This is a genomic window from Dechloromonas denitrificans (assembly GCF_020510665.1).
Classification (GTDB): domain Bacteria; phylum Pseudomonadota; class Gammaproteobacteria; order Burkholderiales; family Rhodocyclaceae; genus Azonexus; species Azonexus denitrificans_B.
The window spans coordinates 1,509,901-1,566,897 of sequence record NZ_CP075187.1 but is presented as its reverse complement, the minus strand read 5'-3'; the positions used below and the strand labels follow the sequence as shown (position 1 = coordinate 1,566,897).

Below are 56,997 nucleotides of genomic sequence, written 5' to 3'. Positions count from 1 at the left end.
TCTAAAAAATGGCGGGCATACCAGCTTCCCTGCACACGAAAGCGGAAGCGGTATTGGCTTGATGCTGACCAGCACGGCCATCCAGCAGTTGGGCGGCCAATTGACCCTGAGCAACCTCAAAGATGGCGGCGCACTTGCCCGCATCGAATTACCGCAGGCAAACCAATGAATGACCTCACCCTGGTAATCGACGATGACCCCAGTTTCAACGCCATCCTGGTACGCACGATGGAACGCAGGGGATACCCGGCCCGCGGCGTTCTGGACGCGGCCGAAGCATTGCAGGTTGCACGTGAATCGGGTGCCCGGCGCATCATTCTCGATCTGAATCTCAACGGCAGTTCCGGCCTGGCCCTGATCCCGGCATTACTCGGCATCAATCCCGACTGTCGCATCATTGTGCTGACCGGTTATGCCAGCATCACAACCGCAGTCGACGCAGTCAAGCTCGGTGCGATCCAGTATCTCGCCAAGCCGGTTGAAATCGAAGCCATCCTGGGGGCATTCGAAGACGATGATATGCCAGATTTCGACCTTCCTGTTTCCGATGAACCTCTTTCGATCGACCGGCTTGAATGGGAGCACATCCAGCGCGTGCTCAACGAGAATGAAGGCAATATTTCAGCAACGGCCCGCGCCCTGAAAATGCATCGCCGCACATTGCAGCGCAAGTTATCGAAACGGCCGGTCAAGACCTGAATCAGCGTTTGTTTTTCTAAATACCGAGATAGCGATGCCAGATCGCGTGGTCCGCATCAAGTGCGGCGGATGATCCTTGCCAGACAACCTGGCCACGCTCCAGGATGGTGTGGCGACTGGCCAGCGGAAGCAGCTTTTCGACATACTTGTCGATGACCAGAACACTCTGCCCCTCATCGCGCAGGCAGGCAAGGCAAGCCCATATTTCCTCGCGGATGAGAGGTGCCAATCCTTCGGTCGCCTCATCAAGAATGAGCAGCCGCGGATTGGTCACCAATGCCCGGCCGATTGCCAGCATTTGCTGCTCGCCGCCGGAGAGCTGGTTACCGAGATTCCTCGCTCTTTCCTTGAGCCGAGGAAACAATTCGTAGATTCGGGCGGGAGTCCACGCGGCCGCCGAATGCCGGCGATTGGCAAAAAAAGCCACCAGATGCTCGTCGACCGTAAGATTCGGAAAACACTGCCGCCCCTCGGGTACCAGGGCAATACCGGCCCGTCCAATACGGTCGGGGCGCCAGCCGACAATACTTTGGCCGGCAAAGCGAATCTCGCCCGCCTTGCATGGCACGAAGCCACACAGCGTGCGCAAGGTTGTCGTCTTGCCCATCCCGTTGCGCCCGAGCAAGGTCACGACCTCCCCCTCATCCATCGTCAAATCGATGCCGAACAAAACCTGGCTGGCGCCGTAGGCAACCTCAAGTGCGCCAATCTCAAGCAGTTTGCTCACAGGTGATCTCCCAGATATGCCCGACGAACAGCAGGATCGGCGCGAACTTCGTCTGGCGTACCGGTGCAGATCAATTCACCGTTAACCAATACGGAAATGCGATCGGCAAGCCGAAAAACCGCATCCATATCGTGCTCGACAAGCAAGATCGTCACATGGCGAGCAAGATGCTCGATCAATTCGACCATGCGTGACGACTCTTCCGGCCCAGTTCCGGCCATCGGCTCATCGAGCAATAACAACTGGGGTCGAGTCGCCAGCGCCATGGCCAACTCCAGTGCCCGCTGATCACCATGCGAGAGTTGGCCGGCCATCACCATCTTTTTGGGGATCAGGCCGACTTGCTGCAGATAGTTTTCTGCCTCATCGAACAATGCGCGCTCGTTTCGTACCGGCTGCCAAAAACGGAAACTGCTCCCGGTGTCAGCCCTGCCCTGAACCGCAAGTTGTACGTTATCCAGCACACTCAGGCCGAGGAATACATTGGTGATCTGGTAGGAACGAGCCATGCCGGCAGCAACACGCTGGTGCATGGCGTGCCTTGTGACCTCACGACCGGCGAAATGAATACTCCCCGAATCAGCGTGCAAAGCACCGGAGACATGATGGATAAAAGTTGTTTTACCCGCTCCGTTAGGGCCAATCAGGGCATGCACTTCACCCGCCGTGACATTGAAATCGACCGCTTTCAATACCTCGATGGCAGCAAAGCGCCGTGATAACCGGCGTACCTCAAGCAAAGGCTCAGTCATGTGGCCTCGCAAAAAGTGCGGCCACGCCTTTGGGTGCAAAAAGCACAATGCCGAGCAAGAGCAATCCCAAAATGATATGCCAGTGCTCCGTCACTCCAACCAACCCCTCCTCCAGCACCAGCAAGACTCCAGCCCCCACGACGCCACCATACAGATAGCCAACGCCGCCAATAATCACCATCACAAGCAAAGTGCCGGACTGAACCCATTGCAACAGATTCGGACTGGCCAGCCCGGTCTGGTTGGCCAGCAGGGCGCCGGCCAGACCGGCCAGGGCACCACCCAAAGCAAAGCAGACCAGACGATAACGAAAAACTGGATAGCCGAGCGCTTCCATTCGCGTTTCATTTTCCCGGATCGCCTGCACAACACGCCCAAACCGGGCTTCAGCCAAGCGCTGGAACAAAAACATCACCAACGCCAGGGCAGCAAGTGCGACATAGAATAAGGAAGCGTCGCCTGACAGGCTGAAACCGGCGATCGACACGCGCCCACCCAGCGACAAACCATCATCGCCGCCGAGAACGGCAGCGGAAACGAAAAGGTAGTACGCCATCTGGGCAAAAGCCAGGGTGATCATGATGAAGTAGACGCCCCGGGTACGCAGACTGATACTGCCAACCAGCAGTGCAAATAGACCGGCGACGCCCATGGCCAGGGGAAATACCAGCAGACCTTCGCTAATCCCCGCCTGCAGGCATAATGCCGCAACATAAGCGCCGGTCCCGAAGAAGGCGGCGTGGCCAAGAGACACCATGCCACCAAAGCCCAGCACCAGATTGAGGCTGGTCGCTGCCAACGCAAAAACAAGCATGCGTGTAGCGAAACCGATGTAGAACGCCTGATCAAGCGCAGTCAGAATAGTCGGCAAAACCAGCAGGATCAGCAAGGTGACCAGGGATGCGTTTTTTTGCCAACGGGCAGGACGATAAAAAGCCATTTATGCACGCGCCGGAAAGAGGCCCTGCGGTTTGAAAAAAAGAATGGCGGCCATCAGCAAGTAAATCAAAATCGAGGCGATGGCCGGACCGAGCGTCGAAGCGGCCTCGGCAGGCAGTGCCGCACGTAGCAGCAAGGGCAAAAGTGCCCGCCCCAGCGTGTCGACCGTGCCAACGATCAAGCTACCGACGAGCGCCCCGCGAATTGACCCGATGCCGCCAATGATGATCACGACAAAAGCCAGAATCAGAACTCCCTCACCCATCCCGACCTGAACCGCCAACAAGGGCCCGAGCAAGCCCCCCGCCAAGGCACAAAGCCCGGCACCGAAGGCAAAGACTGCAGTAAACAAACGACGCACATTAATGCCCAGTGCTTCCGTCATTTCCCGATTGGAGGCACCGGCTCTGACCCACATGCCGATACGGCTTTTGGCAACCAGCAAGTAAAGCAATCCGGAAACAGCCAGCCCAAAAGCAATCAATACCAGGCGATACGCGGGGTAAAAGAAGCCAGCGATCTCGACAGGTCCGGATAAAGCATCCGGTGGATTGAGCATGACGGGCTGAGCCCCCCAGATCATGCGTACAGCCTCATTGGCAATCAGAATCAGGGCGAAAGTGGCCAGCACCTGGGACAAATGATCACGCTTGTAAAGCTGGCGAAACAAGGCCAGTTCGAGCAACAAGCCAATCACGGCAGTTGCACCAACCCCGCACCCCAGCCCGATCCAGAATGAATCCGCCGCCTGGGCACAAGCGGCCACCAGATAGGCTCCGATCATGTACAGCGACCCATGGGCCAGATTGATACAGTCCATGATGCCGAAAACCAGCGTCAAGCCGGCGGCAAGAAGAAACAGCATCAGGCCGAATTGCAGGCCATTGAGGGCCTGCTCAAGGAAAAGCTGGGTCATGTCAGGAGAAAAAAACAAGGAATAGGCTTAAGGCAGTTCCCCTCCGTGGCACAGAGGGGAAAATCAAACGTGCCTTAACAACGAACGATGGCAGTACTCAACATCCTGCGATGATGAGCTTCAGGAATACATCATTTCATCTTGCACTGCGTCGCGTAAGCATCCGCATGATTGCTGAAAATGGTGCCGATCGTCTTGTTCGTGACACGGCCCTGAGCATCCTTGCCGATGGCACGCAGATAGTAATTTTGTACAGGGTAGTGATTATTGTTGAACTTGAAATCACCCCGGACTGATTTGAAACGCTTGGCTTCCAGCGCCTTCTGCAAAGTAGCCTTGTCTTCGACATTGCCCTTCACATCCCTTACCGCCGAATCGATCATGAAGGCAGCGTCGTAACCCTGCGACGCATAGAGCGAAGGCAGGCGGCCATATTCACGCTGGAAATCGGCAACAAACCGCTTGTTTTCAGCATTGTCCATATCGTGCGCCCAATGCGACGAGTTGAACATGCCCAGCATGGAATTACCCACCGCCTTGATGACATCTTCATCTGCCGAAAAACCCGGGGCGAACAACTGCGTATCGCGCGACAACCCTGCGGCAACAAATTGCTTCACAAAATTGATGCCCATGCCGCCCGGCAGGAAGAAAAACAGGGCATCCGGCTTTGCGGCTCGAATTTGAGCCAGTTCGGCCGCGTAATCAAGCTGACCCAGCTTGGTATAAATCTCATCGGCAACCTTGCCTTTGTAAAAACGCTTGAAACCGGAAACAGCGTCTTTACCGCCTGGGTAATTAGGCGTCACGATGATAACGTTCTTGTAACCTTTATCCTGCACAACCTTGCCCACGGCTTCGTGCAGATTGTCGTTTTGCCAGGCAACGTTAAAGAAAAATGGATTGCACTGATCACCGGCATATTGCGATGGACCCGCATTGGCCGAGATATAAAAAGTTTTGTTTTCGAAAACGGTCGGACCGACAGCCAGCATGATGTTGGAGAAGACAATGCCGGTCATGAAATCGACCTTATCCCTCTTCAGCAACTTATCAGCAGCCTGCTTGGCAATATCCGGATTCTGCTGGTCATCGGCGACAAGCACTTCAGCAGGCAAATTCCCGAGCTTGCCATTGAGGTTTTTCATCGCCAGGTTGAACCCGTCACGGATATCGACCCCCAGACCGGCACCAGGACCAGAAAGCGTAGACACCAAGCCAACCTTGATCGAACTGGCTGCATGAACAGAACCAGCCAGCATCAAAGCAGCAGCAAGAGGAGTCAGGCGAAGCGACATTACAATCTCCAGTTTGGCGTAAAGCGGCTGATTGTAGCGCATGAAACAAGGCAATATCGAATATCGGAAACGACAGCGAACGACCACTCATGCATGCATCAGAATGGCACAGCCACAAAGCAAAAAGCCAACCCGGAGGTTGGCTAAACTGCTTGTTTCATTTTTCTTGGTCGGGGCGGCGGGATTCGAACTCGCGACCCCTTGCACCCCATGCAAGTGCGCTACCAGGCTGCGCTACGCCCCGACAAGCCGTACATTATACGGGAGAAACAAAAAGAATCAAAGCTGCAACAGCGCAATTATCGACTGCAACTCATCGCGCAAACTCTCCGAACCCTTTGCAAGCTCGGCTTTTTCACCCGAGCCAGCAGTTGCTGCAGGTCCTTCGTCCAGCCTGTTGCGAGCACCACTGATCGTAAAGCCCTGGTTATAGAGAAGCTCCCGGATTCTGCGTACGAGCAAGACCTCATGATGCTGGTAATAGCGCCGATTTCCTCGACGCTTGACCGGCTTCAATTGATTGAACTCCTGCTCCCAGTAGCGAAGCACGTGCGGCTTCACACCGCACAACTCACTGACTTCACCAATAGTGAAGTAGCGTTTTGCAGGAATCGGCGGCAGTTCGTCGCCAGATGGGGATTTAAGCCGCGGTTCCATCACAAGCCAGTTCAACGTCAGATTTCAGTTTTTGACTGGCATGAAACGTTACTACACGTCGTGCAGTAATTGGAATTTCCTGACCAGTCTTGGGGTTGCGTCCAGGACGTTGCGGTTTGTCACGCAACTGGAAATTGCCAAAGCCGGAAAGCTTCACGCCATCACCTGTTTCGAGTGCATTGCGGATTTCCTCAAAAAACGCTTCGACCATATCTTTGGCTTCGCGTTTATTGAGGCCAACCCTCTCGAAAAGCAGGTCAGCGAGTTCGGCTTTGGTGAGCGTCATCGTTGTTTTTTCCATCAGGCACGCAGTTGAGCACCGAATGCCCGTTCGAGACAAGACACCAGTTGCTGCATGGCAGCATCAACTTCCGAATCTAGCAAAGTGCGTTGAGTATCTTGCATAACTACCCGGAATGCAAGACTTTTCTTGTTTTCAGGCACCCCTTTGCCGACATAAACATCGAACAATTGAATATCCTGAACCAAGGGAGACAACTGCCCTTTCAGACCGTCCAGCAAAATTTGCAACTGAAGATTTTGATCTACGACGACGGCAAGATCGCGAATGACAGATGGGAATTTTGAGACTTCGGCATAAGCCGGGACATTGGCGGCCTTGACTGCGGAAAAGTCGAGCTCGAACAAGACTGGCGCAACCGGTAAATCGTATTTTTGCACCCACTCCGGATGCAACTCACCGAGGCAACCAATTTCTTTTCCATCAAGCCATACTTTAGCCGAACGCCCCGGATGGAGAGCCGGGTGCGATGTTTTCTCGAAGCGCAAGGTAGCAGGAGCAAGCAAAGCCTCCAAGTCACCTTTGACATCGTAAAAATCAACCTTGCGCGAATCAGCCCCCCAGCTTTCGGGCAAAGCGGTGCCATAGGCCAAACCAGCCAATTTCCAGGGCTGGTCAAAGCCCGCCACCGGCGAACCTGCTGCAACACGGTGAAAACTGCGTCCTGTTTCAAACAGGCGAACCCGATTTTGTTTGCGCTTGAGGTTGGTCTGCAAATTTGAAATCAAGCCTCCCAACAACGTCGACCGCATCACTGCCATCTGACTGGCAATCGGATTAGCCAGACGAATCAGGTCGGCCTCCTCGATTTTTGCAGCAAAATCAGCCTCCCAAGCCTGTTCGACGAAAGCAAAATTGATTACTTCCTGATAACCACGGTCGACCAGCACCTGACGTACGCGCGCAGCCGGGCGCTGTGCCTCGACTTGCACCATCATCGACATATTGCCGCGCGGTGCAGGCGAAGGAATGTTGTCATAGCCATGCAAACGAGCGATTTCTTCGATCAGATCTTCCTCGATCTCGATGTCGAAACGCCAGCTTGGCGGCGTAACCAGGAAATCGTCACCTTCGCGGACAAATGGCAGCCCAAGGCCGTTGAACAGCGTCGCAATTTGCTCGGGCGAGAACACCATGCCGATAACACTGGATGCACGCGCAGAACGCAGGCGGACCGGATTGCGCTCAGGCAAGCCTGCCTTGGCCTCTACCACCGGGCCAGCCGAGCCACCGCAGACGTCGATGATCAACTGGGTCGCGCGCTCAATGGCGCGGCGAGCACCGCCAAAATCGACACCACGCTCGAAACGATGGGAAGCATCGGAGCCGAAACCATACCGGCGCGCCCGACCGGCAATCGCCTTGGGAGCAAAAAAGGCAGATTCCAGGAACAACTCAGTCGTTTCCAGCGTGATGCCACTTTCCTCACCGCCCATGATGCCGGCCATGGCCAGCGGCTTGGTATCGTCGGCAATAACCAGAATATCCGCATCGATCGAAATGGTCTGCTCGTTCAGCAGCAGCAGCTTCTCTTCCGGCTGGGCCATACGAGCATGCACGGCGCCATCAAGCTTGGTGTTATCGAAAGCATGCAGCGGCTGACCAAGTTCGAGCATCACATAATTGGTGACATCAACCAGGGCAGAAATAGAGCGGATACCACTGCGCTCAAGGCGGCGTTTCATCCACTCCGGCGTCGGTGCCTTGGCATCGACATGCTTGAGAATGCGACCGTAGTAAAGCGGACAAGCGCTGGGCGCTTCAAGGATGACCGAACGCTGATCGGCGATGGTTGCAGCAACCTCAGGTACATTGATCAACTTGGCCTGTGCGCCGGCAATAGCCGCAACTTCACGCGCCACACCGGTCAACGACAGACAATCAGCCCGATTCGGGGTCAGCTTGAGCTCGAACTGCTGGTCATCCAGTTCGAGATACTGGCGGATCGATTGACCAACCGGGGCATCCACGGGCAAGACCAAAAGCCCGGAAGCCTCTTCGGCGATACCGAGTTCCTTGGCCGAGCAGAGCATGCCGGAGGACTCGATTCCGCGCACCTTGGCAATCTTGATGGTGAAATCGCCCGGCAACTTGGCACCAGGCAAAGCGCACGGCACACGCAAACCAACCGCAACGTTAGGGGCACCGCAGACAATGGTCGTTGGTTCGCCGCGGCCGGTATCAACCTTGCAGACATTCAGGCGGTCAGCATCAGGGTGCTTGACGACTTCGAGCACATGGCCGACGACAACGTCGTTAAATTGCGGCGCAACCGGTTCCAGGCCCTCGACTTCGAGGCCGGCCATGGTCAGCAGATGGGAAAGCGCCTCGCTCGACAGTTGGGTGTCGACAAGGGTACGCAGCCAGGATTCGGAGAATTTCATACGAATTGCCTCAGGAAACGGAGGTCACCTTCAAAAAAGAGGCGCAGGTCATTGACGCCGTAGCGCAGCATGGTCAGGCGATCCTGACCGAAGCCGAAAGCAAAACCGGTATATTTTTCCGGATCAATGCCACCCATGCGCAACACATCCGGATGCACCATGCCGCAACCGGCAATTTCCAGCCAGCGACCTTCGAGCGGGCCGCTCATGAAAGCGACGTCGATTTCGGCGGAGGGCTCGGTAAACGGGAAAAATGAAGGACGGAACCGAACCTTGAGGTCTTCGGTCTCGAAGAAACTTCTCAGGAAATCGGCAATGACGCCCTTGAGATCGGCAAAGGAAACGCCCTCCCCGACCCACAGGCCTTCGACTTGATTGAACATCGGCGAATGCGTCGCATCGGAATCGACGCGATAGACGCGGCCTGGCGCGATGATGCGGATTTCAGGCATTTTATCGAGTTGACCGTAGCGCTCGACATGCGCCTTCATGTAACGCGCCTGGATCGGGCTGGTATGCGTCCGCAGCAACACCTTGTCGGCTACTGTGCCATCCGGGTTCTGCAGGTAAAAAGTATCGTGCATTGAACGTGCCGGGTGATCCTCAGGCGTGTTCATTGCAGTGAAATTGAAAAAATCTTCCTCGATCTCGGGGCCGTCAGCCACTTCGAAACCGATGGAGCGAAACAGCGACTCGATACGTTCGAGGGTACGTGTAACCGGATGCAGACTACCGCGCGCTTCAGCGCGACCGGGCAGCGTGACATCAAGGGCCTCTTCAGCTAAGCGCATCATCAATGCAGCCATGCGAATTGCCTCGCGTTGAGTATTCAACGCGGTTTCTATAGCTGTTTTTGCGACATTTATCGCCGCACCAGCAATTTTTTTCTCTTCAGGCGGGAGTTTCCCCAAGCCCTTGAGAAGCTCGGTAATTTTTCCGCTCTTGCCGAGGAAACGGGCTTTCACCTGTTCCAGCGCATCCGGGTCTGAAGTAGCAACAAATGCCGATTGGGCTTCGCTAACGATTTGATCGAGAGTATCCATAAACTTTCACCAACAAAACCACCAACAAAACGCACATTTCAGTGAAGGCTCATATCGACGTAGCCGACGTAAAGCCACAAAGCGGCGGCCAAAACTAAAAAAGGAGGCTTGCGCCTCCTTTTTTTGATTACGCTTGAGCTCAGGCGCCGAGCTGTGCCTTGGCTTGAGCAGCCAGAGCAGCAAATGCCGGCTGATCGAAGACGGCCAGATCGGCCAGAACCTTGCGGTCAACTTCGATATTGGCTTTTTTCAGACCGTTCATGAAGGTGCTGTACTTCATGCCCAGCTCGCGAGCTGCTGCATTGATACGGGCGATCCACAGGGAACGGAACTGGCGCTTCCTTTGACGACGGTCACGGTACTGGTATTGACCGGCCTTCATCACCGCCTGTTTGGCAACACGATATACGTTCTTGCGACGACCGCGGTAACCCTTGGCCTGAACGAGAATCTTCTTGTGACGCGCGCGCGCCGTTACACCACGTTTAACTCTAGGCATCTTCTATCTCCTTATGCGTAGGGCATCATGGCGCGGACGGATGCGACGTCGCGCTCGTTAACTGCTGCGGAACCGCGCAGATGACGTTTAACTTTGGTGGTCTTCTTGGTCAGAATGTGACGCTTGAAGGCTTGACCGCGCTTGATGCTGCCACCGGCGCGAACGGAGAAACGCTTTTTGGCGCTGCTCTTGGTCTTCATTTTGGGCATTTAGATGCTCCTTAATGACATGCTGTCAGGTGGTTCCCGGCGGGAACGCTTGCTCTACCCGAAGGCACTTATAGGTACTGCTACAACTAATTACTTCTTTTTGGCCGGCCCAATGATCATGATCATCTGGCGCCCTTCCATCTTTGGCATCTGCTCGACCACACCAACTGCTTCGAGGTCGGCCTTGATACGTTCCAACTGGCGCATACCGAATTCCTGATGCGCCATTTCGCGGCCACGGAAGCGAAGGGTCACTTTGACCTTGTCTTCTTCTTCCAGGAAGCGCGTCATGTTCCTGAGCTTGATCTGGTAATCGTTTTCGTCGGTACCCGGGCGAAGTTTGATTTCCTTCACCTGCACCTGCTTCTGCTTCAACTTGGCTTCGTGAGCTCGCTTTTGTTCCTGATACTTGAACTTGCCGTAATCCATGATCCGGCAAACCGGCGGCTTGGCCATCGGTGCGATTTCTACGAGATCAACACCTGCTTCTTCTGCCATTTGCAGTGCAGCACGAATATTGACAATGCCGAGTTGTTCGCCTTCAGCGCCCTGGAGACGAATCTCCGGAACCGTGATTTCCTCGTTGAGGCGATGCGCCTTGTTCTGAGCTATGGTAAAACCCCCGAAAACAACAAAAATTAAGCCGTGCCACTCCGCGCAGCGACTTCTTCCTGAAGTCGCTTGATCAAGGCATCCACAGACATTTGTCCGAGATCCTGACCACCGCGAGTACGCACGGCTACCAGTCCGTCCGCTTTTTCCTTATCGCCCACAACGAGCTGATAAGGCAGCCGGTTCAAGCTATGTTCGCGGATTTTATAGGTAATCTTCTCGTTACGCAAATCCGACTCAACCCTGAAGCCCGCCTGGTGCAGCTTTTGTGCAATTTCCGCAGCGTAATCAGCCTGTTTTTCGGAAATATTCAGCACAACTGCCTGGGTCGGCGCCAACCACAGCGGCAGCGCGCCCGAGAAGTTCTCGATCAAAATACCGATGAAGCGCTCCAGCGAACCCAGGATTGCGCGGTGCAACATAACCGGGACTTTGCGCGTATCGTCGGCAGCAACATACTCCGCCCCGAGACGACCCGGCATGGAGAAGTCAACCTGCATGGTGCCGCACTGCCAGGAACGACCAATCGCATCCTTGATATGGAATTCGATCTTCGGACCATAAAAAGCGCCCTCGCCTGGCAATTCGGTCCACTCGAGCGCGGAAGCACGCAAGCCCTGGCGCAATGCATTTTCAGCCTTGTCCCACACCTCGTCGGAGCCAACACGACTCTCGGGACGCAAAGCCAGCTTGACGGCAACGTCATTGAAACCAAAATCGGCATAGACCTTCTTGACCAGCGCATTGAAGGCAGTCACTTCGGCCTCGATCTGATCTTCGGTACAGAAGATGTGACCATCATCCTGCACAAAGCCGCGCACGCGCATCAAACCATGCAGCGCGCCGGTCGGCTCGTTACGATGACACGAACCAAACTCACCGTAACGCAGCGGCAACTCGCGATAAGAACGCAGATCGGCATTGAATACCTGAACATGCCCCGGACAGTTCATCGGCTTGACCGCGTAATCGCGATTTTCCGACGAAGTTGTGAACATGTTGTCCTTGTAGTGCTCCCAGTGACCCGACTTTTCCCACAAGGTCTTGTCGAGAATCTGCGGACAACGCACTTCGTGATAGCCGTTGTTGCGATAAACGGCACGCATGTATTGCTCGATTTCCTGCCAAACCGCCCAACCCTTGGGATGCCAGAAAACCAGGCCCGGCGCTTCGTCCTGCATATGAAAGAGATCAAACTGCTTACCGAGACGACGATGGTCGCGCTTCTCAGCCTCTTCCAGCATATGCAGATAAGCCTCGAGATCTTCCTTTTTGGCCCAGGCCGTGCCATAAATGCGCTGCAATTGCTCGTTGCGATGATCACCGCGCCAGTAGGCGCCCGCCACCTTCATCAACTTAAAAACCTTGAGCTTGGCTGTAGTCGGCACATGCGGACCGCGACAGAGGTCAACAAAATCACCTTCGCGATAGAGCGAAACCTGTTGATCAGCCGGAATGGCGGCAATCAACTCGGCCTTGTACTTCTCTCCCTGATCAAGAAAGAATTTGACGGCATCGTCGCGCGCCCAAACTTCACGGCTAACCGGAATATCTTTCTTGGCGAGTTCAGCCATGCGCTTTTCGATCGCGGCCAGATCTTCCGGCGTGAACGGGCGCTTGTAGGCGAAGTCGTAGTAGAAGCCGTTCTCAATGACCGGACCAATCGTTACCTGGGCATCAGGAAAGAGTTGCTTGACGGCATACGCCAGCAAGTGCGCCGTCGAGTGACGAATCAGCTCAAGCCCCTCGGCATCGCGATCGGTGACGATAGCCAGATCAACATCGCGCTCGATCAGAAAAGAAGTATCGACCAGAACGCCATCAACCTTGCCCGCCAGTGCAACACGGGCCAGACCGGCACCGATGCTGGCAGCGACTTCGGCAATCGTGACCGCTTGCTCAAATGAACGAATGGAACCGTCGGGCAGTTTGATATTAGGCATGGCAGAACTCTGGACGAAAAAAAAGTGCGGGTATGAGCCGCACTTTTTTGATCAAACGAATGCAAACTCGATTATTAATTCTGAACAGCAAACAGGCTAGTTCGGAAAAACATCAAATTTGCTCCGTTAGGAATTTTGGTAGGCGGTATTGGAATCGAACCAACGACCTCCACGATGTCAACGTGGCGCTCTAACCAACTGAGCTAACCGCCTAAAGAGGTGCCCATTATAGACTTAATTTTCCGGACGTCAACATTTTTTTACCAAAGACACTGATTTAGTGCGGCACAACGAGGATTTGAATACGTCAGAGGGACAGAAAAAATCTGCCAGACGAACGCTAATTATCGGATAAACAATAGTTTTTTCACGTCACCCAGACAGTTGGCATTTGACGCATCAACAAACGGGACAGGTGGAGACCAAGGCAGTAATATTCGCCCCCTCACGTCAAAATACAGTTATCAGCCAGGAAAAAACCGTGGAATCCAGAATCACCGAACTCGAAATCAAGATCAGCTACACCGAAGACCTGGTCGACGAACTCAACCGTACCGTCTATCGGCAACAACAGCAGATCGATCTGCTGATCGCCCAGATCAGGGCGCTGCGCGAACAGGTTCAAACAGCTCAGCCCAACGAACATCAGCACAGCCTGCGCGACGAAATTCCGCCGCACTATTAATAATGGCGAACGAACAACGCGGCGCCCCGACCACAGTCATCTATCACGCCGACTGCCTTGATGGCTTTGGAGCCGCCTATGCGGCGGCATGCCAGCTTGACCCGTCAAGCCACTTCCGACCGATGCACCACGGTCAACCTTGGGAAATGGCCGAAATTGCCGGACATCGGGTTTTCATACTCGATTTCTCATTTCCCCGGGAAATACTCGAATCAATGGCCGCCATCGCTGCCTCGGTAACCCAGATCGATCATCACGGTACCGCCAGAAAACCGTGGGCCGATCTCCTGACTTGCGATGGAAACGGACTTGAAAGCTACCAGCACGACAAACTGCCGCTCATGCTGATTTTCGACCTGAACAAATCGGGCGCCCGCCTTGGCTGGGAATATTTCCATCCGGGCAAACCGCTGCCGCTGGCACTTCAGCATATAGAAGACCAGGATCTCTGGCGCTTCGCCCGGCCCGGAACACGCGCCTTTTGCCACGCCCTGCGCCTCCAGCCCTTCGATCTGGCGCACTGGTCTGCCTTGCTGGCCGAAATCGAGACGACAGAAAGCGCACGCTACGGTGAAATGTTGCTCGAAGGACGTGCCATCGAACATTTTTTCAACAAGGAAATCGATCTGCTGGCCAACAGTCACCTGGTCATGCCCGCCCGCCTGCGCGGCGAACCTGTCGATGTCTTGCAGGCGGTCCGTCACGGTCAACCGGTCATCAATAGCGAAAATCAGAGCTGGCATGCGTTGAGCGGCGTGGCGATCAACGCCAACGGGCTTTTTGCTTCCGAACTCGGCAACCGGCTGGCGGAAAAAACAGGCGGTTTTGCACTGATCTGGCAACTGGCCGGCGACGGTGATGCCAAGGTGTCACTGCGTTCAAAAGGCAGCCTTGATGTCGCCCGGATTGCCAGTCGTTACAACGGCGGAGGGCATCCGAATGCGGCAGGTTTCCGCCTGCCGCTTGCGCAATTTGTCACGGAAATACTCGGCCAGCCCTGAAGACCGACCGAGACATCAGGTCAGAATAAAGTTTCTGGCCTGCGGCGCTTCTCCCAGCACATCGGCACCGACCATTTCACAGACCGATAACTCGATGGTATGGCACATGGCATCGAGTGCCAGGTCATTGGGCTCGGTACCAAAAGGTTCCTCGATCTGTTCGCCGATAATTTCCAGCGCAAGAAAGGTGTAAGCGACAAAAGTGGCGATCAATGGTGTCAGCCAACCGATGCTGGTTGCCAGGCCAATCGGCAGCAACATGCAATAAACCATCACCGTACGCGTCATCAAGACACGATAGGTGTAGGGAATCGGCGTGCTGGCAATACGCTCGCAAGCACCGGATGTGTCACCCAGAACGGTCAGGGTTTTATCGATCGCCAGCCATTGCGTTTCAGTCAACGCACCTCGCCTGGCCGCATCGGCCAGCAAGTCACTCAAGGCACGAAGAATGATTTGCGGCTTGAAAGCAGCCTGATTGACTTGGGAAAGCAAAGGTTCATCAAGCCGCAGGGCAAGATCATGGCTCGCATCGGTTTGGCGCAACTGGTGTTTCAGTGCGAAGGCAAAGGCCGAAACGGCGCGGACAACTGGCAGCAAAAATACCGGTTTTTGACCGTCGACCGTGATACTCCCCACTTGACGAACGAGAGTGCGCGCAGCCACCAGCAAACCGCCCCACTGCTTGCGCGCCTCCCAGAAACGTTCGTAACTGACCGAGTTGCGAAAACCGAGGAAGATGGCCAGCGCCACGCCCATCAAGGTAAACGGCGGAATGCTCAAGGCTGAATCGGCATGCGCCCCCATCCACCACTCACGACTGAGTACGGCAAGGATGGAAACAAACAGGACCAGCAACAGGCGCCCGATGATGTCCGGCAGGACCGAGCCCCGCCAGACGAAAAGGAGTCGGAACCAATGGTGACGCGGACGGATGATCATGGCGCAGAAGCTCTGAACAGAATCAAAAAGGCCGCCAATCCCCGGATTGAAGCGGCCTCTGAAAATTACCATGCCAATCGCAATATGCGACTGGTGCCCAAGAAGGGACTCGAACCCCCACACCTTTCGGCGCCAGAACCTAAATCTGGTGCGTCTACCAATTTCGCCACTTGGGCAGGCGGCGCGGATTCTACCACTCAATCCGCTTCCACCCTATACTTGCGGCCCCATGCCCGTCGATCATTACGAAAACTTCCCCGTTGCCTCCCTGCTCGTGCCGCCGCGACTGCGTCGACCGATCGAGGTGATTTACCGTTTCGCCCGCAGCGCCGACGACATCGCCGATGAAGGCGACGCCACCGCCGGGCAGCGCCTGGCCGATCTCAAGGCCTACCACAGCGAACTGGACCGGATCGAAGCGGGCAGCCCGCCGCAAACGCCCTTGTTTGCCGATCTGGCCGACGTCATTCAGGCCCATCGATTACCGATTCAGCTATTTCGCGATCTGCTCGACGCCTTCGCTCAGGACGTGGTCAAGCAACGTTACGCCGACTACCCGGAGCTGCACGACTACTGCCGCCGCTCGGCCAATCCGGTCGGTCGCCTGGTGCTGCATCTTTTTGGCCGGACCGAAGCGGAACATCTGGAGCAATCGGACTGCATCTGTACCGCCTTGCAACTGATCAACTTCTGGCAGGATGTCGCGGTCGACTGGAAAAAAGACCGGGTTTACATTCCGCAAACCGATTTTCCGCATTTCAAGGTCAGTGAAGCCGATATCGCCGCCAGCCGCTGGTCGGCCAATTGGGCTGCGTTGATGGACTTTGAAATGGATCGGGCACAGGCCCTGATGCTGCGCGGAGCGCCGCTGGTTCATGCCCTGTCTGGCCGGCTCGGTTGGGAAATCCGCCTGACGATTCAAGGCGGCCTGCGTATTCTCGAACGCCTGCGCCAGGTGCGCGGCGATGTTTTCAACCGCCGGCCCAAGCTCGGCAAATGGGACTGGGTCGTACTTGCCGGCCGTTCCTTTAGAATGTAGCCCCATGAGTCCAGAACAGTATTGCCAGGAAAAGTGTGCCGCCAGCGGCTCCTCCTTCTATTACAGCTTCCTCTTCCTGCCGGTCGAGCGTCGCCGTGCCATCATGGCGCTCTACGCCTTCTGCCGCGAAGTGGACGATGTGGTCGATGAATGTCACGACATCTCGCTGGCCTCGACCAAGCTGGCCTGGTGGCGCCAGGAAGTCGAACGCGTCGCCGACGGCCAGCCGCAACACCCGGTTGGCCTGGCACTGAAAGAAGTCAGCAAGCAGTTCCACCTGCCGAAAGAGCAGTTGCTCGAAATTATCGACGGCATGGAAATGGACCTGCAGCAGTCGCGCTATCTCGACTTCAAGGGCCTGTCGCTCTACTGCTACCGGGTCGCCAGCGTGGTTGGCCTGCTCGCGGCCGAAATTTTCGGTTTCGAAGATCGCCAGACGCAAAAATACGCCCACGACCTGGGCATGGCTTTCCAGCTCACCAACATCATTCGCGACATCGGCGAAGATGCCCGGCGCGGCCGCATCTATATCCCGATGGATGAACTCAAGCAATTCAACGTGCCGGCCGCCGACATTCTCAACGGCAAGTATTCGGACAACTTCGTCGCGCTGATGAAGTTCCAGACCGAGCGTGCCGAAAAATACTACGCCCAGGCATTTGCCCAGTTACCCGCCGTCGACCGCAAGAATCAGCGCCCCGGCCTGATCATGGCAGCCATCTACCGCACCCTGCTCGACGAAATCAAGGCCGAGAATTTCCAGGTACTGCACCAGCGCATCGCACTGACCCCGGTTCGCAAAATCTGGATTGCCTGCAAGACCTGGATGTTTGCCTGATCGCCCGATGAAAATCGCCGTTATCGGTGGAGGCTGGTCCGGCCTCGCTGCGGCCGTTGAACTGACCGCCGGCGGTGCCGATACGACGCTGTTCGAAGCCGGCCGCAGACTCGGCGGGCGGGCCAGATCGATCCAGCTGGATGGCCGGACACTGGACAACGGCCAGCACATCCTGCTCGGCGCCTACAGCGAAACACTGGCCCTGATGCGCCGGGTCGGAGCCGACCCCGACCAGCTGTTCGACCGTCGCCCACTGCAAGTCACCGACAAGTGCGGTTTCAGCATGGCATTGCCCAAACTCCCTGCACCGCTCAACGTGGCGTGGGGACTATTCACCGCAAAAGGCGTCGGCCTGCGCGAAAAAATAAACACCGCCCTGTGGATGGAAGGTGTCAAGCAAAGAGGCTTTCAGGTCGATGCGCAGCAGACCGTGGCCGAATGGCTTGATGCTGCCGGCCAAACAGGCACCCTGCGCCAGCACCTTTGGGGGCCACTCTGTCTTGCCGCACTGAATACCACGGTCGACCGCGCTTCAGCCCAGCTTTTTGCCAATGTGTTACGCGACAGCCTGGGCAGTTCACGCCGCGCCGATACTGATTTGCTGCTGCCACGCGTACCGTTTGGCGAACTCCTGCCCGAACCGGCCGAATGCTGGTTACGCAGTCGGGGAGCCAGCCTGCGTACCGGTTGTCGCGTCGAATCGATCCTGGCCGACAACAGCGGCATCACGCTTGATGGTGAACATTTTTCCGCCGTCATCCTGGCCACGGCACCGCAACACGCTGCCCGCCTCTGGCCGGCGATCGATGCTCACTACGATTACGAGCCGATTGCCACGGTCTACCTGCAATTCCGGCCGGAAACGAAACTGCCCTTTCCCCTGCAAAGCTTGAATGGAAAATGCGGCCAATGGGTCGTGGACCGCGGCAATGGCCTGTTCGCCTGCGTACAAAGCGGCCAGGGCGACTGGACACAACTCGATGACACGACGCTCGCTGCGCAATTGCAGTCCGAACTAGGGCTGGGTGAGCCGGCCAGCTGGTTCAGGGTAGTGCGTGAAAAACGCGCTACTTTTTCATGCCGACCGGGCATCACGCGCCCGGCCTGTGCAAGCTCGCATCCCTTGCTGTTTCTGGCGGGCGACTACACCTGGGCAGAATATCCGGCCACCCTCGAAGGCGCAGTGCGCAGCGGCTTGCGCGCTGCCCGCCAGGCATTGAGCCTGTAGGGCCTAGCCTGAAAAGCGCTGGCCGCCAGAATCGGATCAGCGCTGACCGATACGGCTGCGGCGACGCCAGCAAGCCGGTATTTCAAGATTCGACACATCCGCCATTTCGTCGGAAAAAATCTCCCGGGCACGAGCCAGACGCTCCTGCTCGCCTTCGGCCACACCGGCGATCTGATCAAACCATTTTTGCAGTGTTTTCATTTTGCTTGCTCCTAGCCATGAATCGGATGGTGAAGATTGCGTTTTTCGACAGCGCAAACTGCTGTTGGAAGCAGAATATCCGAATACTGTATAAATGTACAGTATTCGGATATTTAACGACGCTGAGTTAACCTTGGCACTGTTATCAACCATGGGAGAACGCGCATGAATCAAGGAAAGACCCACTGGTTGCCGGATGCCGGAACGGTTGCCTGCTATGCCGGACGAAGCAGCAAGACGATCCGCAATGTCCGCGTTGTGGCCGAAGCCTGCGGTGGCCGGATGGTCGTCGAAGCGATCGGACGTCAGGGTGTTGCGGTGCGACTGACAGTCAAACAGGAAAACCTGGCGCCGCTTCAGCCCAGCCTGTTCGACTAGAGCGGGTGATCGGCCAAGCAACGAACGCACTGCCAATGCGTTAATATCCGCGCCCATGAAGATTGAAGTTCGCCGCACCAAACAGTTCCTGCCCATCGCGCGCCTTGGCCTGGCCGGTCTCGCCCTGCTGATCGCCGCCTGCGCGTCGAAGCCGCCGGTGGCTTACCGCACCGAATCGTTCGATGCCGAATCGCCCTTCCAGTTTCACAGCGACCAGCCTTACACCATCGTTTGCGAACAGGGCAAACGTGCCTTGCTCAGCCAGGGCTATGAAGTCGAAACGATGAATGCGCAGACGATACGCGGCGCCAAGTTCTTTCAGCCGCAAGCGGATCAGCAGCTGCAACTGAAGATCAGCCTCGTCTGCCTGGGCAGCCGCAAGGGGGCGACCATCTACGCCAATGCGCTGCAAACGCGTTATGAATTGAAATCGAGCGGCACCAGCACCGGCCTCAGCGTAGCCGGCATCGGCTCGGTTTCGCTGCCCTGGCCGACAGACAAGGGCACGCTGGTCAAAGTTGGCGAAGAAACCGTGACGGACCCGGCGTTCTACCAGCGTCTGTTTGTCCTGATCGAGTCGCTCGACGACGTCACCGAACCGCCCGCCACTGAAAAATCAGAGAAGTAGACCGCCACCCTGAATCCGCAGCGTCCGCGTGCAGCGAGCGGCGATCGCCTCATCATGGGTAACCAGAATCAGGGTCGTGCCCTGCCGGGCGTTCAGTTCGAACATCAGGTCGATGATTTGCTGCCCCGTTGCCGCATCGAGATTGCCGGTCGGTTCATCGGCCAGCACCAGCCTCGGCGAAGGGGCAAAAGCACGGGCCAGCGCGACACGCTGCTGCTCACCGCCTGACAAGTGTTTCGGGTAATGCTTCAGGCGATGCACCAGCCCCACCTTTTCCAGCCATTCGCGCGCTGTCGCGGTCGACGTCTTCAAACCGGCCAATTCGAGCGGCAACATCACATTTTCCAGCGCATTGAGAGCCGGCAACAACTGGAATGACTGAAAAACAAAACCGAGCAACTTGCCGCGCTGAACTGCCCGGGCATCTTCATCAAGCGCCGCCAGTGACAGGCCATCGAGACGAATCTCGCCCGCTGACGGCACGTCCAGGCCGGCCAGCAAACCCAGCAAAGTCGACTTGCCTGACCCCGAAGCCCCAACAATGGCCACCGTTTCGCCCGGCATGACCGAAAAGGAAATATCCTGCAAAATGGTCAGCGGCGTACCGCCGTTATCGACGGTCTTGCCCAGCCCAACGACTTCAACGACTGGTTCCTTTTCCATGCGGCTTGCCCTTTTCCTGTTCGTCCTGCTGTTCTCCGCCCTGCCGGCCATGGCCGCCAAAAATATTCTCGTCATGGGCGACTCGCTGTCGGCTGGCTACGGCATTCGACCGGAACAAGCCTGGCCTTCCCTGCTGGCCAGACGCCTGACCGAGCAAGGCTCCGATTATAGCGTCGTCAATCTGTCGATTTCCGGTGAAACCTCCGCCGGCGGACTTTCCCGCCTCACACCCGCGCTCCAGCAGCACAAACCAGCCGTGGTGATCATTGCGCTGGGAGCCAATGATGGTTTGCGCGGTCTGCCGCTCAGCCAGATGCAAGACAACCTGGGCAAGATGGTTGATGCCTCACACCGCGCCGGAGCGCGTATTTTGCTGGTCGGCATGCGCCTGCCTCCGAATTACGGCATCTATGCCCAGCAGTTCCAGCACAGTTTCGATCAACTGGCGCAAAGCCGAAAAACAGCCCTGCTGCCCTTCCTGCTTGAGCCAGTCGCCGCACAAAACACGCTTTTCCAGGCCGACAACCTGCACCCGACCGCCGAAGCACAACCCCTGCTGCTGAATCATCTCTGGCCGACCTTGCGCCCCTTGTTAAAATAGCTGGATGAACATTGTCCGCACCACGCTTGCCGAAATGGCCGCATTCGACGAAATCATCGATGTGCGCTCGCCTGCCGAATTTGCCGAAGACCACATTCCCGGAGCCATCAACTGCCCGGTTCTGGATAACGAACAGCGCATCCAGGTCGGCACACTCTACAAACAGGTGTCCCCCTTCGAAGCCAAGAAAATCGGTGCGGCACTGGTTGCCGAAAATATCGGACGGCATCTGCGCGAACGCTTCCTCGACAAGCCCAAAGACTGGAAACCCCTGATCTGCTGCTGGCGCGGCGGCAATCGCAGCGGCTCGATGACCACCATCTTTCGAGCCATCGGCTGGAAAGCCTGCCAACTGGAAGGTGGTTACAAAACCTACCGCAGCCACGTTATCGCCGAACTGGAAAAGCTGCCGGCAACCTTCCGCTTCAAGGTGATCTGCGGACCGACCGGCAGTGCCAAGACGCGCATCCTGCAAGCCATTGGCGATCTGGGTGAGCAAATTCTCGACCTGGAAGGCCTGGCCAGCCACAAAGGTTCGGTACTCGGTGTATTGCCCGGTGAACCACAACCCAGCCAGAAATGGTTTGAAACCAGCCTGCTCCTCGCCTTGCAAAAATTTGATCCGGCCCGGCCGGTTTATGTTGAAGCCGAAAGCCGGAAAATCGGCAACCTGCATTTGCCGCAAGCCGTGATCGATGGCATCCGCGGCGGCCAATGCCTGAGCATCGAAGCCAGCCTGGCCGCCCGCGTTCGCTTCCTGATGGTCGATTACGATTATTTCCTGACGCTGCCTGACTTACTCATCCAGCGACTCGACGTGCTCCAGGGCCTGCAAAGCCGGGAGACACTCGCCCGCTGGCATGATCTGGTGCGCGCCGGCGATTGGCAGCCGTTGGTCGAGCAATTGCTTGAACAGCATTACGACCCACTTTACCGCCGCTCGCAAAACCACAACTTCGGCGGCCTCGACAAACCGACTATTTTTGCGTCGGATGACCTTTCGCCAGCCGGCATTCAATCTCTGGCAGAACAAATCGCTCAGTCGCAGACGGCACAAACCGACTGACGCATTGCCGGTTTGGGCGCTGCGGTCAACCCTTCGGCAAAGGCCAATTCGCGCAAACCGGCGGCGGCAACTCGTTGGCGCAATTCGCCCGGCTGAAGCAAGAAATCCGGATTCGATGGTTTGCCATAAGCCTCGTTGCCCAGCATGAAAGTGTCGTAAATCAGAATGCCACCCGGTGCGAGCAGCGCCATGACATCACTCAAACGGGCGCGCCACAGGTAATTCGTCACCACGATTCCGTCAAATCGCAGGCCTTCCAACGGCCAGGCCTCACCTTCAAGATCCATTTCCTGCACGGCAACGCCCGGTACATCACGCAAAACAGCCAGCGCACCGGCATCGCGATCGACAGCCAGAACGGAATACCCGCGTGCCGCCAGAAAACGGGTGTGTCGCCCGCTGCCACAAGCCAGATCGAGCACCCGGCCATTCACCGGAATATAGCTGGCAAAGCGCTCAACCCACGGCGAGGGGCGTATCATTTCGGGGATTTCATTCACGGAGGCTGTCATGTCAGGTTTGGTCGTCGTAGCGGAAAATGGATTGGGAAGATACCAGCAGGAAGTGCGTGCCGGCCAGCACCGCCTGATTGCCGACGAACCGACCGACATGGGCGGCGCCGATGCAGGCCCGGCTCCGTTCGATTTCCTGATGTCCGGTCTTGGCGCATGCACCTCGATGACCCTGCGCATGTACGCCGAGCGCAAGGATTTGCCGCTCACCGGCATCCATGTCGAACTGAGCCATGAAAAAATCGAGATCGACGGCAGCAAGCGCGATCAAATCAACCGGACAATCAAGCTCGATGGCCCACTGAGCCAGGAGCAGCGTCAACGCTTGCTTGAGATTGCCGGCAAATGTCCGGTTCACCGGGCACTTTCCGGCTCGATCGTGCTCCCTTGCAAACTGGCCGAATAGTCCTTTATCCCTACGCGAGACATGGATTCAAACATCAATTTGTGCTAGGATTGTGCACTGCACAATAACAGCCTAAACAAGGGGCTCACCATGCTGGAACAGCACTATCTGACTGCTCTTTTCGAACCGAAATCGGTCGCCGTGATTGGCGCATCCGATCGTGAAAACTCGGTTGGCAACGTCATTTTCAAAAACATTCTCGGCTCGGGTTACAAAGGCCGCCTCTACGCGATCAATCCGAAGCACGAAACGATTCAGGGCCAGCCGGCCTACAAGTCGATCGAGGAAATCGGTGCCCGCGTTGAAATGGCGATCATCGCCACCCGCCCGCAGACCGTACCGCAGATCATCGAACAATGCGGCCGTAGCGGCGTGCGCAACGCCATCGTGATTGCCTCGGGCTTCTCCGAAGCCGGCCACATCGGGGCGGCGCTGGAACGCAAGGTGCTGGAAATTGCCCGTTCCTACAATGTTCGCATCCTGGGCCCGAACTGCCTCGGCATCATTCGCCCGGAACTCGGCCTCAACGCCACCTTCACCAAGATTACCGCCAACCCGGGCAACCTCGCCCTCGTCTCGCAGTCCGGCGCCATGTGCTCCGCCGTACTCGACTGGGCCAAGGCCAACCAGGTTGGTTTCTCCTCGGTGATTTCGCTCGGCATGACGGCCGACGTCGATTTCGGCGAAATTCTCGATTACCTGATCTACGACAGCCGCACGCACTACATCCTGATGTACGTCGAAGGTATCCGTAACGCCCGCCGCTTCATGAGCGCCCTGCGCTCGGCCGCGCGCATCAAGCCGATCATCCTGCTCAAGGCCGGCCGCCACGAAGCCGGTGCGATGGCTACGGCCACCCACTCCGGCATGGCCGCCGTCTCCGATACCGTGTTCGATGCCGCTGTGCGCCGTGCCGGCGTGGTCCGCGTCCAGAACGTCGGCCAGCTGTTCTACGCTGCCAAGGCACTGGCCTCGAAATTCCGTCCGCAGGGCAATCGCCTGGCGATCATCACCAACGGCGGCGGACCTGGCGCGATGGCTGCCGACCGCGCCGGCGACCTTGGCATTCCGCTGGCCCAGTTGTCGAACGAGACCATGGCTGCGCTGAACAAGGTCCTGCCCAACACCTGGTCGCACAGCAATCCGATCGATATCGCCGGTGATGCAACACCGGAGCGTTATCGCGAAACCATTCTCGCCGTCACCCAGGACCCTGGCGTCGACAGCACGCTGGTCATGCTCTCGCCGCAGGCCATGACCGAACCGATGGAAGTCGCCAAGGCGATCATCGAAGTCGCCGACAAGCTGAATCGTTCGCTGATCTGCTGCTGGATGGGCGAAGAGCAAGTCGCTTCGGCTCGCAAGCTGCTCGAAGATGCCGGCATTCCGGCCTTCCGCATGCCGGAAACCGCGATCGAACTGTTCCACCACATCTCCAAGTATTACCGCAACCAGAAGCTGCTGCTGCAGACTCCGGAGCCAACCCGCCAGCATGGCCGTCCGGAAGCTGAAGGCGCCAAGATGCTGATCGAGGCGCTGCTCGCCGAGCGCCGCAAGGTCCTTTCCGAAATGGAATCCAAGGCCATCCTGCGCGCCTTCAAGGTGCCGGTTGCCCAGACCATGGTCGCCCGTACCGCGACGGAAGCCCTGCTGCTTGCCGAGCAGATCGGTTTCCCGATTGCCATGAAGGTTGATTCGCCGGACCTGCCGCACAAGTCGGATGCCGGCGGCGTGCGTCTCAACATCGTCAATGCACCGGCTGTACGCAACGCCTATCACGACATCATCGATACGGTCAGCAAGCGTCATCCGAATGCCAAGATCAACGGTGTTTCGATCGAGCCCTTCCTGTCCCGCCCGAATGGCCGCGAACTGATGATCGGCGTTTTCCGCGACCCGATCTTCGGGCCGGTCATCACCTTCGGTGCCGGTGGTTTCGACGTCGAGATTTTCAGCGACCGCTCGGTTGCCCTGCCGCCGCTGAACAAATTCCTGGCCAAGGATCTGATCGATTCGACCCGCGCCTCGAAAATCCTCGACCAATTCCACAACATGCCGCCGGTCGACCGCGAAGCGATCAAGGAAGTCCTGCTTTGCATCTCGGAAATGGTCTGCGAACTGCCATGGATCATGGAGCTCGACCTGAACCCGCTGATCGTCGATGAAAACGGCGCCATCGCTGCCGATGCCCGTATCGTCATCGACCATGCCGCCGGCGCCAGTGGCGACCGCTACGCTCACATGTCGATCTATCCCTACCCGGTGCATCTGATCCAGGAATGGCAGATGAATGACGGCAAGGTCGTCACCATCCGCCCGATCCGCCCGGAAGATGCCGACATGGAGCAGGAATTCGTCAAGAACATGTCCGACGAATCGCGTTACTACCGCTTCATGGACACTCTGCGCGAATTGACCCAGACGATGCTGGTGCGCTTCACGCAGATCGACTATGACCGTGAAATGGCGCTGGTCGCCACGCTGCCCGACGAAGATGGCAAGGAACAGCAAATGGGCGTCGCCCGCTACGTCGTCAATCCGGATGGCGAATCGGTCGAATTCGCACTGGCCGTCGGCGATGGCTGGCAGAAGTGCGGCGTTGGCCGCAAGCTGATGACGGCGCTGATCGAATGTGCCCGGATGAAGGGTTATCGTGCCGTGGTCGGCGATGTATTGTCGACCAACAGCAAGATGTTCCGCCTGATGACCAGCCTTGGCTTCACCATCCATCCGCACCCGGACGACACTGCCGTCAAGCGCGTCGTCAAGCCGCTGACCGGCTAAACAGGAAGGCCGGAAGCTCCCAAAGCCCGATGAAGCTCATCGGGCTTTTTCATTTTCAAGGCTCAGACAGCAGCATCCTGGCGGTGGCCGGCCGCGTGCAGTTGATGCAGCAGATTTTCCAGGGCCCGGGCAAAACCGGGCAGATCGGTCAGTGGACTTTGCCGGACTCGTGCCGGCAAGGACTGTCGCATCCCCTTCAGTGCCGGCGTCGACTCCGCCAGACGAACCGCCTTGTCGACATAGTCGTCAATCGAATCAGCAACCAACTCATCAAGACCCAGCGGGCTGACGATAGTCGCGCTCATCCGTGAATGCAGCGCGTCACCAGCCAGGCAAATCAGTGGCACCCCGGCAAAAAGCGTATCGAAAGTGGTGGTTCCCCCATTGCAGGGAAAGGGGTCCAGCGCGATATCGATATCGCGGAAACGGGCGTGATATTCCTCGGATGAAATATTGGCCAGTATGTGCAAACGTTCGCGCGCGATGCCGTGCTCGGCAAAACGCTGGTTCACGATGTCGAAATAACGCTCATCCTGACTGTTGACCGCAAGAAACAGACGCGAATCAGGCACACGATGCAGAATCCGCGACCAGGCCGCGACGCAGCCAGGACTAACCTTGCGGAAATTATTCAGGCAGCCGAAGCTGATCCTACCGTTCCGCTCAAAAGGGTGCTGCGTACTATCACCCGCAAAAATCTGGCTGGCTTGGCGTACGCAGTGGCAACCCGGCAAATCGACCGCCACGGCTTGTTCGCTGCACCATTCGCCACGCAACAGCACGGGGTCGGAAGGGACCAGGATGTAATCCATCGCCCGGATACCCGTCGTTCCTGTCGAGCCCAGCCAGCTGATCTGGACCGGCGCCGGCTTGCGGGCAAAAAGAGGCAAGCGGTTGCCGGCGGTATGACCGGAAAGATCGATCAGAACATCGATGCCATCCTGGCGGATCAGTGCAGCGACCGCATCGTCACCCAAAGCGGCTATCGCATGCCAGGCCCGAACCTGTGTTTTTGCCTGTTCGGAGAAGGCATCCGGCAATGTCGCGTTGTCATAGACGAAGTGCTCGCAGCGATTGGCATCGAAGCATGCCAGCATCGGAATCACGAAGAGACCCACCGGATGTCGGCGCAAATCGGCGCTCACCCAACCAATGCGCAATTTATTTGATCGAGCCGCAAGGGGCGGCGGCAGTGCCTCTGCCGGTGGAAGTCGAGCCTCGAAGGCACGCGCCTCGGCCAGAATATCCTGCGCACTGACGCGGTCAGAATGCAACATGGCCCAGAGCAGGTTGGACGCATCGTCGACCCGATGCGGCGAACCGGCCAGCACCTGCCTGAAAAGCCGAATGGCACTATCCGCCTCGCCATTCAAGCCATGAGCGGATGCCAGCGCACTCAATGCGGCCGGACTATCCGGCTGCAGACCGAGCAGATGATTGGCTGCGGCCTGGCTTTTCTGCCATTGCCCTTGACGGGCATAGGCAACGATCAGATTACTCCAGGCAGCGAGATTCTCCGGATTGCAGCGCAGCGCGGTTTCAAGATTTTCCTGGGCAATATCGAATTGATTGCGCAGCGAAAAAACCAGACCCAGACCAACATACAACTCATCGGCCGCAAGACCGTATTCATGAGCCGTCGCGTAAGCTTCGATCGCCTGCGACCACTGACCGGCCTGGGCCAGCGACAAACCGAGATTGCGGTAAGCCTGCGGATCACGGCTGCCAAGGGCGATGACCCGTTGCCATAATTCAACCGCGTCGAGCCAGCGTCCGGCGGCGGCAAGTGCCTGCGCCTCGTTGAACAGCGAGTTTTTATCTGCCAATTTTTTCCCTGGGTATCCGGAATATTTTCGACAACAAAAAAGCCAGTCAATCGACTGGCTTTCTGTCCTGGAATTTCGTGGGCGGTTTTTATTCGCCGAAAAAATTCACATCGTACGGGTAAGACTTCTGCGGCACCTTGGAAGCGGCATTGCGCGTCGAGGTATCGACATCCTGTTTTTTGTCCCACCACAGGGCGCGCCCAGCCTTTTGATCTTCAACCCAGGCCGGATTCTTTTCCAGTTGTTCGTTCATCCACTTCGTGTGATCAGACACGTAGCTCGTATTTACGTCACCCATTTGGCTGCTTTCCTCAAGCTGATCGAGACAATTCCGCGATTCTAGCACGTCAGTGGAAGACGATGGGGCGTGCCATGCCGGTGCAGTAATGATCGAGAAAGGCATCGATGGTTTCTTCATCACGCGATGCTTCAGGGATTTCTTCCATCGCATGCCTGAAGTGCCAGGCCAATGGTCCCTGCAAGTACAGGGTTCGCAACGCTTCCTTGTCGAATAGTTCAAAACCCTGTTGCGCCGGGTAGGCCAGAATCCAGAAGTGGGCACTGCTGTAAATGACGTTCATCACACACCTCCATGATGGCGACTTGCCTGAGTGTATCTACGTCACCCGCCACGAATTCTGTAGCGACAATGATCAGGAAAAATATTTTTCCCACCCCGTCGGAATGCAGCGAAAGGCGGCGGCACGACAGCAATTTTGAACTTTTCACGCATAATGCTTCCTTGACTGAAAACACCTGACAGCGCACTGCTTTGACCAAGCCGAGTTCCAACTCACCTGATGACTTGAGCCATCGTCCGCCGGACACGATGGATGAACGCGTGCTGCTCGAAAAATACATGCCGCTGGTCAAGCGCGTCGCATCGGCACTCAATCAGATGAAGCCGGCCTTTCTCGATCAAAGCGACGTCATCCAGGATGGCATGATCGGCTTGCTGCGGGCGATTCGTTCGAACCGTCTCGATGCCGGCGAAGCCCAGTTCGCCAAATTCGCCGGGATCAACATTCGCGGGGCGATCATTGACGGCTACCGCGCCGTGGGTGGCATGTCGCGCCACGAATACGACAAGGCCAAGCAGACGCGTCAGGCGGTTGCCGAGGGACGCGAAGTTTCGCCTGAAGAACAGGCCAGAGCCGATGAAATGCTCAATATGGCCTGGCGCCCGGCAATGAATATTGGTGATGAATCACCCGATGAATTCAGCGTGGCCGACCCGCAGCCCGGGCCTGAACAACGTGCCGAAGCCAACCAGTTGTTGCGCCGCGCCGTCGATCAACTGCAACAGACACCAGTCCGCGATCGAACCATTTTCATTGCCTGCGAACTGCATGGCGAAAAACACAGCGAAGTCGCACACCGCTTCGAGTTGTCGAGTGGGCGCGTTTCGCAAATACTGCACCAGGTTCGCCAGGAAATTATCAAGGCCATTGCCTGACTTTTTTCATATCAAAACAGCCCACAGCGGAGACAAACCATGCCGTCACTTCTACCCCAACCCGATCCCCAAGGCTTGCTTGAGTACTCGGTGGTCTATACCGACCGCGCACTCAACCACATGTCGCAGCGTTTCCAGGGCGTCATGAAAGACATTTCACGGATCTTGAAAAAGGTTTACAGCGCCCAGGCGGCCATCGTCGTGCCAGGTAGCGGCACCTTCGGCATGGAAGCGGTTGCCCGCCAGTTCGCCACCGACCAGAAAGTCATGGTCATCCGCAACGGCTGGTTCAGCTTCCGCTGGACGCAGATTTTCGACATGGGCCGGATTCCGGCCGAAAGCATCGTGTTCAAGGCCCGCCAGACCGGCAGCAGCAGTCAGGCACCGTTCGCCCCTGCGCCGGTCGACGAAGTCGTCGCGACCATCCTCCGGGAGAAGCCGGCCGTGGTCTTTGCCCCACACGTCGAAACGGCTTCCGGCATGATCCTGCCCGACAGCTACCTGCAAGCCGTCAGCGAGGCCGTTCGCGCGGTCGACGGGCTTTTTGTGCTCGATTGCATCGCCTCCGGCACGGTCTGGGTCGACATGCAGGCCAACGGGGTCGATGTGCTGATCAGTGCGCCGCAAAAAGGCTGGAGCGGCTCCCCCTGCTGCGCGCTGGTCATGCTCGGCGAACGCGCCCGCGCCAGGATCGAAACAACGACGAGCAGCAGCTTTGCCTGCGACCTGAAAAAATGGCTGCAGATCATGGAAGCCTTTGAGAACGGCGGCCACGCCTACCACGCCACGATGCCGACCGATGCGCTGGCCACGATGCGCGACGTGATGCTCGAAACCGAAGCCTATGGCTTTGACAAGGTTTGTGCCGAACAACACGAACTCGGCCGCCAGGTCCGCGCCCTGCTCGAAAGCCGCGGCTTCCCCAGCGTGGCGGCGGCCGGTTTCCAGGCGCCGGGTGTCGTCGTCAGCTACACCAGCGACGCCGATATCCAGTCGTGCAAGAAATTCCTCAACATCGGCCTGCAGACGGCCGCCGGCGTACCGCTGCAATGCGATGAACCCGCCGATTTCCGGACTTTCCGGATCGGCCTGTTCGGGCTGGACAAACTGCACAACCCGGAACGCACGGTCGCTTCGCTGGCCCAGGCACTCAAGCAACTGGGCTGAAGGCGCACGGGGTGAATACTGCGGTCGACCCGCAAATTCACCCCGTTTTCAACCGGATCGGCAACACGGTAAAACATTCTTTACGCAACGCACCGACATGAAAAATTCAAGCAGACTGGTATTGGCAACGGCAATTGCAGCGCTGGCTGGCGGCGGATATTGGTACGCGAATACCTCCAAGGCCAACTCGACCCCCCAGCCCAAAGTTGCCGTCCCAGTCCCCGTCGCCGTTGCAACCGCACAGACCGGCGACATGCCGATCCTGTTCGGCACAATGGGTCGCGCCGAAGCCTACGAAGGCGTTACGCTCAAATCACGAATCGATGGTCAGGTACTCTCCGTGGCCTATACCGAAGGCCAGCAAGTCAAGCAGGGCGATGTCCTGATCCGGCTCGACCCGGCCGATTTCAATGCCAAGGCGATGCAAGTCGAAGCCCTGCTGGCCAAGGATCAGGCCCAGTTGAGCAAAGCCCATGCCGATGTCGAACGCTACCAGGCCCTCAAAGCCAAGGGATTCGTCTCCGATGAAAAGGTCAACGAAATTCGCACCAGTGAGGCGGCGGCGGCAGCCACCGTGCAGGCCGACAAGGCAGCGCTCGAACTGGCCCGCCTGCAACTCTCGTACGCGACCATCCGCGCCCCCTTCTCCGGCGTCATCGGTGCCCGCCTCGTATTCCCCGGCTCATCGGTCAAGACCAACGACACGGCGCTGGCAGTCGTCAATCGGGTCAATCCGCTCTATGTCACTTTTTCGGTTCCCGAAAAGCTGCTGCCCAAACTGCGCCAGGCAATGAGTCAGGGGCCGATGAAGGTGCAGGTCAACCTGCCCGGCAACAAGGAACAAAAGCTGGAAGGCACCGCCAAATTCATCGATAACGCGGTCGACGCCGCCAATGGCACGATTTTGATGAAAGCCATCCTGGACAACAAGGACGGCAAACTGACGCCGGGCCAGTTCCTCAATGTCGGCATGACACTCGACAAGCTGGCCGACGCAGTATTGATCCCGAACGAAGCCATTCAGCAAGGCGCCGACGGCAATTTTCTCTACGTCGTCAAACCGGACAATACGGCCGAGGTACGAAAAATCGAGGTCATCTCGACCTATCAGGGCATGTCGGCCATCACCCAGGGACTTGCCGCCGGCGACAGCGTGGTCACCGATGGCCAGCTCCGCCTGACGCCCGGCGCAACCGTCAAACCGAGGCAAGGCAAAGCGGCTGAAGCAGCCAGCCCGGCCACGCCGGCAGCAGCACCGACATCCGCCGCCAGCCCGGCACCGAGCGCACGCTGAAGGTTGCCCGATGAATTTGCCTGAACTCTGCATCCGCCGGCCGGTAATGACCACGCTGATGATGGTCGCCCTGCTCATTTTCGGCCTGATCGGCTACCGCTCGCTGCCGGTCTCGGAATTGCCGGCCGTCGACTTCCCGACCATCTCGGTCAGCGCCAGCCTGCCCGGTGCCTCACCGGAAACCATGGCTGCCGCAGTCGCGACGCCGCTTGAAGGCCAGTTCTCGACGATTGCCGGCCTCGATTCGATGACCTCGACCAGCGCCCAGGGCTCGGCGACGATCACGCTGCAGTTTTCGCTCGACCGCAACATCGATGCCGCCGCCCAGGATGTGCAATCGGCCATTTCCGCCGCGCTGCGCAAGCTGCCGCCGAACATGCCGACGCCGCCCTCCTTCCGCAAGGTCAATCCGGCCGATTCGCCGATTTTCTACATCGCGATGTCGTCGCCGACCCTGCCGCTTTCGCTGGTGCACGAATACGCCGAAACACAATTGGCCCAACGTTTGTCCACCGTCCCTGGCGTTGCGCAAGTGCAGATCTACGGCTCGCAAAAATTTGCCGTCCGCATTCAGGCCAACCCCGACCAGCTCGCTGCACGCGGCGTCGGGATTGATGAGCTCCAGCAGGCCATTGCCCAGAACAACGTCAACCAGCCGGTCGGCCAGCTCGATGGCCAGCGCCAGACCTTCGCCCTGAAAGACAACGGCCAGCTCTCTTCCGCCGCCGCCTATCGCCCGCTGATCGTCACCTGGCGCAATGGCGCCCCGGTTCGCCTTGAGGACGTGGCCAGCGCGGTCGACGCCGTGGAAAACGCCAAAATCGCCAGCTGGCACATCGACAAGCGCGCCATCGTGCTGGCCATCCAGCGCCAGCCGGGTGCCAACACGATTGAAACGGTCGATGCCATCAAGCGCATCCTGCCCTCCTTCCAGGCCAAGCTGCCGGCGGCAGTGGACATGAAAGTGCTGTTCGACCGCAGCCATTCGATCCGCGACTCGATCGAAGACGTGCAATTCACGCTCGTTCTTTCCGGCTTCCTGGTCATCATGGTCATCCTGCTTTTCCTGCGTAACCTCTCGGCCACCGTGATCCCCAGCCTGGCCCTGCCGATTTCGGTGGTCGGCACCTTTGCTGCGATGTCGGCGCTCGGCTACAGCCTGGACAATCTTTCGCTGCTCGCCCTGACCCTGTCGGTCGGCTTCGTCGTCGATGACGCCATCGTCATGCTGGAAAATATCGTGCGTCACGTCGAAGCCGGCGAAACGCCGTTCGAAGCGGCGATCAAGGGGGCCAAGGAAATCGGCTTCACGATCATCTCGATGACCATTTCGCTGATTGCCGTGTTCATTCCGGTACTCTTCATGCAGGGCATCGTCGGCCGTCTGCTACATGAATTCGCCGTGACCATCTGCGTCGCCATTCTGGTTTCCGGATTTGTCTCGCTGACCCTGACACCCATGTTGTGCAGCCGTTACGTCAAGCATGCCGAGCCGGATTCGCACGGCAAGGTTTTCCTGATGTTCGAGCGCTTCTTCGACGCCCTGCTCGGCGCTTACGAAAAAACGCTCGGACTGGCGATGCGTCATCCACGCACCGTCCTGGCCAGCTTTTTCGCCACGCTGGCGCTGACCGCCTACCTGTTCACGCTGGTTCCCAAGGATTTCCTGCCGAGCGGCGATTCCGGCCAGATCATCGCCTTCACCGAAGGCGCGCAGGACGCCTCGTTCAAGTCGATGGTCGAACATCAGCGTGCGGTGGCCGAAATCGTCGCCCAGGAGCCGGACATTGCCTCCTTCATGTCGGCCGTCGGGGCCGGCGGCATCCGCCCGACCGCCAACACCGGCACTGTGTTCATGATTCTCAAGCCGCGCCATGAACGGAACTCGACGCCGGACCAGATCATCCAGCGCCTGCGCCCCAAACTGGCCGCCGTACCGGGCATCAAGGTGTACATGCAGAATCCGCCGGTCATCCGCATTGGCGGGCAGATTACCGCGGCGCAGTATCAGTACACCTTGCAGGACACCGATCTTGACGAGTTGTACCAGTGGACCGCGACATTGACCCAGAAGATTCGCCAGATGCCGGGCTTCGTCGATGTCACCAACAATCTCAACAACATGAGCCCGGTCGTCGGGCTGGATATCGACCGCGACAAGCTGGCCTCGCTCGGCCTGACCTTCGGCCAGGTCGAGGATGCGCTGCAGAGTGCCTTCAGCGCCCGCCAGGTATCGACGATCTACGGCAGCACCGCGCAATACCAGGTAATTCTCGAAGTGGCACCGGAATTCCAGGCCGATCCTGAAGCCCTGTCGCGACTCTATGTGCGCGGTAGCGGCGGCAAGCTGATTCCGCTCGACACCGTAGCCCGCTTTAACAAGAAAACCCAGGCACTGACAGTCAATCACCAGGGCCAGTTGCCCTCGGTGACGATCTCGTTCAACCTGATGCCCGGCGTTTCGCTCGGCGACGCGGTCGACAAGATCAAGGCAATGGAACAGGAAATTCGCGTCCCGGTGTCGCTCAGCACCAGCCTGCAGGGCACGGCGCAAGCCTTCCAGTCATCGCTGCAGGGCCTCGGCATGCTGCTGCTCGTCGCCGTGCTGGTCGTCTATCTGGTGCTCGGCATTCTCTACGAGAGCTTCATCCACCCGCTGACCATTCTCTCCGGCCTGCCGTCGGCCGGCCTCGGCGCGCTGATCACGCTGCTCATCTTCAAGGTCGATCTCAGCCTCTACGCCTTCGTCGGGGTCATCATGCTGATCGGCATCGTCAAGAAAAACGCCATCATGATGATCGACTTCGCGCTCGAAAAGCAGCGCAAGGAAGGCGTCGCCCCGGCCGAAGCCATCTTCCAGGCCAGCATCGTCCGTTTCCGGCCGATCATGATGACCACCATGGCAGCACTGGTCGGCACCTTGCCAATTGCCCTCGGCATCGGCGCCGGCGCCGAAGTCCGTCAGCCGCTCGGTCTGGCCGTGGTCGGCGGACTGATGTTGTCGCAACTGCTGACGCTCTATCTGACGCCGGTGGTTTACCTCTATCTCGACCGGTTTACCGCGAAAGACAGCCTGGCCGGCCAAGCAGCCTAGCTTTTCCTTTCGCGCGCCCCGAACAACAATGGCGCCACGTTGTCGGCGAGCAGCAAGCCGACAGCCAGAACAGCGCCGGTCAGCAGCATTTCGGTAATCAAGCCAATGCCGCTGGCGCTGTCATGGCCCATCAGGGCGTTGATGCCGCGAAAGCCCATGCTGCCGGGCACCAGCGTAATCAAGCCGGGAATCTGAACAAGAATCCCCGGCTGCCCCGAGAAATAGTGATACAAATGGCCGGCCAGCGCGACACTCAGCGCGCTGACAAATGCACCGACCACGTTGCCCAGCAGACTGCTGACCAGGCTATAGACAGCCCAGGCCAGCAAGCAGGCGGCAACCGAGACATGCACGGCGCGGAACGGCGCCTGGAGCACCCCGAGCAATGACACGCCAAGCGCGGCAATGGCCGGCCAGATCACCCAGGCCGGCAGTGGCAGTGGGCTGCCGGCCGGCACCAGTGGCAGCAACTGCTGGCCGATTTGCGTACCAATCGCCAAGCCTGCGCCCATCATGAAGAGCAGCACGAAGGCACCGACCAAGCGGCCGGTGCCGGCCAGCAAGTTCTGCGTCGCCAGTTCGGAGAGCGCGATGGTCAGCGTAAATCCGGGCAGCAACAGAACGACGCCAGCAACCGCCGTTATGAACGTTGCCTGACCGGGAAAAACCAGGCTCAAGACCTGGGCGCAGAAAGCGGCGAGCAGGCAGAGAATCACCGGCGCGGCAGGCCCGAGGCGCGGCGTCCGGGCCAGCGACTGGTAGGCGGCCACGAAAATCATGCCGACCAGGCCACCGCAGACCACCTCGACCCAGCCGCCGCGCAACAGCACAGCGACCGAAGCAGAGAGCAAAAAGCCGAAAACGACAAACGGCCAGCCACGCCACAAGGGAGGTGCGGCCATGATGGCATTAAGCCGGGTCGCATAATCATCCAGCGCATCAAGGCTGGAAAGATCGTCAATCAAGGCTTCGAGCGCGATCAGCCGGGCCATGTTGTAGTCGTAGCCGGGCAAGCGAATCATCTCGGTATGCCGCTCGCCGGCAGGATTGACAATATTCAGGGTGAGCATCGTCAACACGGCGAAACTCTCGATCTGCACACCAAGACGCTGCCCGATGGCATTCAGCTTGCGCTCCAGATCGTGCGCCGGCATGCCGCTGAGATGCATCGCCTCAGCCAAAGGACGGAGAAAGCGGACCAGCCGATCGAGATTGTCAGTCATGCCGATCCACCGGCTTCTGTTCTCCGGCGGCCACCGGGAAGCCCAGCCAATTCTCGGCCGGCGGCAAGGGACATGTGGCAAATGCCGTAAAGGCGCACGGTGGGTTATAGGCGTAGTTGAAATCGAGGCAGATTTTCCCGTCGACCGCAGGCTTCATTTTCAGGAAGCGACCGGCGCCGTAGCTCGACTTGCCGCTCGTCCGGTCACGAAAAACGAAGAAAACCTCCTGCTCGCCAACCGACATCGGCAATAGTTCGACCGGCTGACCATCAACGAGGAATACGGCCTTGTGCGTCACCGTGACCGGCTTGAGATCTCCGCTGACATTCGGCACAGCCATATCGAGTGGCGGAGATAGTTCAAGCCAGTCCGCCGTGATGCACCATGCCGGGTCATCGTCGAAATAAGCCAGACCGCCAAATGGACGGCTTGCCGCCCAGGCACGGTCGCGTAGACGAACGGCCAGTTGGCCGTCGCGGTCGACCACAAAAAAAGACAGATTTTGATGATCGATCACGGTCGGCGGCCCCGCCAAATCGGTCTGCAAAGACTGCGCCGCGCCAACCACCGGCTGCCAAAGCAATGTATCGCCTTGCCAGATGACATCGCCGAGCTTCTCCGGGCCATCGGGCAGCTGGATCACCGCACTCTCGTGGCAACCGACTTGATTGACGCCCGGACTCAGCCAGAACAGGCCGATCATCCCCAGCCAGCTGTCCGGCGCACTCAATTCAGCGTGGCGCTGCGCTTGCCAGGCTTTAAGGTCATTCAACATTCAGTTCTTTCCACATTCTTTTACAATCTCTTTGTTGCCCATTCGGTCAATCACGCGTTATTTGCTTACCAGTCGGTTGACCACAGCCTTTGAAAAGGAAATGACCATGAAAAAAACGCTCTTTGCAATACTTGTGGCGGCTTCGCCGCTTTTAGCCAATGCCGTGGATGTTAACGTCAATCTCGGCAATGTTCGCGTCCAGGCACCTGGTGTCACCGTGACTTTTGGCAGCCGCAATGACCGGGGCCATTACTGGGACGGTTATGAATGGCGCGACCAGGATTACTGGAAACGCCATAACGGCCCGCGCGGGGAAAAGTACTACACCGGACGCGGCGACAACGGCGTACCGCATCAGGGCGGCGGCCATTGCCCTCCGGGCCAGGCTAAAAAAGGCAACTGCTGATCATCCCGGAACCATGAAAAATGGCGAGGCTGCGTGCCTCGCCATTTTCATGCCTGAACCCGAAATCAGTTCTTGGTAAACCGCATGATACCGCCGGTTGCCGGATCGCAACTGACACAGATCGTGTCCTTGGCGGCAAACTTGCCTTCCAGAATGGCTCGGGCCAGCGGATTTTCGATCTGCTGCTGGATCGCCCGCTTGAGCGGTCTGGCTCCGAAAACCGGATCAAATCCGGCCTGAGCCAGCTCGGCCAGGGCACTATCCTCAACAACAATGCCCATTTCAAGCTGAGCCAGCCGCTTTTCGAGATAAGCGAGCTGGATTCTGGCAATCCCGGCAATGTGTTTTTCGGCCAGACTGTGGAAGACCACGACCTCGTCGATCCGGTTGACGAATTCCGGCCGGAAATAGGTTTTCACCTCGGCCATCACCGCCATCTTGATCACGCCGTAATCGTCGCCCGACATCTGCTGGATCATCTGGCTACCCAGATTCGACGTCATGACAATGACCGTATTCTTGAAGTCGACCGTGCGCCCCTGCCCATCGGTCATCCGGCCATCGTCAAGCACCTGCAGCAGCACGTTGAAAACGTCCGGATGCGCCTTTTCGACCTCATCAAGCAGGATCACGCTGTACGGCTTGCGGCGCACCGCTTCGGTCAGGTAGCCGCCCTCCTCGTAGCCGACATAACCCGGCGGCGCGCCGATCAGGCGGGCAACCGAATGCTTTTCCATGAACTCGCTCATGTCGATGCGGATCAGGTGATCCTCGGCATCGAACATGAACTCGGCCAGCGCCTTGCACAACTCGGTCTTGCCAACGCCCGTCGGGCCAAGGAAAAGGAAGGAACCGTAAGGCCGGTTCGGGTCGGACAAACCGGCCCGCGACCGGCGAATGGCATCGGCAACCAGACGAACAGCTTCATCCTGCCCGACAACGCGCTGATGAAGGCGATCCTCCATCTTGAGCAATTTTTCACGCTCACCCTGCATCATCTTGCTGACCGGGATGCCGGTTGCACGACTGACCACTTCGGCAATTTCCTCGGCACCCACCTGGGTCCGCAACAATTTATTCTTGCGCCCTTCTCCTTCACCGGACTTTTCGGCAGCCTTCAACTGGGCTTCAAGTTGCGGCAGCTTGCCGTATTGCAATTCGGCAACCTCACCCAGACGCCCCTCGCGCTGCAGCCGCGAAATATCGGCCTTCAAGTGATCGATCTCTTCCTTGATGTGCGCCGAACCGAGCACCGCCGATTTTTCGGCCTTCCAGATTTCCTCCAGGTCGGAGTATTCCTTCTGCAGCTTGACCAGCTCGTCCTCGATCAGGCCAAGGCGTTTCTTCGAGGCATCATCCTTCTCGCGCTTGACGGCTTCACGCTCGATCTTGAGCTGGATCATCCGGCGCTCAAGGCGGTCCATCACCTCCGGCTTGGAGTCGATTTCCATCTTGATCCGGGCTGCCGCTTCATCGATCAGGTCGATCGCCTTGTCCGGCAGGAAACGATCGGTGATGTAGCGATGGCTGAGCTCAGCCGCCGCGACGATGGCCGGGTCGGTGATATCGACACCGTGGTGCAATTCGTATTTCTCCTGCAGGCCGCGCAGGATGGCGATGGTTGATTCAACACTCGGTTCATCGACCAGCACCTTCTGGAAACGACGCTCCAGCGCCGCATCCTTCTCGATGTACTTGCGATATTCGTTCAGCGTGGTCGCACCGATGCAATGCAGCTCGCCGCGGGCCAGGGCCGGTTTGAGCATGTTACCGGCGTCAATCGCGCCCTCGGCCTTGCCGGCGCCAACCATGGTGTGGATTTCATCAATGAACAGGATGATCCGCCCGGCTTCCTGCGAAACCTCCTTGAGCACAGCCTTCAGACGCTCTTCGAATTCGCCGCGATACTTGGCGCCGGCCAGCAGGCCGGCCATGTCGAGTACCAGTACCTTCTTGCCTTTCAGGGTTTCCGGCACTTCATCATTGATGATGCGTTGGGCCAGGCCTTCGACAATCGCTGTCTTGCCGACCCCCGGTTCGCCGATCAATACCGGATTATTTTTGGTCCGGCGCTGCAAAATCTGGATCGCACGGCGGATTTCATCATCACGGCCGATCACCGGATCAAGTTTGCCCTGGGCGGCACGTTCAGTCAGATCGATGCAATATTTCTTGAGTGACTCGCGCTGTCCCTCGGCATCCTGCGAGTCGACGCCCTGCCCGCCACGCACCGCCATGATCGCGGCTTCGATGGCTTTGCGGCTCAGGCCGTGCTGCTTGGCCAGCCGACCGGTTTCATTCTTGTCATCAGCCAGCACGAGCAGGAACATTTCGCTGGCGATGAATTCATCACCACGCTTCTGCGCTTCCCGGTCGGTCAGGTTGAGCAGATTGGTCAGGTCGCGCCCCAACGAGACATCGCCGCCATGGCCGGAAACCTGCGGCAGGTTTTTCAGCGAACGTTCGAGATCATTGCGCAGGCCCGGCACATTAACCCCGGCACGCGACAGCAGGGAACTGGTCGCTCCATCCTCCTGGCTCAGGAGCGCAAGCAAAAGGTGCTGGGGTTCTATAAACTGCTGATCACCGCCCAGCGCCAGACTCTGGGCATCACCTAAAGCCTGCTGGAATTTGGTCGTAAACTTGTCGAGTCGCATTTTTCGTCCTCCGGACATGAATCGTCTGATAGATCCCATATGGGGCTGGACGATTTGTTTTCAACCGGCGGGAATTGATTCATGTCGGTGAAACTTTAAATAATCTATGCTAGATTGGGCTATTACTTTCGGCATACAAAAATAACAAGGAGGATGCACCATGTCCACAAATGGAATGACGCTGCGCAGCAAGCTGCTGGCCATGACGATCGCAACGATTGCAGCCCTTGTATTTCTGTTCGGAGTCCTGCTTTCGAGTGAACGACACCAGTTGCTCGAAGACCGCCAGGACAAGGTCAGAAATCTGGTTGAGGTTGCCCATGCGACCATTGCCTTTTACGAAGGCGAAGCTCGTGCTGGACGCCTCTCGACGGAGGACGCGCAAAAAGCCGCGATGGCAGCCATCCGCGCCATGCGCTATGACAAGGTTGAATACTTCTGGATTCACAACCTCAACAACCTGATGGTGATGCACCCGATCAAGCCGGATCTTGAAGGCAAGTCACTCGACCAGCTGAAAGACAAGAACGGTAAATTCTTCTTTGTCGAGTTCAACAAGGTCGTCAATGCACAGGGGGCGGGGTTTGTAGACTATCTCTGGCCGAAGCCCGGCTCAGACGAAGGCGTGCCAAAACTGTCCTACGTCCAAGGATTCACCCCGTGGAACTGGGTTATCGGTTCTGGTATCTACATTGATGACGTTGATGCCAAGTTCCGTGCCGACGCAATCAAGCTGATGATCTGGGGGTTGGGCATCGGTGGTTTTGTGGCCATTTCGCTACTTCTGCTGTCACGCAACATCATCCGGACGCTGGGCGGTGACCCATCGCTTGCCTCGGCCGTCACCAAGCGCATTGCCGCAGGCGACCTGACCACCACAGTGGAATGCGCCGCAGGCGACAACGACAGCCTGCTGGCCAACATCCGAACCATGCAGCACACCCTGCGCGACATGATCTCGACCATCATCGGCAATGCCGAACAAGTTGCCACCTCGGCCGACGAATTGATGCACGCCTCGGAAGAAGTGGCTGATCGTGCGCGCCAACAAAGCGATGCGGCCTCCTCGATGGCGGCTGCAGTTGAACAGATGGCGGTGAGCATCGATCAGGTCAAGGAAAATGCCGATGAAGCACACGGCATTTCAATCGATGCCGGCAATATTTCCCAGGAAGGCGCGGCCGTCATTCATAACGCAGCCAATGAAATGCGCAAGATTTCGGATGCAGTCCAGTCGTCCTCCACAATCGTCGAAGATCTCGGCCGTCAATCCGACCAGATCACCTCGATCGTCAATACGATCAAGGAAATTGCCGACCAGACCAACCTCCTCGCCCTGAATGCTGCCATCGAAGCGGCACGGGCTGGCGAACAAGGTCGCGGCTTTGCCGTCGTCGCCGACGAAGTGCGCAAACTGGCCGAACGGACCAGCTTGTCCACCACCGAAATCGGCGGTATGGTCGGCAAAATCCAGAACGGCACGCGCAGCGCGGTCAACAGCATGCAAGCCGGGGTGACCCAGGTCAGCAACGGTGTCGAACTGGCCAACCAGGCAGGCGACTCGATCAATCGCATCCGCGATGGCGCCCAGCGCGTCACACAGGTGGTCAACGGCATTTCCGACTCGATTCGCGAGCAGAGCCAGGCCGGCAACCAGATTGCCCACCAGCTCGAAACCATCGCCCAGATGTCGGAAGAAAGCGCGATTGCCGTTGAACATACGACTGCAGCAGCACGTCAGCTACATGCGCTTTCCGCCTCGTTGCACAAGGCGGTCGCGCAGTTCAAGACCTGATCAGCAAGCAACCGACACAAAAAAAGGAGGCCTCGGCCTCCTTTTTCATGGGCGATTAATTAACCCTGTTTCGTTGCCCAGCGTGCCGCAGCCGAATCATCCTTGTCGCGCGCGTCGACCCAGCGGGCGCCTTCCGGCGTTGCTTCGCGCTTCCAGAACGGCGCCCGTGTTTTCAGGTAATCCATGATGAACTCGCAGGCAGCAAAAGCTTCGCCGCGGTGCGCGCTGGTCACAGCGACAAGCACAATCTGATCGCAGGGTTTGAGCGGCCCGACGCGATGGATAACCAGCGCATCGTAGATATCCCAGCGCCCCTTGGCTTCAACGACGATGGCTTCGAGTGCCTTCTCAGTCATGCCGGGATAATGCTCCAGCGTCATTTCCGAGACGCTGGCACCGTCGTTGATATCGCGCACCAGCCCGAGAAAACTGGCCAGGGCCCCCACCCGGGCGTCGCCAGCCCTTAGCGCGGTCAACTCCGCGCCGAGGTCAAAATCGGCTTCCTGCACCCGGACGGTCATGATCAGATTACCTCGCGCGCTTCTAGGAAGCGCAGATTGGGATACTTTTCCTTGACCATGTTGAGATACACATTGTTCGGTGCCAGATAGACCGGATCATCGGCACCGTCGAGCGCGACATTGGCACTGTAACGGTCGGAAAGCTGGCGCAGTTCGGTGGCATCGCCATGAATCCAGCGTGCCGTCGAACAGTTGTAGCTTTCGAAAATAACCTTGACGCCATATTCGTTCTCAAGGCGGCTGGCCACGACGTCAAACTGCAGGATGCCAACAGCGCCCAGAATCATGTCGGTACCGGACAGCGGCCGGAACAGCTGGGTCGCGCCCTCTTCCGCCAGCTGCTGCAAGCCTTTTTGCAGCTGCTTGATCTTCAGCGGATTGGCAATCCGGGCCAGACGGAAATGTTCCGGCGCAAAAGACGGAATACCGGTGAAGCGCAGGTCTTCGCCTTCAGTAAAGGTTTCGCCGAGACGAATGGTGCCGTGATTCGGAATACCGATGATGTCGCCCGGATAAGCTTCATCCGTCGTACTGCGGTCGCGCGCCATGAAGGTAATGGCGTTATTGACCGCCAGCAGCTTGCCGCCGGCCCCCTGCTTGACCTTCATGCCGCGCTCGAACTTGCCTGAGCAAACGCGCAGGAAGGCGATACGGTCGCGATGCTTGGGGTCCATGTTGGCCTGGATCTTGAACACGAAACCGGAAAACTTGGCTTCATTCGGCTCAACACGACGCGTCACCGCCGGGCGGGAAATCGGTGCCGGCGACAGGTCGACCACGGCATCGAGCAAACTCTGCACGCCGAAGTTGTTGACCGCGGAACCGAAGAAGACCGGCGACTGCTGGCCAGCCAGGTAGGCATCGACATCGAAGGTGTGCGAGGCGCCGCGCACCAGTTCGATGTCGGTACGCAATTCGTCGGCCTGCACGCCGATCAGTTCGTCGAGACGCGGATTGTCGAGGCCCTTGATGATCTCGGCCGTGCCCTTCTCGGCCTGCGGGTCGAAGAAGGCGATTTCGTCGTTGTAGAGGTGATAGACACCGCGGAAACGCTTGCCCATGCCGATCGGCCAGGTCATCGGCGCGCACTGGATACCGAGCACCGACTCGATTTCGTCGAGCAGGTCGATCGGCTCCTTGCCTTCGCGGTCGAGCTTGTTGATGAAGGTCAGGATCGGCGTATCGCGCATGCGGCAAACGTTGAGCAGCTTGATCGTCTGCGCTTCGACGCCATTCACCGAGTCGATCACCATGGTCGCCGAGTCGACGGCCGTCAGCGTGCGGTAGGTATCTTCGGAGAAGTCCTCGTGGCCCGGTGTGTCGAGCAGGTTGATCATGCATTCGCGGTACGGGAACTGCATCACCGACGACGTGACCGAGATGCCGCGCTGCTTTTCCATCTCCATCCAGTCGGAGGTCGCATGGCGCGAAGCCTTGCGGGCGCGCACTTCGCCGGCCACCTGGATGGCGCCGCCGAACCACAGCAGTTTTTCGGTCAGCGTCGTTTTACCGGCGTCGGGGTGGGAAATGATCGCAAAGGTGCGACGGCGGGCAATTTCAGTATCGAGAACAGTCACGGCAAGCTTCAAAAAGCGGAAAGACCGCGATTATACCTTTTGCCGCAGTGCAACACGCCGAACTCAAGCAAGCGGCAATACTTCGCGATACAAGGCGCGGCTGGCATAAGCCATCCAGGGCAAGGTCAGCGGTAGTAGCGGCAGGAGGAAAACACTCCCGATCACTGCGGTCGACAACAAAACAGCCCACGAAATGGCGGGAATAAAATTGCTGAAAACCCCTTTCACGCTGCTGACCACGGCTTCGACCAGACCCGCCCGCTGTTCGCAAAGCAGGGGTACGGCAAAGACCGAGACACAAAATAGCAGGAAGGCCACGACGGCCCCCGAAACGGCCGACCAGCGAACAAATCGTGCCACACCATCGGCTGCCGGCTGCAGGTCGCCAAGCCAGACCGGCACGTCACCCAGCATGTAAGCGTAGAGAATTGCCGCGTCGGTGACGAAGATCATGAACAACAGGCCGCAAACCAGCGCCAGCGCCCACAAGGCACCGGACGCCTGTGAAAAACCGTGGAATATGCTGGTGATGCCTGTTTTTTCGCCCGCCTCATGTGCCTGGGCAATCCCGAAAAATCCGGCCAGAATCGCCGGCCCAATCAGCATGAAGGCGCCGGCAGCCGCAATGATGAACGGCGTCCAGCCCTGGCGCAGCAGCCCGCCGATGATCAGCCCGCCGGCGATTACAAAAATCAGGGAGTAGCCGATGCTGACGCCACGCGTCGCATTGGCCATGCGCCAGCCTTCAGCCAGAGCGCGTTGCAGGGTGGCAAATGAAAATGGACGAAGCAGCATGGGAACTCACAAAAGGATGGGCGAATAACGCCCAGCCTAGCCGAAGCCACTACTGCCGACTGCAATTCAGATCAAGGAATCGTGTAGTCGCTCGCACTCATCCATGATCGACAGGCCGATTTCCGAATGGTAGTTGTGATCGAGCGACTCCATCATTTCATGCGCCGTAAACAGCCCGGCCTCGCGTGACAGGCTGGCTTCAACCTGACGTGCCAACTGGTCGGAGAGTTCGGAAAGCCGCTTGCGTTCATCCATCGGCAAGGAGCGCTTCGAACGCGACAGCCAGTCGGCACAGAGCGTGGCGCCCTGTCCGACGGTCAGCCACTGCCCGTGTTCATAAAATGCCGCAAGCCGCTCGGCAACCAGGGCGTAAATCAGGGCGACACGAGTCCCCTTATCGTTCGATGGCAGGTGTTCGGTTTTCTTCAGAATCATCCGGCGATTATGACCCGGATTGCTGATAAGACTCAAAAACCCGCGTTTTGCCATCTCGCTCGACCAGCAGCACCGAATAAGCATCGCGCCGCCCTCGGTAAGCCGGGCCATCCATCCCGGGCGAACCGACCGGCATGCCCGGCACGGCAAGTCCGAGCGCCGCCGGTTTCTCACTCAGCAAGCGACGGATTTCACGGGCCGGGACGTGTCCTTCAAGCACATAGCCAGCCACCAGCGCCGTGTGGCATGAGCCGAGTTGCGCCGGCATGCCAAGACGGCGGCGTGCCGCCTCGTTGCCGCTATCGAACAGGCGAACCTGAAAACCGTTTTCCTTGAGATGCGCCACCCAATCGATGCAACAGCCGCAATTCGGATCTTTCCAGACATCGACCACGGGCGGCGAAGCCTTCGCCCAAGTAACAGCCGGTGCCAGTGTGAGCGCAGCCAGGCCGAGCAGCACGCTGCGACGGGTCAAATTCAATGAGTCCATGTGATCTCTCCCTGGCTTATTGCATCACGGCCCGCGCCTGCAGGGCCTTTTTGCCCGGCAGTTGGACATTGATCAGCAGCTTGGCACCGCTGGCAACCGGCCCAACCCCCTGCAACAAATTGCTGCCAGCCGGCGCAAGCGTTATGTCATTTTTGACCGTTCCGGCCAGCACCGTCAGCCTGCCACTCGCCCCGGCCGTATCAACCGGTGCTCCATGGCTGGTGACATAGACCGTCAATTTGCCATCCCGGGCGACGATCTCGAATTGTGCTTCGCCGGCCTCGGCGTGGATGCCGCCATGTTGCGGCTGGCCGTGCTCGGCATGAGCCAGGGCCGGCGAAGCACCGAACAAAAGGAAAAAAACGATGGATGCTGCGGTCAACAGAGTTTTGAGGTTCATCTTGATCTCCTGAGAAAAATATTTAGCAGACGATGTGAGTACAAAAGATGTGAGTACAAAAACGGCCATTACAGAGCCTCGCGACTTTCCTGTGCAGCCAGGCGTTCAGCCGCTTTTCGTCCGAACAGCCAGAACAGCGCCGGGGTAATGAAGGTATCGAGCAGAGTCGAGCTGATCAGGCCGGAGAAAATCACCACGGCAACCGGATGCAGGATTTCTGTACCCGGCTGTTCGGCTTCAAAGAGCAGCGGCGCCAGCGCGAAAGCGGCAACCAACGCGGTCATCAGCACCGGTGTCAGACGCTCAAGCGAACCACGGACGATCATCGGCAGCCCGAAGACTTCGCCTTCGAAGCGCATCAGGTTGAGGTAATGGCTGATTTTCAAAATGCCGTTGCGCGTCGCGATGCCGGCCAGCGTGATGAAACCGATCAGTGCCGCGACCGACAGCGGCTGGCCGGACAGCCACAACCCCAGCACGCTGCCGACCAGCGCCAGCGGCACGTTGGCCATGATCAGTCCGGCGAGCAATGCAGATTGATAGCGGCTGAACAGAACCATGAAGATCAGCACGGTCGACCCGATCGCCAGCAAGGAAATCAATTTCGCCGCTTCCTCCTGCGCCTGGAACTGCCCGCCCAGCGTGATGAAATAACCTTCCGGCAAAGGGAAATCGGCGACCGCCGCACGTAATTCGGCGACCACATCGGACAGCGCCCTGCCCTGCGCATTGGCCGAGATGACGATGCGCCGCCGTCCTTCGTCGCGGGTGATCTGGTTCGGCCCGTCGGCATCTTCGATGCTGGCCAGTTTGGACAGCGGAATGCGGCCGCCCGGCGTTTCGACCAGCAGGTTTTTCAACCCTTCGAGCGAACGGGCCGACTCAGGCAGACGGACGACCAGATCGAAGCGCCGGTTGCCTTCGACAATCTGCGTCACCTTTTCGCCATCAACCAGCGTCTGCAGCGTGCGCGTCAGCTGGGCCGTCGAAATGCCGTAGCGCGCCGCCGCATCGAAATCGACCCGCACCTTGATTTGCGGCGCGAGCACCTGCTTTTCAATTTCCAGATCGGCCATGCCGTCGATTTTGGCCAGCCGCTCACGCAACAATCCAGCCTGGGCGCGCAGGGTATCGAGATCTTCACCAAACAGCTTGATGGCCATCTGCGCCCGCACGCCAGACAGCATGTGGTCGATCCGGTGGGCAATCGGCTGACCCAGACTGAGGCTGGCCGGCAGATCTTTCAAGCGCTGGCGAATGTCGGCATAAATCGCTTCCTTCGGTCGACCGCCGGATTTAAGGCGAATTTCCAGCTCGGTGACATGAACACCCTCGGCATGCTCGTCGAGTTCGGCCCGGCCGGTGCGACGACCAAGGTGCTCGATTTCAGGCAGGCTGCGCAGGGCGGCCTCAGCCGTTGTCGCAATCCGGATCGATTCGGACAAGGTGGCGCCCGGATTCAGGCGCAGGCCGAGCGTGATCGAACCTTCATTGAACGGTGGCAAAAAAGTGGTTGGAAAAAATGGCACGGCCAGTATGGCCAGCACAACGGCCGAACCGGCCAGCGCAATCGGCAGGCGCGGTGCGTGCAGCACTTTTTCCAGCGCCTGGCGGTAAGCCGCCTTGAGCCGGATGACCAGATGCGTTTCACCGTGATCATGCGCCACCAGTGCCGGCAGCAAGTAAGACGACAAGACCGGCGTGACAACGACCGACACGATCAGCGAAGCCAGGATCGAAACAATGTAAGCCACACCGAGCGGCACGAACAGGCGCCCTTCTATCCCCGGCAAGGCAAATAGCGGAACGAAGACGAGTGCAATGATCAAGGTGGCGTACACAATCGCGGTACGCACTTCGAGTGAGGCATCAATCACCGTCCGGAACACCGAATACGGCTCGCCACGGGCAGCCTTCTCACGCAAGCGACGCAGGATATTCTCGACATCGACCACGGCATCGTCGACCAGTTCGCCAATCGCAATCGCCAGACCGCCCAGGGTCATGGTATTGATCGACAAACCCAGCCACTTGAAGACCAGTACTGCGATCAGGATGGACAGCGGAATGGCGGTCAGCGAAATCAGCATGGTGCGCAGATTGCCGAGGAAGAAGAAAAGCACGCCGGCCACCAGGCAACCGGCCATCAGCAATTTCAGCTGCAGGTTGCCGATCGACGACTCGATGAAATCGGCCTGGCGGAAAATCACCTTCGGTGCCGACATCCCTTGCGGCACGCTGCCTTTAAGGTCGGACAACGCGCTTTCGATGCGTTTGGTCAGGTCGACCGTATCGGCCGTCGGCTGCTTCTGGATACTGAGCAACACCGCCGGGACACTGCCTTTTTGATCGCTGAAGCCACCGTCACCGCGCTTGATCGCCGCTGAAAAGCCGACCTCGGCCACCTGGCGAAGCAGAATCGGCTGTCCCTCGCGGGCCGTCAGGGCCAGATTCTTCAAATCATCCAGACGGGCGCTGCGCCCGAGGTGGCGAATCAGGTATTCACGACCATTCAGTTCGAGGAAGCCACCGGAGGTGTTGGCCGCAAACCCTTTGACCGCCGCTTCAATCTGATCGAGGCCGATCCCCAATGTCGCCATGCGCTGGGTGTCGGGTTGCACCTGGAATTGCCGCACTTCGCCGCCCACCGGAATCACTTGCGAGACGCCGGAAATCGCCATCAGGCGCGGCCGCAACACCCAGTCGGCGTATTCGCGGGCGGCCTTGGCATTGACTGAATGGCCGGCGCTTTCCCCGACAATCGGGATCGCCACCAGCATGATTTCACCCATGATCGACGACACCGGCCCCATCCGCGGCTGGATACCCGGCGGCAACACCGATTCGAGCGCCGACAGGCGTTCACTGACCATTTGCCGGGCGCGGTAGATATCGACACCCCAGTCGAAACTGATATAGACAAAGGACAACCCGGCACTCGATACCGAACGGATGCCCGACACACCGGACAAGCCGCTCATCGTCGTTTCGAGCGGAAAACTGATCAACTGCTCGACTTCTTCCGGCGCCATGCCGCCCGACTCGGTCATCACCGTGACAGTCGGTTTGTTCAGATCGGGAAAGACATCGACCGGCAAACGGGTCGCCTGAATGCCGCCCCAGAGCATCAGGACAACGGCGGCGACCAGCACGAACAGCCGGCTGGCAAGACTTTTTTCAACAATCCACTGGAACATGTCGGCGCTCCTAGCGAATCTGCGAAATCAGGCTGGCGCCCTGAATCACGACGCGCTCATCAGGCTTCAAACCGGCGCTGACCAGCACCTGAACCCCGTCGAGCGGCTGTGTCTGGACAACACGGGCCTCAAAACGCTCCGGCTGGGCCTTGACCCAGACAATCGTCTGATTTGCCGCATTGCGCGTCAGGGCAGCCATCGGCAATGGCATGCCGCGCAGCATCGTCTTCATCCTGACCTGGATCTTGACCGGCTGACCCAGCGGCAGGGTCAATCCGGCACCGGTGGCATGGTTTTCGAAAATCAAGGGCAAGGCTTGTTCACGCAGGCGGCGCGGCGCACCGACATAACTCAGCCTGACGCTGCGCTCACCGAGGGCAACCGTCGCCTCGGCCACCTGATCGAGCGCCAGCGGATCATAGGCAGTCGCTTCGATATGCAGGCTATCCGGATCGATGATCTCGAAAATCAACTCGCGTGGCTCAACCACCTGACCGACGACCGCATTACTTGCCGCCAACACCCCGCCAACCGGCGCCACCAGGGCTTCACGCCCCGACAAGCCACCGCCAACAGCGGCCAGCCGGCCTTTCAGACTGGCGACCTCGCTTTCCGAGGCTTCGATTTCCTTCTTGGGCACCGTATCCGCCAGTTCATGCAGACGATTCAGACGTTTTTCAGCCAGCCCGAGACTGGCCTTCAACTCGGCCAGCAGGGCTGACTGGTTGGCGCGCTCAATGGCCCCGGCCGAAGGCACGACCCAAGCCAGCACCTCGCCTTTTTTCACCTTGCTGCCGGCAGCCGGCAAACCATGCGGTCCGGCAGCTTCGATACGGCCCGGAATCATCGCCTGAACCCGACCGCCGAGATGCGGGTCCATGATCACCCGACCGGGCAGTTCGATACTTTTCGGCAATTCCGCCTCGGCGGTTTTCAGGGTTAAAACCCCCATGCCACGCTGCGCCGACTTGGGCAGGAAAATAGCGCCATCCGGCAGACGCAGCGGCGAATTCCCCAGCACGGCAGCCGGTTTTTTTTCATCGTCATGCCCTTCGTGCGCCATGACGGACAGATTGATGCCGGCAAGCAGCACGGCGAAAACGATAGCCCGGCTCATTTGGCGGCTCCTTTGCGAAAGCGGCTCAGGATCAGCAGGCCAAGCAAGCTGATCAATACGGCCACGCCGGCCAGTACGCTCCCCCAGCCATCGACCTTGATTGCCGCGGTCGACTCGGCGTGCACATCAAGATTCAGACTGAGCAGATCGCTTTCCTCGCCGGCCACCAGGGTCACGCCAAGCAGATGCTCTCCGGGCTGGCGCAGGGTCTTCAGCCATTCGCCATCAGCCACCAGGTAATCGCCCTGCGCCGGACGAAAAACAGCCTTGCGGCTCACCCCGCCCTGCTCGATTTCAAGCTGGGCACCGAGCACAGGAGCGTTGCTGTCACTGCGGTCGACATAAAAGACAAAGCCTTCCGACTCAAGCCGCCCGACGACTTCAAAACTGTCGCTTTCCGCCTGCGCGACGGGAATTTCCCCGGCAGTGGCGTATCCATTGCTGGCCAGCAGCCATGCTGCGGTCAACAAGCATAAATAACGTAATTTCATCAGATAACTCCTTATTCCGGCAGCAGGCCAAGACTCTGGCGCAATTGCGAGATGGTCAGGGCCAGCGCGATGCGCGTCCGACCCAATGCCCGTTCGGCCTCAAAAGCCTCGCTTTCGATGCGCAAGCGCGTCGGTAGATCGCTTTCGCCAAGGCGGAATGATTTTTCGTAAAACCCGCGGTTCTCCAGTGCCAGGCGACGACGCTGCTCGGCGGCCGAGAGTTGCTGCCGGGCGGCAGCAAGTTGCAATTGCACGGCGGCGGTTTCGCGTGTCATGCGCTCCTGCTCGCGTTCAAGCTCGATGCCCAGTTCGATGGCTTCGGCATTGGCCGTCGCCACTCTTGCATCCTGACGCGGGCCGGATGAGAACGGAATGCGCAAGGCCAGCGCCCAGGTCTGATCGACCGGTTCGCCGGTGGCGCTGCGGTCGCGCCGCGTTGACAAGGCGATTTCAGGATTGGCCCGGGTCTGGGCGCGCGCCAGATCGACATTGCGGCGAGCCACTTCAAGCCTCGCCTGAAGTGCCTGCAGCGCGGGATGCCGGGTAGCGGCGCCGGCCGGTACAGGCTCGGGCTGGACATTCGCCGTGTCGACCGGCTGGCCGGTCAGGCTTTCAAGGCGATAGCTGGCCGTCAACTGCTGGGCCAGCGCTTCGGCCTGCAATGCCTGGGACTGCGCCAGGGCACCTTCCGCCTGGTTCAGATCGGCACGCGACAAATCACCCGCGGCAAAACGGCGGGCCACATCATCGCGCAAGCGTCGGGCCGCATTCACCCGTTCGCCAGCCAGTGCGGACTCATTTTCGGCCAACTGCCAGTTCCACCAGGTTTCGCGGAAAAGCTGGGCCAGACGCAGACGCAGGCTTTGTTCACGACCATTCAGGGCCTGCCCCTCGGCTTCGGCCAGTGCCTGACTGCTACTGCGCTCACCGGGTAGCCAGAGCGGCAAGACCAGGCCGACTTCATGTTCCTGGGCGCCATTGCGTTGATTGAAACGATCGCTGCGCGTCGCCAGTTCAAGACTCGGCGGTGTCGCGGTCCACGCACTGGCCGCGCGCATTTGCGCCGCCACGCCACGTTCGCGCTCAGCCAGGGCGGCCGCAGCCGGCTGACGTTGCCAGGCTTGTTCAAACACCTGAGCCAGGCGCGTTTCGGCCAGCACAGGCAGGCTGATTGACCAACTTAAAACAATAACAGGTGCGATGCAGAAAAGGCTTCGCATGGGGATTCCTCCGGTTGCAAGATTCGAACAACCGGCGGCATGCCGCATCAGGCCCGCAAAGGGCCTTCAAACATCAAGGGAAATGGGCAGACCGCCGCGGATCAGGCGGCGAATCTGGGCGGGCGTTCGAGCCCTTCGGGAATGCGCGAGGAAAACCGGTCGGTTTGACCGTTGACCGCGAAAAGCCGCGGCAAAGGCAAAATCGGCGTCGAAATGCTCGTGATTCCGCCACTCATGTGCCCCAATACGTGGCCGGGACAACAATGGTGGCGAAGATCGTCGCACGGTGCTGCCGCATGGCTGTCACAGCCATCGCAGTCGGCGTGCGCTTCATGCGCCATATGCACATCCTGATCGGCGACCGCCATTTCTTCGTGGCCGACTGTCGCGGACACTGCTTCCCAGCCGAAACTCGGCGCGAAGACGGTGACCAGCATGACGAACAGCATGGCACGAGAGAGGGAGCGAATCAGGGAACGCATGGCGGCAATGTAACAGAAGTGTGGATTTCTGAAACCCACACGGATCAAAAGTTCTGTCTGTTACAAACGTCCGGTTCGGTCAGGTCAACCTGCCCTGCCCCGCGCCGCGTGCGCCTTGCGATAGCTGTCGATCAGCCGCTGGTGGCGGTCGAGACCTTCAAGCTGCATATTGGTCGGCGCCAGGCCATGGAAACGGAGACTGCCATCGACCGAGCCGAGCACGGCATCCATGCGTTCGTTGCCGAACATGCGGCGGAAGTTGGTTTCGTAGTCTTCCAGTTCCAACTCGTCATCGAGCAGCACTTCCAGCACCACATTGACCGCCTGGTAGAACAGGCCGCGCTCGGCGGTGTTTTCGTTGTACTGCAGGTAGGCTTCGACCTGTTCCTTGGCGGCTGCGAAATCCTGCAACGCGAGATTGATCAACAGCTTCAACTCCAGAATCGTCAGTTGGCCCCAGTCGGTGTTCTCGTCGAACTCGACGCCGATCAGCGTGATGATATCGGTGTAGTCGTCGAGTTCGCTCTCTTCCAGGCGCTCCAGCAAGGCTTCCAGCGCCGCATCGTCGAGACGGTGCAGGTTCAGGATGTCTTCGCGGAAGGCCAGCGCCTTATTGGTGTTGTCCCAGATCAGGTCGTCGACCGGGTAGATTTCCGAGTAGCCGGGCACCAGGATGCGGCAAGCGTTGGCGCCGAGCTGGTCGTAGACCGCCATGTACACTTCCTTGCCCATGGCTTCGAGGATGCCGAACAGCGTGGCGGCTTCATCGGCGTTGGAGTTTTCACCCTGGCCGGAGAAATCCCACTCGACGAAGTCGTAATCGGCCTTGGCACTGAAAAAGCGCCAGGACACAACGCCGCTCGAATCGATGAAGTGCTCGACGAAGTTGTTCGGTTCGGTGACAGCGTTGCTCTCGAAGGTCGGCCGCGGCAGGTCGTTCAGGCCTTCAAAGCTGCGGCCCTGCAGCAGCTCTGTCAGGCTGCGTTCGAGCGCCACTTCCAGGCTGGGGTGGGCGCCGAAGGAGGCAAACACGCCGCCGGTGCGCGGGTTCATCAGGGTCACGCACATCACCGGGAACTGGCCGCCGAGCGAGGCGTCCTTGACCAGCACCGGGAAACCCTGTTTTTCCAGTTCGGCAATGCCGGCGACGATGCCGGGGTATTTGGCCAGCACCTCGGCCGGCACGTCGGGCAGCGCGATTTCGCCTTCGAGGATTTCGCGTTTGACGGCCCGCTCGAAGATTTCCGACAGGCACTGCACCTGCGCCTCCGCCAGCGTGTTGCCGGCGCTCATGCCGTTGCTCAGGAATAGGTTGTCGATCAGGTTGGTCGGGAAATACACCGTTTCGCCGTCCGACTGGCGCATGTAGGGCAGCGCGCAGACGCCGCGCTCGGTATTGCCGGAGTTGGTATCAAAAAGATGTGAGGCGCGCAGTTCACCGTCCGGGTTGTAGATTTCCAGCGTGTAGTCGTCGAGCAGGCCCTTGGGCAACGCATCCTTCTTGCCGGGCTTGAACCAGCGCTCATTCGGGTAATGCACGAAGGGCGCGTTGGCGAATTCCTCACCCCAGAACTGATCGTTGTAGAAATGGTTGCAGCTCAGGCGCTCGATGTACTCGCCCAGCGCCGAAGCCAGCGCACTTTCCTTGGTCGCCCCCTTGCCGTTGGTAAAGCACATCGGCGAATGCGCGTCGCGGATGTGCAGCGACCAGACGTTGGGCACCAGGTTGCGCCACGAGGCGATCTCGATCTTGATGCCCAGCCCGGCGAGCAGGCCGGACATGTTGGCGATGGTCTGTTCCAGCGGTAAATCCTTGCCGGCGATGAAAGTCTGCGTCTCGGCATCCGGATTGATGGTCAGCAGCGCCTGCGCGTCGGCATCCAGATTCTCGACTTCCTCGATGATGAACTCCGGGCCGGTCTGCACGACCTTTTTCACGGTACACCGGTCGATGGAGCGCAAAATGCCCAGCCGGTCCTTGGCCGAAATATCCGGCGGCAACTCGACCTGGATCTTGAAAGTCTGCTGGTAACGGTTTTCCGGATCGACGATGTTGTTTTGCGACAGGCGGATGTGTTCGGTCGGAATATTGCGCGTGTCGCAGTACAACTTCACGAAATAAGCCGCACACAAGGCCGACGAAGCCAAAAAGTAATCGAACGGTCCCGGCGCCGAGCCATCACCCTTGTAGCGGATGGGCTGATCGGCGATGACCGTAAAGTCGTCGAATTTGGCCTCGAGACGAAGTTTGTCGAGAAAGTTGACCTTGATTTCCATGCGGGGCTTCCAAAATGGCGTTCAAAACGAATTGGCCGCCATTATCCGGGTTTCCCGATTGGAAAACTGAGCTTCTTGGCAGTTTGAAGCGCCAGGAAACGTTGACTGTGCAGCGGCTCCAGCGGCTGATTTTCGAACGATGCCGCCTTGGCGCAGAAACTCAGTGCTTTGAAATCTTTTTCAACCTGACAGAAAACCAGAACTTGCTTCCTTGCCCGTGAATGCTCTCACAACCCGTTTCACCGCCCAGAGCCTCGGCGATTTTTCGAGTCATCGCCAGCCCGATCCCCAGGCCGCCAAAACGCCTTGTCGTTGAGTTGTCGACCTGCTCAAAAATATTGAACAGTCGGGGCATGTCTTCCGGCTGGATACCCAATCCCGTGTCTTCGACTTCAAAGCGAATCAGGAAGCTCAACTCGTCTTCCCGCATCACAACGACACTGAGTCCAATTTTCCCGACCTGGGTGAAACGTAGCGCATTGGCAAGGTAGTTCTTCAAGGCCAGGTGAACATGCACTTTGTCCCCGATGACGACAGGAAGGGAAGTAATGTCATGCGCTTCCAGCACAAGATTTTTTGCAGCGGCTTCGGGCTGGAATTGAGCCAACGCTGCGCTGACCAGTTCATGCAGATCGATGATTTCTTCAGACAAGTCGAGGCTACCAGACTCGATCTTGGTCAATTCAAGTACTGCATCGATCAGCGAGGTCATGCGCTGGACAGCCGAAACCAGATTATTGATGCGATCTGTCTGGCGTTCAGTCACGGCCTCTCTGCCCAACAAACGAGTCAAGCCTTCGATCTGGTGCAACGGCGTTCGCAACTCATGACTCATGTTTGAAAGGAAGGCACTTTTCGCCTTGCTTGCCACCTCGGCTTCCTTGGCTTTATCCGCAAGCTCGGTATTGAGCCGGTCGCGCTGCTCAAGTGCATTTTGAAGAGCGTCATTGAGTTGATTGCGTTCGAACAAATCGCTGGCAACCTTTTGATGAGCGCGATAAGCACGATAACTGGCCGACACGCTGAGCAAAATGGTCAATAGCGCCAAACCGACGATGATCATCAGATTTTGCTGCGAATTGCCCAGATAATCCTGTGTCGCAAGCCCGACGATGACATAGAAGGGATAGCTACCCACTTTGCGGTATGCATTGCTTCGCTCGATACCATCCAGGGCTGTCGTCGCGATGTACTCCCCACCATCCGGCCTGTTGGCAACAATCTCTTTCAACTCGGCTGATACATTTTTGCTGCCAACGGCATTCCTGGTATCCGGAACCCGGTGCACCAACGCAAAATCTGTCGTGCGTATAGTTGCAGCGCCATTCGACCCCAGGGCAATCGCCGATAAGGATTTTTCGAGCTGGCTTGTTTCCAGATTGGCGTAGATGACGCCCGCGAACGATCCATCGGGCTTGTTCAAGCGGCGGGCAAAGATAACCACCCATTTTTGAGAGATGCGAGCGAACAGGGGACCGTCAACAATCAGCTTGCCGTTAAAAGCAGGATCATCGCGGGCTTTCAAAAAATAAGCGCGATCACTCAGGTCAATTCGCGGCGAGATCGGAACATCGTGACCAAAACGCACGATACCGTGCTCATCCATGATGCGGATGCTATCGACCTCTGGCGTTACAGGCTCAAGACTATTGAGGTAATTATTGAGCTCGACAGATTTGAACGGCCCCGGAATGTGCTGGTGCTGGTGAAAAAGAGCGCCGGACTGAAGGGCAATATCGATTTTATCGAACAGGTTGCTGGTGTTCTGGGCCAGGAGTTGAACGATATTGTTCGTCGCAACCTGGGCTCGTTCGAGATGACGTTGCTTTTCAAAATAAAAAGCAAATGCGGCAAGACTGGTGACAAACAGAATCACGACCATCGTGCCAGCTGAATACGGCAACCAATCACGCTTTCCTGCGTTCATTTCGATGCCCCAAATGTCATTTTTTCAAATCCTACGCCGAAGCCTAAAACCCGCATAGAGGGGATTTGAAAGAACTCAAACCAGCACGACTTTGACCTTTGAACGGTGGTTTGCATTGGCGCTATACGCTGGCGACTGCGAGTCAGCCACCATTGTGATTGATGGCTGATCTTGGTGGCGGAAAGTGACGGGGTCTGAGCCGCTGTTACCGCTCAACCCTTCAATGGATCAGTGCTGGGTGTCTGAGTAGAGCGGTCACTCGGCACGAATATTCATAGGCAGCTGTTCGGTCTTTTCGGACGTTCAAGATTTTGGCTGTTTAGGTCTGCATCACCCTATAGACCAGTCGTTCAACAGAGAAACAATTTGAGCGGCAAATTTACCCCCCTGTGAAACTCAAGCAATCAGCCTATCGTTTGATAAC

At 58.2% G+C, this 56,997-nt stretch carries 56 protein-coding genes and 3 tRNA genes (1 of these 59 only partly in view); 20 read left to right on the top strand and 39 right to left on the bottom strand.

From position 1 onward, the window contains the following. Positions 1–169 carry the 3' end of an ATP-binding protein gene (locus tag KI614_RS07250; protein ID WP_226408908.1) on the top strand. Its footprint begins 1,091 nt before the window's first position, so only the last 169 of its 1,260 coding nucleotides appear in the window; its start codon lies off the left edge, out of view; the stop codon is at positions 167–169. Next, entirely contained in the window at positions 166–699 is a 534-nt protein-coding gene (locus KI614_RS07245) for a response regulator transcription factor (protein WP_226408906.1), read from the top strand. The genes KI614_RS07250 and KI614_RS07245 overlap by 4 nt, the downstream gene beginning before the upstream one ends. A 16-nt stretch (positions 700–715) precedes the next feature. On the opposite strand, the gene KI614_RS07240 is transcribed toward KI614_RS07245, so the two are convergent. The 15 genes from KI614_RS07240 to KI614_RS07170 form a co-directional block, all read right to left on the bottom strand. Continuing rightward, a complete protein-coding gene (locus KI614_RS07240; RefSeq protein WP_226408904.1) occupies positions 716–1,426 on the bottom strand; it encodes an ABC transporter ATP-binding protein in 711 nt (236 codons plus the stop codon). Next, positions 1,423–2,178 (bottom strand): ABC transporter ATP-binding protein, encoded by a 756-nt coding sequence (locus KI614_RS07235; RefSeq protein ID WP_226408902.1) that lies wholly within the window; start codon positions 2,176–2,178, stop codon positions 1,423–1,425. Before KI614_RS07235 ends, KI614_RS07240 begins: the two co-directional genes overlap by 4 nt. Beyond that, complete coding sequence (locus tag KI614_RS07230; RefSeq protein ID WP_226408900.1) at positions 2,171–3,118, bottom strand: branched-chain amino acid ABC transporter permease; 948 nt, start codon at positions 3,116–3,118, stop codon at positions 2,171–2,173. The genes KI614_RS07235 and KI614_RS07230 overlap by 8 nt, the downstream gene beginning before the upstream one ends. Next, positions 3,119–4,033, bottom strand: coding sequence for a branched-chain amino acid ABC transporter permease (locus KI614_RS07225; RefSeq protein ID WP_226408898.1), 915 nt, complete (start codon positions 4,031–4,033; stop codon positions 3,119–3,121). It lies immediately after the preceding gene. Positions 4,034–4,164: 131 nt separating this feature from the next. Further along, positions 4,165–5,331, bottom strand: coding sequence for an ABC transporter substrate-binding protein (locus tag KI614_RS07220; RefSeq protein ID WP_226408896.1), 1,167 nt, complete (start codon positions 5,329–5,331; stop codon positions 4,165–4,167). Between the two features lie 167 nt (positions 5,332–5,498). Continuing rightward, positions 5,499–5,575, bottom strand: a tRNA-Pro gene (locus KI614_RS07215). A 35-nt stretch (positions 5,576–5,610) separates the two neighbouring features. Next, the gene (locus tag KI614_RS07210; protein ID WP_226408894.1) at positions 5,611–5,988 is read right to left on the bottom strand and encodes a MerR family transcriptional regulator; all 378 of its coding nucleotides are present in this window, start codon (positions 5,986–5,988) and stop codon (positions 5,611–5,613) included. Further along, positions 5,972–6,274, bottom strand: a complete 303-nt coding sequence (locus KI614_RS07205) for an integration host factor subunit alpha (protein WP_203466420.1) — start codon at positions 6,272–6,274, stop codon at positions 5,972–5,974. The genes KI614_RS07210 and KI614_RS07205 overlap by 17 nt, the downstream gene beginning before the upstream one ends. A 14-nt stretch (positions 6,275–6,288) precedes the next feature. Continuing rightward, positions 6,289–8,673, bottom strand: coding sequence for a phenylalanine--tRNA ligase subunit beta (gene pheT, locus KI614_RS07200; protein WP_226408892.1), 2,385 nt, complete (start codon positions 8,671–8,673; stop codon positions 6,289–6,291). Next, positions 8,670–9,716 carry a phenylalanine--tRNA ligase subunit alpha gene (pheS, locus tag KI614_RS07195; RefSeq protein WP_226408890.1) on the bottom strand — a complete coding sequence of 349 codons (1,047 nt, stop codon included), beginning with the start codon at positions 9,714–9,716 and terminating at the stop codon, positions 8,670–8,672. The genes pheT and pheS overlap by 4 nt, the downstream gene beginning before the upstream one ends. A 139-nt stretch (positions 9,717–9,855) precedes the next feature. Further along, complete coding sequence (gene rplT / locus KI614_RS07190) at positions 9,856–10,215, bottom strand: 50S ribosomal protein L20 (protein WP_203466417.1); 360 nt, start codon at positions 10,213–10,215, stop codon at positions 9,856–9,858. Between the two features lie 11 nt (positions 10,216–10,226). Then, positions 10,227–10,424, bottom strand: a complete 198-nt coding sequence (rpmI, locus tag KI614_RS07185; protein ID WP_203466416.1) for a 50S ribosomal protein L35 — start codon at positions 10,422–10,424, stop codon at positions 10,227–10,229. A 90-nt stretch (positions 10,425–10,514) separates the two neighbouring features. Further along, on the bottom strand, positions 10,515–11,036 hold the full coding sequence (gene infC, locus KI614_RS07180) for a translation initiation factor IF-3 (RefSeq protein ID WP_203469348.1): 522 nt from the start codon (positions 11,034–11,036) through the stop codon (positions 10,515–10,517). A gap of 26 nt (positions 11,037–11,062) precedes the next feature. After that, entirely contained in the window at positions 11,063–12,979 is a 1,917-nt protein-coding gene (gene thrS, locus KI614_RS07175) for a threonine--tRNA ligase (RefSeq protein ID WP_226408888.1), read from the bottom strand. Between the two features lie 136 nt (positions 12,980–13,115). Further along, a tRNA-Val gene (locus tag KI614_RS07170) sits at positions 13,116–13,192 on the bottom strand. Positions 13,193–13,460: 268 nt separating this feature from the next. On the opposite strand from KI614_RS07170, the gene KI614_RS07165 reads away from it, so the two are divergent. Both KI614_RS07165 and KI614_RS07160 read left to right on the top strand, forming a co-directional pair. Continuing rightward, entirely contained in the window at positions 13,461–13,664 is a 204-nt protein-coding gene (locus KI614_RS07165; RefSeq protein ID WP_203466414.1) for a SlyX family protein, read from the top strand. A 2-nt stretch (positions 13,665–13,666) separates the two neighbouring features. Continuing rightward, on the top strand, positions 13,667–14,665 hold the full coding sequence (locus tag KI614_RS07160; RefSeq protein WP_226408886.1) for a DHHA1 domain-containing protein: 999 nt from the start codon (positions 13,667–13,669) through the stop codon (positions 14,663–14,665). A gap of 15 nt (positions 14,666–14,680) precedes the next feature. On the opposite strand, the gene KI614_RS07155 is transcribed toward KI614_RS07160, so the two are convergent. Beyond that, on the bottom strand, positions 14,681–15,607 hold the full coding sequence (locus tag KI614_RS07155) for a bestrophin family protein (protein ID WP_226408884.1): 927 nt from the start codon (positions 15,605–15,607) through the stop codon (positions 14,681–14,683). Positions 15,608–15,698: 91 nt separating this feature from the next. Beyond that, positions 15,699–15,783: transfer RNA gene (locus tag KI614_RS07150), tRNA-Leu, on the bottom strand. 53 nt (positions 15,784–15,836) lie between these two features. Between KI614_RS07150 and hpnC the strand changes: the two genes are divergently transcribed. Genes hpnC through hpnE form a run of 3 tightly spaced genes read left to right on the top strand, consistent with a single transcriptional unit; the run spans position 15,837 to position 18,712 of the window. Continuing rightward, positions 15,837–16,646: a squalene synthase HpnC gene (gene hpnC, locus KI614_RS07145; RefSeq protein WP_226408882.1), complete on the top strand. Its 810-nt coding sequence runs from the start codon at positions 15,837–15,839 to the stop codon at positions 16,644–16,646. Between the two features lie 4 nt (positions 16,647–16,650). After that, positions 16,651–17,484 carry a presqualene diphosphate synthase HpnD gene (hpnD, locus tag KI614_RS07140; protein WP_226408880.1) on the top strand — a complete coding sequence of 278 codons (834 nt, stop codon included), beginning with the start codon at positions 16,651–16,653 and terminating at the stop codon, positions 17,482–17,484. Positions 17,485–17,491: 7 nt separating this feature from the next. Next, the gene (gene hpnE / locus KI614_RS07135) at positions 17,492–18,712 is read left to right on the top strand and encodes a hydroxysqualene dehydroxylase HpnE (protein ID WP_226408877.1); all 1,221 of its coding nucleotides are present in this window, start codon (positions 17,492–17,494) and stop codon (positions 18,710–18,712) included. Positions 18,713–18,748: 36 nt separating this feature from the next. Here the strand turns inward: hpnE and KI614_RS07130 are convergent, their stop codons facing one another. Next, positions 18,749–18,913 carry a hypothetical protein gene (locus KI614_RS07130; protein WP_226408875.1) on the bottom strand — a complete coding sequence of 55 codons (165 nt, stop codon included), beginning with the start codon at positions 18,911–18,913 and terminating at the stop codon, positions 18,749–18,751. 165 nt (positions 18,914–19,078) lie between these two features. Between KI614_RS07130 and KI614_RS07125 the strand changes: the two genes are divergently transcribed. Next, positions 19,079–19,291: a hypothetical protein gene (locus KI614_RS07125; protein WP_226408873.1), complete on the top strand. Its 213-nt coding sequence runs from the start codon at positions 19,079–19,081 to the stop codon at positions 19,289–19,291. Positions 19,292–19,346: 55 nt separating this feature from the next. Beyond that, entirely contained in the window at positions 19,347–19,919 is a 573-nt protein-coding gene (locus tag KI614_RS07120) for a DUF2242 domain-containing protein (protein WP_226408871.1), read from the top strand. Here the strand turns inward: KI614_RS07120 and KI614_RS07115 are convergent. Then, positions 19,908–20,582 carry an ABC transporter ATP-binding protein gene (locus KI614_RS07115; protein ID WP_226408869.1) on the bottom strand — a complete coding sequence of 225 codons (675 nt, stop codon included), beginning with the start codon at positions 20,580–20,582 and terminating at the stop codon, positions 19,908–19,910. The two genes, KI614_RS07120 and KI614_RS07115, sit on opposite strands and share 12 nt — an antisense overlap. Between KI614_RS07115 and KI614_RS07110 the strand changes: the two genes are divergently transcribed. Both KI614_RS07110 and mnmH read left to right on the top strand, forming a co-directional pair. After that, positions 20,581–21,183: an arylesterase gene (locus KI614_RS07110; protein WP_226408867.1), complete on the top strand. Its 603-nt coding sequence runs from the start codon at positions 20,581–20,583 to the stop codon at positions 21,181–21,183. The genes KI614_RS07115 and KI614_RS07110 overlap by 2 nt on opposite strands. Positions 21,184–21,187: 4 nt before the next feature. Then, positions 21,188–22,249: a tRNA 2-selenouridine(34) synthase MnmH gene (gene mnmH, locus KI614_RS07105; protein WP_226408865.1), complete on the top strand. Its 1,062-nt coding sequence runs from the start codon at positions 21,188–21,190 to the stop codon at positions 22,247–22,249. Here mnmH and KI614_RS07100 read toward each other — a convergent pair. Continuing rightward, on the bottom strand, positions 22,222–22,749 hold the full coding sequence (locus tag KI614_RS07100) for a class I SAM-dependent methyltransferase (protein ID WP_319002846.1): 528 nt from the start codon (positions 22,747–22,749) through the stop codon (positions 22,222–22,224). The two genes, mnmH and KI614_RS07100, sit on opposite strands and share 28 nt — an antisense overlap. A 10-nt stretch (positions 22,750–22,759) precedes the next feature. Between KI614_RS07100 and KI614_RS07095 the strand changes: the two genes are divergently transcribed. Together KI614_RS07095 and KI614_RS07090 are read left to right on the top strand one after the other, a co-directional pair. Next, positions 22,760–23,167, top strand: coding sequence for an OsmC family protein (locus tag KI614_RS07095; RefSeq protein ID WP_226408863.1), 408 nt, complete (start codon positions 22,760–22,762; stop codon positions 23,165–23,167). 90 nt (positions 23,168–23,257) lie between these two features. Continuing rightward, complete coding sequence (locus KI614_RS07090; protein ID WP_226408861.1) at positions 23,258–25,951, top strand: bifunctional acetate--CoA ligase family protein/GNAT family N-acetyltransferase; 2,694 nt, start codon at positions 23,258–23,260, stop codon at positions 25,949–25,951. A 62-nt stretch (positions 25,952–26,013) separates the two neighbouring features. Here the strand turns inward: KI614_RS07090 and KI614_RS07085 are convergent, their stop codons facing one another. The 3 genes from KI614_RS07085 to KI614_RS07075 all read right to left on the bottom strand — a co-directional run bounded on the left by KI614_RS07085 (position 26,014) and on the right by KI614_RS07075 (position 28,358). Next, a complete protein-coding gene (locus tag KI614_RS07085) occupies positions 26,014–27,777 on the bottom strand; it encodes a tetratricopeptide repeat protein (RefSeq protein WP_226408859.1) in 1,764 nt (587 codons plus the stop codon). Between the two features lie 88 nt (positions 27,778–27,865). Further along, positions 27,866–28,075: a DUF3460 family protein gene (locus KI614_RS07080; protein WP_203466336.1), complete on the bottom strand. Its 210-nt coding sequence runs from the start codon at positions 28,073–28,075 to the stop codon at positions 27,866–27,868. Positions 28,076–28,124: 49 nt separating this feature from the next. Then, positions 28,125–28,358: a DUF3567 family protein gene (locus KI614_RS07075; protein WP_203466335.1), complete on the bottom strand. Its 234-nt coding sequence runs from the start codon at positions 28,356–28,358 to the stop codon at positions 28,125–28,127. A 224-nt stretch (positions 28,359–28,582) separates the two neighbouring features. On the opposite strand from KI614_RS07075, the gene KI614_RS07070 reads away from it, so the two are divergent. The 4 genes from KI614_RS07070 to KI614_RS07055 all read left to right on the top strand — a co-directional run bounded on the left by KI614_RS07070 (position 28,583) and on the right by KI614_RS07055 (position 34,788). Further along, a complete protein-coding gene (locus KI614_RS07070; protein ID WP_226408857.1) occupies positions 28,583–29,233 on the top strand; it encodes a sigma-70 family RNA polymerase sigma factor in 651 nt (216 codons plus the stop codon). Positions 29,234–29,272: 39 nt separating this feature from the next. Next, positions 29,273–30,400 carry an aminotransferase class V-fold PLP-dependent enzyme gene (locus KI614_RS07065; protein ID WP_226408855.1) on the top strand — a complete coding sequence of 376 codons (1,128 nt, stop codon included), beginning with the start codon at positions 29,273–29,275 and terminating at the stop codon, positions 30,398–30,400. A 97-nt stretch (positions 30,401–30,497) separates the two neighbouring features. Continuing rightward, a complete protein-coding gene (locus KI614_RS07060) occupies positions 30,498–31,694 on the top strand; it encodes an efflux RND transporter periplasmic adaptor subunit (protein ID WP_226408853.1) in 1,197 nt (398 codons plus the stop codon). Positions 31,695–31,704: 10 nt separating this feature from the next. Then, positions 31,705–34,788 (top strand): efflux RND transporter permease subunit, encoded by a 3,084-nt coding sequence (locus KI614_RS07055; protein WP_226408851.1) that lies wholly within the window; start codon positions 31,705–31,707, stop codon positions 34,786–34,788. On the opposite strand, the gene KI614_RS07050 is transcribed toward KI614_RS07055, so the two are convergent. Beyond that, entirely contained in the window at positions 34,785–36,011 is a 1,227-nt protein-coding gene (locus tag KI614_RS07050; RefSeq protein ID WP_226408849.1) for a threonine/serine exporter family protein, read from the bottom strand. The genes KI614_RS07055 and KI614_RS07050 overlap by 4 nt on opposite strands. Next, on the bottom strand, positions 36,004–36,786 hold the full coding sequence (locus tag KI614_RS07045) for a DUF1684 domain-containing protein (RefSeq protein ID WP_226408848.1): 783 nt from the start codon (positions 36,784–36,786) through the stop codon (positions 36,004–36,006). The genes KI614_RS07050 and KI614_RS07045 overlap by 8 nt, the downstream gene beginning before the upstream one ends. Before the next feature lie 106 nt (positions 36,787–36,892). Between KI614_RS07045 and KI614_RS07040 the strand changes: the two genes are divergently transcribed. Continuing rightward, a complete protein-coding gene (locus KI614_RS07040; RefSeq protein WP_203466328.1) occupies positions 36,893–37,192 on the top strand; it encodes a DUF2502 domain-containing protein in 300 nt (99 codons plus the stop codon). A 65-nt stretch (positions 37,193–37,257) separates the two neighbouring features. On the opposite strand, the gene clpB is transcribed toward KI614_RS07040, so the two are convergent. After that, positions 37,258–39,849: an ATP-dependent chaperone ClpB gene (clpB, locus tag KI614_RS07035; RefSeq protein ID WP_226408847.1), complete on the bottom strand. Its 2,592-nt coding sequence runs from the start codon at positions 39,847–39,849 to the stop codon at positions 37,258–37,260. A gap of 160 nt (positions 39,850–40,009) precedes the next feature. Here clpB and KI614_RS07030 point away from each other — a divergent pair, with 160 nt between their 5' ends. Next, positions 40,010–41,644 carry a methyl-accepting chemotaxis protein gene (locus KI614_RS07030; RefSeq protein ID WP_226408846.1) on the top strand — a complete coding sequence of 545 codons (1,635 nt, stop codon included), beginning with the start codon at positions 40,010–40,012 and terminating at the stop codon, positions 41,642–41,644. 59 nt (positions 41,645–41,703) lie between these two features. On the opposite strand, the gene moaE is transcribed toward KI614_RS07030, so the two are convergent. The 13 genes from moaE to KI614_RS06965 form a co-directional block, all read right to left on the bottom strand. Then, a complete protein-coding gene (gene moaE / locus KI614_RS07025) occupies positions 41,704–42,165 on the bottom strand; it encodes a molybdopterin synthase catalytic subunit MoaE (RefSeq protein WP_226408845.1) in 462 nt (153 codons plus the stop codon). Positions 42,166–42,167: 2 nt separating this feature from the next. Then, positions 42,168–43,742 carry a peptide chain release factor 3 gene (locus tag KI614_RS07020; RefSeq protein WP_226408843.1) on the bottom strand — a complete coding sequence of 525 codons (1,575 nt, stop codon included), beginning with the start codon at positions 43,740–43,742 and terminating at the stop codon, positions 42,168–42,170. Positions 43,743–43,805: 63 nt separating this feature from the next. Next, the gene (locus KI614_RS07015; protein WP_226408841.1) at positions 43,806–44,537 is read right to left on the bottom strand and encodes a DUF2189 domain-containing protein; all 732 of its coding nucleotides are present in this window, start codon (positions 44,535–44,537) and stop codon (positions 43,806–43,808) included. A 66-nt stretch (positions 44,538–44,603) separates the two neighbouring features. After that, positions 44,604–44,972, bottom strand: a complete 369-nt coding sequence (locus tag KI614_RS07010; protein WP_226408839.1) for a hypothetical protein — start codon at positions 44,970–44,972, stop codon at positions 44,604–44,606. 7 nt (positions 44,973–44,979) lie between these two features. Beyond that, entirely contained in the window at positions 44,980–45,462 is a 483-nt protein-coding gene (locus KI614_RS07005; RefSeq protein ID WP_226408837.1) for a DUF411 domain-containing protein, read from the bottom strand. A 16-nt stretch (positions 45,463–45,478) separates the two neighbouring features. Then, the gene (locus KI614_RS07000; protein ID WP_226408835.1) at positions 45,479–45,862 is read right to left on the bottom strand and encodes a hypothetical protein; all 384 of its coding nucleotides are present in this window, start codon (positions 45,860–45,862) and stop codon (positions 45,479–45,481) included. 68 nt (positions 45,863–45,930) lie between these two features. Then, the gene (locus KI614_RS06995; protein WP_226408833.1) at positions 45,931–49,059 is read right to left on the bottom strand and encodes an efflux RND transporter permease subunit; all 3,129 of its coding nucleotides are present in this window, start codon (positions 49,057–49,059) and stop codon (positions 45,931–45,933) included. Between the two features lie 10 nt (positions 49,060–49,069). Next, the gene (locus KI614_RS06990; RefSeq protein ID WP_226408831.1) at positions 49,070–50,176 is read right to left on the bottom strand and encodes an efflux RND transporter periplasmic adaptor subunit; all 1,107 of its coding nucleotides are present in this window, start codon (positions 50,174–50,176) and stop codon (positions 49,070–49,072) included. Next, positions 50,173–50,667, bottom strand: coding sequence for a hypothetical protein (locus KI614_RS06985; protein WP_226408828.1), 495 nt, complete (start codon positions 50,665–50,667; stop codon positions 50,173–50,175). The genes KI614_RS06990 and KI614_RS06985 overlap by 4 nt, the downstream gene beginning before the upstream one ends. An 11-nt stretch (positions 50,668–50,678) precedes the next feature. Next, complete coding sequence (locus KI614_RS06980; protein ID WP_226408826.1) at positions 50,679–51,887, bottom strand: TolC family protein; 1,209 nt, start codon at positions 51,885–51,887, stop codon at positions 50,679–50,681. A 101-nt stretch (positions 51,888–51,988) separates the two neighbouring features. After that, positions 51,989–52,369 carry a hypothetical protein gene (locus tag KI614_RS06975; protein ID WP_226408824.1) on the bottom strand — a complete coding sequence of 127 codons (381 nt, stop codon included), beginning with the start codon at positions 52,367–52,369 and terminating at the stop codon, positions 51,989–51,991. 84 nt (positions 52,370–52,453) lie between these two features. Beyond that, positions 52,454–54,646, bottom strand: coding sequence for an OsmC domain/YcaO domain-containing protein (locus KI614_RS06970; RefSeq protein WP_226408822.1), 2,193 nt, complete (start codon positions 54,644–54,646; stop codon positions 52,454–52,456). Positions 54,647–54,806: 160 nt separating this feature from the next. Then, on the bottom strand, positions 54,807–56,252 hold the full coding sequence (locus KI614_RS06965) for an ATP-binding protein (RefSeq protein WP_319002845.1): 1,446 nt from the start codon (positions 56,250–56,252) through the stop codon (positions 54,807–54,809). On the opposite strand from KI614_RS06965, the gene KI614_RS16400 reads away from it, so the two are divergent. Next, the gene (locus KI614_RS16400; RefSeq protein ID WP_319002844.1) at positions 56,220–56,540 is read left to right on the top strand and encodes a hypothetical protein; all 321 of its coding nucleotides are present in this window, start codon (positions 56,220–56,222) and stop codon (positions 56,538–56,540) included. The genes KI614_RS06965 and KI614_RS16400 overlap by 33 nt on opposite strands. Positions 56,541–56,997: the final 457 nt, after the last annotated feature.

Bases quoted from the DNA above. Each gene is read 5' to 3' on its own strand.
- KI614_RS07245 (WP_226408906.1), top strand. From the start codon at position 166: ATGAATGACCTCACCCTGGTAATCGACGATGACCCCAGTTTCAACGCC.
- KI614_RS07235 (WP_226408902.1), bottom strand. From the start codon at position 2,178: ATGACTGAGCCTTTGCTTGAGGTACGCCGGTTATCACGGCGCTTTGCT.
- KI614_RS07230 (WP_226408900.1), bottom strand. From the start codon at position 3,118: ATGGCTTTTTATCGTCCTGCCCGTTGGCAAAAAAACGCATCCCTGGTC.
- KI614_RS07225 (WP_226408898.1), bottom strand. From the start codon at position 4,033: ATGACCCAGCTTTTCCTTGAGCAGGCCCTCAATGGCCTGCAATTCGGC.
- KI614_RS07220 (WP_226408896.1), bottom strand. From the start codon at position 5,331: ATGTCGCTTCGCCTGACTCCTCTTGCTGCTGCTTTGATGCTGGCTGGT.
- KI614_RS07210 (WP_226408894.1), bottom strand. From the start codon at position 5,988: ATGGAACCGCGGCTTAAATCCCCATCTGGCGACGAACTGCCGCCGATT.
- KI614_RS07205 (WP_203466420.1), bottom strand. From the start codon at position 6,274: ATGACGCTCACCAAAGCCGAACTCGCTGACCTGCTTTTCGAGAGGGTT.
- pheT (WP_226408892.1), bottom strand. From the start codon at position 8,673: ATGAAATTCTCCGAATCCTGGCTGCGTACCCTTGTCGACACCCAACTG.
- pheS (WP_226408890.1), bottom strand. From the start codon at position 9,716: ATGGATACTCTCGATCAAATCGTTAGCGAAGCCCAATCGGCATTTGTT.
- rplT (WP_203466417.1), bottom strand. From the start codon at position 10,215: ATGCCTAGAGTTAAACGTGGTGTAACGGCGCGCGCGCGTCACAAGAAG.
- rpmI (WP_203466416.1), bottom strand. From the start codon at position 10,424: ATGCCCAAAATGAAGACCAAGAGCAGCGCCAAAAAGCGTTTCTCCGTT.
- thrS (WP_226408888.1), bottom strand. From the start codon at position 12,979: ATGCCTAATATCAAACTGCCCGACGGTTCCATTCGTTCATTTGAGCAA.
- KI614_RS07160 (WP_226408886.1), top strand. From the start codon at position 13,667: ATGGCGAACGAACAACGCGGCGCCCCGACCACAGTCATCTATCACGCC.
- KI614_RS07155 (WP_226408884.1), bottom strand. From the start codon at position 15,607: ATGATCATCCGTCCGCGTCACCATTGGTTCCGACTCCTTTTCGTCTGG.
- hpnC (WP_226408882.1), top strand. From the start codon at position 15,837: ATGCCCGTCGATCATTACGAAAACTTCCCCGTTGCCTCCCTGCTCGTG.
- hpnD (WP_226408880.1), top strand. From the start codon at position 16,651: ATGAGTCCAGAACAGTATTGCCAGGAAAAGTGTGCCGCCAGCGGCTCC.
- hpnE (WP_226408877.1), top strand. From the start codon at position 17,492: ATGAAAATCGCCGTTATCGGTGGAGGCTGGTCCGGCCTCGCTGCGGCC.
- KI614_RS07130 (WP_226408875.1), bottom strand. From the start codon at position 18,913: ATGAAAACACTGCAAAAATGGTTTGATCAGATCGCCGGTGTGGCCGAA.
- KI614_RS07125 (WP_226408873.1), top strand. From the start codon at position 19,079: ATGAATCAAGGAAAGACCCACTGGTTGCCGGATGCCGGAACGGTTGCC.
- KI614_RS07120 (WP_226408871.1), top strand. From the start codon at position 19,347: ATGAAGATTGAAGTTCGCCGCACCAAACAGTTCCTGCCCATCGCGCGC.
- KI614_RS07110 (WP_226408867.1), top strand. From the start codon at position 20,581: ATGCGGCTTGCCCTTTTCCTGTTCGTCCTGCTGTTCTCCGCCCTGCCG.
- KI614_RS07115 (WP_226408869.1), bottom strand. From the start codon at position 20,582: ATGGAAAAGGAACCAGTCGTTGAAGTCGTTGGGCTGGGCAAGACCGTC.
- mnmH (WP_226408865.1), top strand. From the start codon at position 21,188: ATGAACATTGTCCGCACCACGCTTGCCGAAATGGCCGCATTCGACGAA.
- KI614_RS07095 (WP_226408863.1), top strand. From the start codon at position 22,760: ATGTCAGGTTTGGTCGTCGTAGCGGAAAATGGATTGGGAAGATACCAG.
- KI614_RS07090 (WP_226408861.1), top strand. From the start codon at position 23,258: ATGCTGGAACAGCACTATCTGACTGCTCTTTTCGAACCGAAATCGGTC.
- KI614_RS07080 (WP_203466336.1), bottom strand. From the start codon at position 28,075: ATGGGTGACGTAAATACGAGCTACGTGTCTGATCACACGAAGTGGATG.
- KI614_RS07075 (WP_203466335.1), bottom strand. From the start codon at position 28,358: ATGAACGTCATTTACAGCAGTGCCCACTTCTGGATTCTGGCCTACCCG.
- KI614_RS07065 (WP_226408855.1), top strand. From the start codon at position 29,273: ATGCCGTCACTTCTACCCCAACCCGATCCCCAAGGCTTGCTTGAGTAC.
- KI614_RS07060 (WP_226408853.1), top strand. From the start codon at position 30,498: ATGAAAAATTCAAGCAGACTGGTATTGGCAACGGCAATTGCAGCGCTG.
- KI614_RS07055 (WP_226408851.1), top strand. From the start codon at position 31,705: ATGAATTTGCCTGAACTCTGCATCCGCCGGCCGGTAATGACCACGCTG.
- KI614_RS07050 (WP_226408849.1), bottom strand. From the start codon at position 36,011: ATGACTGACAATCTCGATCGGCTGGTCCGCTTTCTCCGTCCTTTGGCT.
- KI614_RS07045 (WP_226408848.1), bottom strand. From the start codon at position 36,786: ATGTTGAATGACCTTAAAGCCTGGCAAGCGCAGCGCCACGCTGAATTG.
- KI614_RS07040 (WP_203466328.1), top strand. From the start codon at position 36,893: ATGAAAAAAACGCTCTTTGCAATACTTGTGGCGGCTTCGCCGCTTTTA.
- clpB (WP_226408847.1), bottom strand. From the start codon at position 39,849: ATGCGACTCGACAAGTTTACGACCAAATTCCAGCAGGCTTTAGGTGAT.
- KI614_RS07030 (WP_226408846.1), top strand. From the start codon at position 40,010: ATGTCCACAAATGGAATGACGCTGCGCAGCAAGCTGCTGGCCATGACG.
- moaE (WP_226408845.1), bottom strand. From the start codon at position 42,165: ATGACCGTCCGGGTGCAGGAAGCCGATTTTGACCTCGGCGCGGAGTTG.
- KI614_RS07015 (WP_226408841.1), bottom strand. From the start codon at position 44,537: ATGCTGCTTCGTCCATTTTCATTTGCCACCCTGCAACGCGCTCTGGCT.
- KI614_RS07010 (WP_226408839.1), bottom strand. From the start codon at position 44,972: ATGATTCTGAAGAAAACCGAACACCTGCCATCGAACGATAAGGGGACT.
- KI614_RS07005 (WP_226408837.1), bottom strand. From the start codon at position 45,462: ATGGACTCATTGAATTTGACCCGTCGCAGCGTGCTGCTCGGCCTGGCT.
- KI614_RS07000 (WP_226408835.1), bottom strand. From the start codon at position 45,862: ATGAACCTCAAAACTCTGTTGACCGCAGCATCCATCGTTTTTTTCCTT.
- KI614_RS06995 (WP_226408833.1), bottom strand. From the start codon at position 49,059: ATGTTCCAGTGGATTGTTGAAAAAAGTCTTGCCAGCCGGCTGTTCGTG.
- KI614_RS06990 (WP_226408831.1), bottom strand. From the start codon at position 50,176: ATGAGCCGGGCTATCGTTTTCGCCGTGCTGCTTGCCGGCATCAATCTG.
- KI614_RS06985 (WP_226408828.1), bottom strand. From the start codon at position 50,667: ATGAAATTACGTTATTTATGCTTGTTGACCGCAGCATGGCTGCTGGCC.
- KI614_RS06980 (WP_226408826.1), bottom strand. From the start codon at position 51,887: ATGCGAAGCCTTTTCTGCATCGCACCTGTTATTGTTTTAAGTTGGTCA.
- KI614_RS06975 (WP_226408824.1), bottom strand. From the start codon at position 52,369: ATGCGTTCCCTGATTCGCTCCCTCTCTCGTGCCATGCTGTTCGTCATG.
- KI614_RS06970 (WP_226408822.1), bottom strand. From the start codon at position 54,646: ATGGAAATCAAGGTCAACTTTCTCGACAAACTTCGTCTCGAGGCCAAA.
- KI614_RS06965 (WP_319002845.1), bottom strand. From the start codon at position 56,252: ATGGATGAGCACGGTATCGTGCGTTTTGGTCACGATGTTCCGATCTCG.